The sequence below is a fragment of the Rhizobium sp. FKY42 genome (assembly GCF_005222835.1).
Lineage (GTDB): Bacteria > Pseudomonadota > Alphaproteobacteria > Rhizobiales > Rhizobiaceae > Neorhizobium.
Window position 1 is genome coordinate 855,819 of the sequence record NZ_STGA01000029.1, and the last position, 57,671, is coordinate 913,489.

Sequence of the window (57,671 nt, forward strand, 5' to 3'; positions counted from 1 at the left end):
AATCCTACTCGATCGCCAGCACCAAGCCGCTGGCCGACATTCAGCCTGTCGCGCAACTCAACCGCCTTGGTCTCGGTATAAACCATCTGACGCTTTCACCAACCGGCTACCTCGGCAATGCGGCACAGCTGACTGATTTTCGCGAGGCCTATCGACGCCTGAAGGTTGGCGGGGGGCTTTACCAGAACGATACGACCGGTGTTCGCTTCGTCAGCTCCAGTCTTTTCCGTGCTTCGCTCCGGCTGCCTGCCAATGTACCGGACGGTGTCCATCTGGTGCATGCCTACCTGTTCAAGAGCGGCGTGCTGATCGCGCAAAAGGATCTTCCTCTTCGCGTGGTCAAGACTGGCCTCGAACAGGCCATTACCGATGCGGCGCATGAGAAGCCGCTGGCCTATGGCCTGTTCTGCGTCATGGTGGCGGTCGTTACAGGCTGGGGAGCCAGCCTGTTGTTCCGCAAGGACTGACGGTAAGCATTACATGGCAGGCATGAAGGTGATGTCGCGGATCATGCCCTTGGTCCCGGTGACTTCGCCCGATTTCATCGCCTTGCCGGTTTCAAGATCGACCGTATGCAGCACATTGTCTGCGACCAGCCAGGCCGTGTTCTGCCCTTCTGCGGACGTGTGGACATCGAAAGCATAGTTTGCCGCCTTCTTTTCGGCGCCCAGCTTGCCGACGGCTCTCAGCGTTCCATCATTCGGCTTCGTCTGCTGGATCAGACCGCCAATGGTGGCATCGATGTTGTACATGGCCGTCTTTTCAGGCTTGCCGAATGAATTCGTATAGGCAGCGCCGACAATATTGGGCTTTTCGCCCTTGTGCATATCACCCTCTTCGAAGGCAAGGCTGCCATCCACGGTCACGGCGCCCGTATCCGGGTGAACGCGATGGTTGGTCGTTCCGGTCATATAGCGAAGGCGATCGGCGGCGGGATTGAAGTCCACGACAACCGGCGTCTCACCCATCATCAGCGGCTTGTCCATTTTGGCAACTTCGGTTGCCTTGCCGGTGGCCGGGTCAATGGTAACAATGACGTTCTCGGCGGTAACGCCAACCAGCATCTTGTTCGACGGGCGAAGATCAATGCCCGCAAGCTTCGTCACGCCCTGAACTTCCATCGTCTTGGAAACAGCGGGCTTATCCGTATCGAACATGACCAAGGTTTTATCTCCGACGAGGCCTACCGCCTGCGCCGCAAGAGATGGTGCTGCCGACGCGCCGAGAAGTGCAGTCGCAGCCATCAGTGTCTTGAACATCTTCATCTCGTTCTCCCATACAACGGTTGGGGAAGACGCTTCGCTTTGCGCTTCCTGACCATGAGACACGGGACAGGGCAGCTTTGGATGCAGGGCCAAAAAAAATAAATTTCTGTACGGTCGCATCCAGATCATCGGCAGAACCATATTAGGATGGAAAGAGATTAGGAGTACGAGCGCCTTGGCGGATATGACGGCAGATCCTTTGGGGACAGAGCTTGGCGCATGCGCTCGCGGCGATCGGCAGGCCTTGAAGCGTATTTTCGACGCGGAAGCTGGCCGCCTCATCGCCATTGCCCAGAGAATCGTGAAACGCCGCGATCTCGCAGAGGAAGTTGTCCAGGACGGTTTCATCGCCATCTGGACTAAGGCGCATCAGTATGCGCCGGAGCGCGGCAGCGCACGCGGGTGGATCCATGCGATTATTCGCAACCGTGCGCTCAACATGCTCAGAGACGGAAACCGGGAGGATCTCCTCAGTGAAGACGCGATCCAGAGCCTGCAGGAGGCCGACCAGCCTGAAAGCGTTCTAAATGCATGGGCGGCGCTCGATCGCACGTCGCGGCTGCGCTCATGCCTCGAAGGTCTCGATCAACCAAAGCGACAAAGCATTCTGATGGCCTATGTCGGCGGCTACAGCCATGGCGAAATTGCCGGGCGGCTTTCGCTCCCGCTCGGCACCACGAAGAGCTGGATACGCCGAGGGCTCGCGTCCCTTCGGGAGTGCATGGCATGATTGATCTGACAAGGCCGGATGCGGTTGCCGACGACTATGTTCTAGGTCTGCTGGAGCCAGGCGAAATGCAGATAGTGGAGGCAGAACTGGAGCGCAACGCCGCTCTGCGACGCGCCGTGGCACAAGCGCGCGAGCGCTTTCTTCCGCTGGACATGACAGCTGAACCTGCAGAGGTTTCGCGCGCTCTCTGGACAAGGATCGAGAGAAATCTTCAACAACAGGAGCCGCCGGAGCAGCGAACCGAGGCTGAGCCGATTGTCGCGAACGACAACCGCTCGATCCAGAATGCAGGTTTCTGGCGAGTCACGAGTTTTGCAGGTCTCACTGCCAGCTTGGCTCTGGCAGTCGCCCTTGTCTGGAACCTGACGCGAACAGCCGAACCGCTTGTCGTCGCTGTGCTGGTGAATGAAACAGGCGAGGTTCAGGCGGTTGTCGAGGACTTTGGCACAGAGCGCGCTGTCGTCCGCCTTCTGGCGGATGTTTCCGTGCCGAGAGACCGGACGATGCAGGTCTGGACGCTCCCGAGCAAGGAGACCGGACCCGTTTCCATGGGGCTTCTGCCCCAAGCCCGGTCTGCAAGGCTTGCGCCTCCAAGCCTTCCGACACCCAAGGATGCGCAGCTCTACGAGATCACGCTTGAGCCCGCAGGCGGATCGCCTACCGGGCGACCCACAGGCCCAATTCTCGCAAAGGGCTTTGCGAAAGTAACTCGGTAATCATCCGATCAGATTGCCGAAGCGCACCGAATAGATGCGATCGCGTCCAAGCAGGTGTGCGATCAGTGCCGCGTGGTCGAAAAGGCCGTGCATGGCACGGTGCTTGAGATCGAGGCCGCCTGTTAGTACGCCGAAGGCAGGCATGACGAGACGCACGCCGTCGGTAGCAAAGCAGGCACGACGCACATATTTGCCTCGACGCGCGACGGTGGCGGAAGGGTGCAGGTGACCAGCCACTTCACCCCGTCCTGCAATCAGGCTTGGCTCATGCCGAAAGATAAGTCCGGATAGCAGCATTTCGTCCATCGATTGACCGGGAAGGTCGAAGGTGCCGTCCGGATCATGATTGCCGTTGATCCAGATCCAATCACGCCCTCGGGCAAGGGTCCCAATGTTTTCTCGAAAGGGCGCGGGCATCAGTTCCGAGCCGCGCCTATCGTGAAAGTTATCTCCCAGCGAAATCACTGTTTTGGGATCATAGCGGGCTATAACGGCGGAGAGAAGATTGAGCGTTGCCAGCGTATCATAAGGCGGCAGCATCATGCCCCGACGGGCGAAGGCAGCGCCCTTCTCCAGGTGCAAATCGGAGACGACAAGGCAGGATAGATCCGGCAGGTACAGGGCGCCCAGCGGGTCGCAATGAGCGGCAACGCCATTGACCAAAATCTCAGCGCAGGTCATGGAGCCAGTTGTCTGGGCGGCGGCGAGCGCCAGTCTATGGTTCATCATTCTCGTCTATCCGTGAGGATTGGCTCACGCCATGGCCTCAGCAATCAGGTCATCCGCCGCCTCTTCCAGCACATAGTCCTGCGCTTCACCGGCAACCGGCTCACGGCCGATTTCCAGCATCACAGGAATGGCGAGCGGAGATACACGCTCGAGCGGGCGGTGAATCACATGCCCCTTGATTCGTGCCAGCATAGCGCCAAGACGCCCGATGTCCAAAAGCCCCGCTGCGGCATCCCGCCGCGTCGCTTCCAACAGGATATGATTCGGCTCGTGGCTGCGTAAAACGTCATAGATCAGATCCGTCGAGACAGTAACCTGTCGCCCCGTTTTCTCCTTGCCGGGATGCCGCCGCTCGATCAGGCCTGAAATCACCGCGCATTGCCGGAAGGTGCGCTTCAGCATGAAGCTTTCATCCAGCCAGGCTTCCAGATCATCGCCGAGCATATCCTCGTCGAACAGATCACCAAGCGAAAGACGGCTGCTCTCGATCATCGCGCCCATGTCGTTGAGGGACCAGATGGCCAGCGCATAATCATTCGCCACAAAACCGAGCGGCCTTGCCCCTGCCCGCTCCAGCCGCCGTGTCAGAAGCATGCCCAGCGTCTGGTGTGCAAGTCGGCCCTCGAAGCAATAGGCGACCATGAAGAACCGGTTTCCGCGCGGGAATGTTTCGATGAGAAGCTCGTCGCGTGCTGGAAGCATGGATTTGTCGCGCTGGATCGCCAGCCAGTCCCGCACCTGATCGGGAAGAACATGCCAGCGGGACGGATCGGCCAACATGGCCCGCACCTGATCCGCAAGGTAGGTGGACAAGGGAAACCGGCCGCCCGCATAGGCCGGGATCTTGGGATCCAGAGAAAAGGCATTGGTGACAAGGCACTCGTTCTCCCGGATGCCTTCAAAGCGCAGAACCTTGCCCGAGAACAGGAAGGTATCGCCCTGAACCAGTTGTTCGAGGAAATACTCCTCCACCTTGCCAAGAGACATGCCGCCGCGCCCGACGGAACCCAGCTGGTTGCGCTTGACGAGGCGCACGTTCAGCTCTGTTGCCTCGACAATCGTGCCAAGGTTCATGCGGTACTGCTGGGCAATTTGCGGATTGGAAACACGCCAGCGCCCCTCCTTGGTCTTGCGGATCTTCGCGTAGCGTTCATAGGTGCGCAGCGCATAGCCACCCGTTGCGACGAAATCGACGATGCGCTCGAACATTTCCCAGGTGAGCCCGGAATAAGGTGAAGCGCTGGTGATTTCATCGTAGAGCTCCAATGCATCGAAGGGTTCGGCGCAGGCCATGCCAAGAACGTGCTGAGCCAGAACATCCAGCGCACCTTCCCCAACCGGCGGCGTATCCTGTGCGCCCAGATAGTTGGCATCGAGTGCGGCCTGACATTCCATGACCTCAAAACGATTGGCGGGGACCAGAATGGCCTTTGACGGCTCGTCCATCCGGTGATTGGAACGACCGATCCGCTGAGCCAGACGGGATGCACCCTTTGGCGCCCCGACATGCACCACCAGATCCACATCGCCCCAGTCCAGACCCATGTCTAGCGTCGAAGTAGCAACGACGGCACGCAGCTTATTGGCGCTCATTGCAGCTTCAACCTTGCGCCTCTGTCCCACATCGAGAGAGCCGTGATGCAGCGCGATCGGCAGATTGTCTTCGTTGATCGTCCAAAGTTCCTGAAACAGAAGCTCAGCCTGAAAGCGCGTATTGACGAAGATCAGCGTCGTCTTGTGTTTCCGGATCTCTTCATAGACGGCGGGAATGGCATAGGTCGCCACGTGCCCGGACCAAGGAATGCGATCCTCCGTTGTCATGATGGTGATATCGGGCGCAGCGCCGCCCCTAACATGCACAAGACCGGCAGGTGCTTCAGGCCCATCATCCTGCGGCGTATTCTGCGGGACAAGCCAGCGCCGAAGATCCATGGGATCGGAAACCGTGGCCGAGAGCCCGATGGTGCGAAGATCGGGCGCATGTCGTCTCAGCCGGGCCAGGCCAAGCGACAGCAGGTGGCCGCGCTTCGATGTGACCAGTGAATGCAGTTCATCGAGAACCACATATTTCAGATCCTTGAAGAAGCGCTCCGCTTCGTTGTTGGCGAGGAGCAAGGCCAACTGCTCTGGGGTCGTCAGCAAGATATCAGGCGGGTTCGTCTTCTGGCGCTGGCGCTTGGCCTGCGGCGTATCCCCCGTACGGTTCTCGATAGAGACCGGAAGCCCCATTTCGGATACCGGCTTCATGAGGTTACGTTCGATATCGACCGCCAACGCCTTCAGCGGCGAGATATAAAGGGTATGAACGCCGACAAAGGGCGACCCCGACGGGAGCGGGCCACGCCGGGTCAAGTCGGTCAGCGAGGGCAGAAATCCGGCAAGCGTCTTGCCTGCACCAGTTGGTGCAATCAGCAGCATGTTCTCGCCAGATGTCGCGCGAGCAAGCAGTTCCAGCTGGTGCGCGCGTGGCGACCATCCCTTCTCGCCGAACCATTTCAGGAAGGGGCGAGGCAGGAGGTCAGGCAGAGTGTTCGGATAGTCGGCCAAGGTCTTTTCCACGCCCACCAAGGTAATGGGCTCTGCGGGAAAGAGAAGGGGTCGGAGCAATTACAGCAAAAGTGAGAAGCGGTTTTGCGTCCGGAATTGCGCAAAACAAAGGATAGAGCGTTTCAACCGGGAACGCTCTATCGGACTATGTACCGGTCGGTACGGTGATTGATGGCAAGCGTCAGGTTCAATGTCACCGCCGCAAGGATCGAGCACAGGATGACGAAGGGCGTTGCAACCAGAAACGCCAGCGCCAGAACGACAAGATCGAGGCCCAACTGCACGAAGCCAGCACGCCAGCCGAGCCGATCCTGCAGGTAAAGCGCAAGGATGCCGAAACCGCCAAGGCTCGCACGGTGACGAAACAAAGCGAGCATGCCGGTTCCGATGAGAAGTCCGCCGAAAAGCGCGGCAACGAGCGGATCAATACCGCTAATCGGAATGAGAGAAGGCAGCACTTCCGTCAACACAGAGGTCAATGCGACGGCCGCGAAGGTCTTGATCGTAAAAGCCAAGCCCAGACGCTTATAAGCCAGCCAGTAGAAAGGAAGGTTAAGCGCGAAGAAGACCACGCCAAAGCTGAAGCCCGTGGAGTATCGAAGCAGGAAGCCGAGACCTGCCGTTCCCCCAATGAGCAAATGCGCAGCCGACAGAAGCGTCACGCCAAGTGCGGCGAGCATGGACCCGGCAACGACGCCCTGCATATCCTCGATGATGGAGTGGCGATCCGTACTGGATGCCCAGAACCCGATAGGAGATTTGCCTTCGCTTACATTCTCCATCAGCGCACCACGATATAGCGATCCGACCGGTGATTGATCGCCAGAAACAGATTGAGCACCACCGCGCCGACAATGGACCAGAGAACAATGCCCGGTTCAAGCAGCAAGAAGGCCGCCGCCATGACGCAGGCATCGAATGCCAGCTGGATGAGGCCCGCCTGGATGCCGAAACGCTCCTGAACATAGATTGCGAGGATTCCAACGCCGCCAAGGCTTGCACGATGGCGATAGAGAGCCAAGAGGCCAAAACCAAGCAACAGGCCACCCATCAGCGCACCCCAGAAGGGATGCAGATATCCAATCAGCAGGTAGCGTTGCTCAAGCTCGGTCATGATCGAGACGAGCCCGATCGCAATGAAGGTCTTGGCAGAGAAGGCAAAGCCCAATCGCTTGAAGGACAGCCAATAGAAGGGAAGGTTGACGATGAAGAACAGAAGGCCGAACGAGATATTGAATGCATAGTGCAGCAGGAAGGCAACGCCAGCTGTGCCGCCTGTAAGCAGGCCGACACGATTCAACAAGTAAAACCCGAGCGCGGAAATCAGTGCGCCGCAGATCAGGCCTTGGCTATCTTCCGCAAGTGTGTGACGCGCCGGATCCGTGCTGTAGAAACCCAATGCCATCTTCTGCGCCATCCCAAAGTCCCCTTATATCTGCACCTGACACTTCGATTGTGCGTCGCAGCATTCGTGAAATCAAGATAGGACAGCACTCCTGACGCAAAAGGCAAGAATCGTACAGATCAAACGGGTTTACGCGCAAGAAAAAGGATGCCGTGGACTGGTTTTCCGGCATCCATTCGAATGTCCGTATGAGACATCGTGACAAGATCGAAGCCATGGCTTGCCAGTAATGTCTCGATGTAGCCTTGAGTGTGCGCATAGCGCAGGGATTGTTGCAAGACGAAGCCGTCCTTGGAACTGCCAGCATCCTCAACGGAAAAGGCGAAAAGTCCGTCTGGTTTCAGCAATTCACCAACCAGCGCAAACGGGACATCCAGATTTCCAAGATACATCAGCACGTCTGCCGCCGAGACGAGATCCGCCCGATAGCGTGGCCGGTCTTTGCTGAACAGCGATGTTTCCGCATCCATGCGGGATAGATCTGCCTGGCCAAGAGATTGGTAGATGCCCTTTTCCCCAGCCTTTGCCAGCATGTTGGCAGAAAGATCAAAACCTTCGAGCATTGCCGTGCTTGAAGCGATTTCGACACCGAAGAGGCCGGTGCCGCAGCCGAGATCAACAGTCAAATCAAACGGTCCATGGGATTGGACAAGTGCAAACAGCTTGGCTGGCACCGAATAATTCAACTTCTCGACCAGTGACGTCTCGAAGCGATCGGCGTAGTCGTCAAACAGCCCTTCGACATAGGCGGATGGCGGTGCGTCTGGCGCCGGTGCAGCGCCAAGTGCTGCGAGTTTTAAACTTGCGCCGAACAGGCCTTGCGCATCCCTTTTCATCACCTGCTCGAATGCAGCGATTGCTGCTTCGCGCGCACCGGCCTTCTGATGAGCTTCTCCGGCCAACAGCCAACCCGCTGTCCAGTCGGGTGCAATTTCGAGAGCCTGTTCGAAGAGTTCGGCGGCCGCGGCATGATCGCCGCTTTCCGCCAGCATCCGGGCATAATCGGCACGCCGATCGGCAATGACATCACCGGAAGAAAACTGGTTGGCACTCATGACTGGAAACCGGCTCGTTGAACTGGCGGCATCTGAACCAAGCCACAAAAAAACTCAAGTTCTATCCGAAGGCCTGCCTCAAAACTTGCGACCGAGCATCTGTGAAACTATGTCTCATCCGTCTTAACACGCGTCGAGGGCCACCAATGTCTGATCAGATGAACCGTATGCTGGGGGATTCGCCAGCCCGTACGATCGTGAAGCTGATCGTCGTTTCGCTGATTGTCGGCTTCGTCATGGCCATGTTCGATCTTCATCCGTGGGATATCGTCTATGGCATCCGCAATCTGGTTCTGGATCTCTGGTATCGGGGATTCCATGCGCTTGGTGCCGTCGGAGATTACCTGATCGCCGGTGCGGTCATCGTCATACCAGCCTTCATTCTCCTGCGTATTTTCAGCTACAGACGCTAATGACATCCAATCTCGTATTAAATTCCCGACGTTGGTTTCTGCTTGGCTCCGGCAGTGCGCTTCTCGTGACAGCCGGATGCGTGACGACCCGTGAGACCGTGAAAGTGGATGGCGCGACGGACGATACCAGAGCCGCGCTGCCATTGGTCAATGAGCTGCGAAAGAAGCACGGACTTTCCCCGCTGTCGGCCAGTGCGCCTACCGGTCGCGCCGCCGCAGAACAAGCCGTTCGCATGGCGAAGGCCAACGAAATGAGTCACCTTATCGGCTTTGGTGATGACTATGGTGCGCGCATGAAGCGCAATGACGTACCCCTGCCAGCAGCCGAAAACATCGCCAGCGGACAGGCAAACGTGGTTGAAGCGGTGCAAGCCTGGATCGATTCACCCAAGCACCTTCAAAACATGCTCGGCAGTTACAATCGTGTCGGTGTAGCCGTGGCACGCTCACCATCCACCAATCGCACCTACTGGGCGATGGTACTGTCTGCCTGATTTGAAACAGCCTTCATGGCCTGACATCGGTCTAGAGCTCATCGCGATCTTTCAGATTCGCTCCTGACGCTCTAACTCTTTGTTTTGACGCATGTCGTTACCGCAAAACCGCTGCACACTTTTAGCTACGACATGCTTTGGCTTCGGGCTCAAGCGCCCGGAGCGACCATCCATATCCCGATACGCAGACCGATTGCACACAAGATGAGGCAACCGAATGTGAGTGCGGGCAAGTTGAGATGTAGGTTCATCTTCCCATCCTCGTTCAATGTTACAGGAGGTAACATAGAGTGAGGATATCACCAAATGCTCAAGATTAACCCAACAATTAAGTGAATGTGGCGAAAAGCCGCCACTTCCTCTTGTCAGTTTTCACAGAGATCGCGATGCCCAGGCATCCAGACTGGTATCACGCAATTCCGCGACAGACCTGACATCCAGGCGGTCGAGCTCGGCGCCAAGTCCCCGAACGATATCGGCAGCGAGGCCCGGTCCACGATAGACCATGCAGGAATAAAGCTGCACGAGATCGGCACCGGCCCGAATTTTCTCGAGCGCCGTCTTCGCCGACGAGACACCGCCAACGCCGATAATTGGCAGTTTCGGACCAACGCGCTTGCGCATTTTTGCCAAGACCGTGGTTGAGCGGGAAAACAGCGGCTTGCCGGAAAGACCTCCCGTTTCCTTGGATTGCACCTCATCCCGCAAGCCGTCGCGGGAAAGCGTGGTGTTGGATACGATCAATCCATCCAGCGGATGCGCCAGCGCTTCGGCGGCGATATCGTCCATTCCTTCCTCAGTCAGATCCGGCGCGATCTTCAAGAAGACAGGAACGGTTTTCCCCGTCCGGGCGGCTTCCTCATCGCGGGCGACAAGCACTGCGCTCAACAGTGCCGAAAGGCTTTCGCGCGCCTGTAGGTCGCGCAGACCCGGCGTATTGGGCGAGGAGATATTGGCGGTGAAGTAGCGAGCGACATCATAGAAGCGACGGATGCCAAGCACATAATCTCCAATACGGTCTTCACTATCCTTGTTGGCGCCAATGTTGACGCCGACAATGCCCTGGATTTTCGTCGCCAGCAGTCGAGCGAGTGCCGCCTCATGACCTTCATTGTTGAAGCCGAGCCGGTTGATCACCGCCTCATCTCTGGTCAGGCGGAAAATGCGCGGCTTGGGGTTTCCGTCCTGCGGTTTTGGCGTCACGGTGCCGACTTCGGTAAAGCCGAAGCCCAGACGCAGCACTGCTCCCGGCACCTCGGCGTTCTTGTCATAACCTGCGGCAAGGCCCACGGGATTGGGAAACTCCAGACCAGCGAGGGAAACCCGCAAGCGCGGATCTGGCGGCAGATGAACCGATGAAAGAAGCCCGGATCTCAGAGCTGCGATCGAAGCTCCGTGAGCGGTTTCCGGGTCAAGCAAAAAGAGGGCATTGCGGGCGAGATCGAAAATCGGCATCAGACAAGCTCCTCTGGAAATACGTGCAAGCCATCCGGTCCCACCGGCAGCGGACGCTGCCAGATTACCGTATCGAGCGTCAGGCTCGCATAGAGATGGGGAAAGAGATCGCCACCACGAGACAGCTCATACTTCAACTGCTCACCCAGACGATCGGCATCGACGGCGACCAGCAGCAGATCTGTCTGACCTCGAAAATGGCGGGCTGCGGTTTCGCGCACCTGGCTTGCGGTGGAAAAATGAATGAAGCCATCCGCCAGATCAACAGACGCGCCCTCGAAACGGCCCAATTGTTCGGCGCTTGCCCAAAGGGCTTCTGGAACAATCTTATAGATGACATGGTTCATTGCGATGATCCGGCTGTGTCCTAGCTTATAACCCAGCGCTTTGCCGCAAACGGGCGCACTTGTCCATCGCATCGGTAGCATTACCCGCAAATGCGATATCGGGAGGAAATAGCAATGTCGGCTCGCGCCATCATCACCACCACCGTTCTGCTTCTATCCAGCGGTTCCGTCCTGGCGCAAAGCGCTACAGATCCTGCCCGCTTTCAACTGGAGCGCACGGAAAAGGGCTTCATCCGCCTCGACAAGCAAACTGGAGACGTGAGCTTCTGCCGGGAGGAGGCTTCGGGACTGACATGTCGTCTGGCTGCCGACGAGCGAAAGGCCTTTGAGCAGGAACTCGATGCTCTAGACAGGCGCGTCACTCAGTTGGAGACCAAAAGCTCATCACGCGCATCGGGGCTCCCGAGCGACGAGGAAGTCGAAAAATCACTTTCCATCATGGAGCGGTTCTTCCAAAGATTCATGGACATTATCGGCGAACGGCGCGACGAACAGGATTACGATCCCAACAGGACCTGAAACCGCTGGACCCAAAGACGTGCCCCCATTAAACTGGGACTTGTTTGACGCTTTTCAGAACGCTAAAATTCAACCGTTGGAAGGCTGGCATGCTCTTGGGAGGGGGTATGGATATGCAGGAACTCACCATAATCATCGCGGATGATCACCCATTGTTTCGCGGCGCGCTCCGCCAGGCCCTCAATACGGTCGCCGAGCAGCCTCACATCATTGAGGCAGGCACCTTCGAAGATGCTCGAAAGGCAGTGCGAAGCCAGCCGGAAGCCGATCTTATGTTGCTGGATCTTGCCATGCCAGGTGTGAGCGGCTTCTCAGGGCTGATGTCCATGCGGGCAGAGTTCAGCAGCCTGCCTATCATGATTGTTTCAGCGACGGATGACGGTGCGACGGTGCGGCGCGCCATGGAACTCGGCGCGTCGGGCTTCATTTCCAAATCGTCAGGACTGGAAGATATTCGCAGCGCCATCGAGGCCGTTCTGGCAGGTGACGTCTGGTTTCCATTCCATGGTGAGCGGGATGCCGAAGAAGATCCAGCTGTCGTGGAACTGATCGAACGATTGAAGACCCTGACACCACAGCAGACGCGCGTGCTATCCATGCTCGCCGAAGGTCTGCTCAACAAACAGATCGCCTACGAACTCGGCGTTTCCGAAGCAACGATCAAGGCGCATGTTTCAGCGATCCTTTTGAAGCTCAACGTGGATAGCCGAACCCAGGCGGTGATCAAGCTTGGCAAGGTCAACATGGCTATGGTTGCTTGAGAGCTTTTTAAGAAAAGGATTTTATTCCTTTTTTTCTTTACGTCCGACGAAATATTGGCTAAAGCTTCGTGAAACTTCCGGGCATGGAAGTGTTTACTCGTATGTGGGGTGGTGATGCCCTAAGGACGAGAACACCTCCAGATTGCGCGGAGCTTCAGCCCTATGCTGCGTCACCGGCTGTACTCAGTTTCGGGATCCGTAGCATTGATCGGAACTGTTTCATCCAGTTGTCGGAATACAGGCGAACTGCCACGAGGCATTCGACCGGATCGCACGAAAGAGGCGGATATGAGTGAGACAAGTCGCGAAGCCATTTCCCTCTTGCAGGCCGTCCAGAGTGAGCAGGTTGGCAAGGCAAGCGCTCTGTCCCGATCCGCCCTGTCACATAGCGGGATATGGCAGGCAATCGATACTCTTGCCGAGAAACACAAGCTTTCAGCGTCGGGCCTTGCTCGTCGGGCGGGACTTGATCCAACATCCTTCAACAAGTCGAAGCGCCTGGGCCCGGATGGGCGGGAGCGCTGGCCATCCACAGAATCCCTTTCCAAGGTTTTGGAAGCCACAGGCGCATCTCTGGATGAATTCCTTGGCTATCTGGCGCCAACTGGTACTTCACGTATGCCCGATGGCACTTTCCTTCCGCAAATGAGTTCCATTCCCCTACTCGGCTTTGCCCAGGCGGGTGCGGGGGGATTCTTTGACGATGGCGGCTTTCCTGCCGGTCAAGGATGGGATGTGGTGGAGTTTCCCGCCGCTGTTTCGAAGCACAACAATGTCTATGCGCTCGAAGTTCAGGGCGATTCCATGCTGCCACTTTACCGGGACGGTGATCGGCTGATCGTAGAGCCCGGTGCGCAGGTTCGAAAGGGAGACCGCGTTGTCGTGAAGACACGCGAAGGTGAGGTTATGGCGAAGGTTCTTGCACGGCAGAGTGCGCGCTCAATTGAGCTTTCCTCGCTTAATCCCGACCATCCGAACCGCAGTTTTGCAGTCGAAGATATTGATTGGATCGCCCGTATCATCTGGGCCAGCCAGTGAGGCACTGCTGATAAAGAGGCCGACCTGCTTCAATAGAAGCCGTTGGGGAAGTAGCGAAGATAGATGTCCTGCAGGCGCCCTTTTGCAGCCAGTTGCGCCAGAGCATAGTCGACGGCGGCCGTCAGTTGAACCGCATTTCCCTTGCGGAGCATAACTGCAAACCCTTCGCCCAGATAATGTTGAGACAGGTAGGGGCCATCCAGCAGAACGCAGCACTTTTCTGCGGCCGGACTGGCGACCCAGAAGGGTACTCTCACGCCATCTGCAAGGATTGCATCGACTTTGCCTTCCTTGAGTGACGAGAACAATTCTTCCTGTCCGTTCACAGGGACGGCTACGAGTTTTGGGAAAAATGCTCCAAGCATTTTCTCGTGGGCGGTATTGGCGATAACGCCAACTTTACGTCCTGCCAAAGCTTCTCCTGCCCGGCCAGACAAACCGAGTTTGCCTTGCACGGCGAACCGGGCCGGCAGAAACAAATACGGTCTGGAGAAAGAAAACCTTTGCCGCAAACCGGACGTTATCGCAATTCCAGACATCACGGCTTCACCGTTTCCGGCCTCGAGCGCCCCCTCCAGATCTGCGTAGGGCATAGCCTGGACCTGACAATTGGCCTCAATGTTCAGCTCTCTACACATCTCCCTGATCACATCTACGTGATAACCAGCCAGTCGTCCGGTCTGATCGACAAAATTGAACGGAGGAAAATCAGACGCCGTTAATATGCGAAAGCGAGCAAGGTTTGACAAATCAGGCTTGGTTAAACGTTCATTTGGGTCCGATAGGACCGGTACGCCACCAGAACTCTCCGCAGCCTGAGTTACCTGAACATAAATTGTTGAAATAATTAATAAAATAAGAAGAGATGCAACTTTAAATCCATGCTTTATTTTTTGAATAAAACTCATTAGTTGCAACCCTGTCATCCATAACGAACTATCGGCAACGGCCTATCACGGTGTATCAGCTTGACCGTTTCGGGGGAATATCCAGAGGGCATTCTTGACTCCAGGATAGCTGGGGACTCGCAAAATGAGCCGTCGCCTGCACGCGAGAGAGGACTGCTGCCGGAAGACCTCGATGAGGCAGGGGCTCTTCGGCTGCTGGGCGTTTCTCGTACGCTTGTCAGCAGGCTGTCACGACAGGCGGCGATTAACCAATCCTCACTTGAGGAGGAGTTGCTAGCGAACCGGCATGTTGACGAAGAACGGCATTTTGAAGCCATGGCCGAAATGCTCGCACTGCCCTTTGCGGCGAAGATCAACGGAGAGAATGTTCAGGATCTCCCGCGACTGGATAGTCAGCTTCAGTATCCTACTCAAGTGCGGGTTATCGAACGGCATCGCGCGCCTAAAGTCGCTATCGTTCCGCAGGCTGCAAGGCTCGGCGCTACTGCGGAACTCCTTAGAAAACTTCCAGATCTTCGTCAGACTTTGGTCGTCACCACGCCGTCCGCCATTCGAAAGGCGGTATGGATATGCGGAGCAGAACGACGCGTGCGCTCTGTTGTTTTCCACCTTTTCGAAACTGCGCCCGATGCATCAGCCCGCATTGTCGCTTCCGGCAAACAGGGGTTTCTTGCTGGCGGGATCCTTGCGGCCTTGCTGTTGATCCTGTTGCATGCCCCCGCACTCATGCTGCCGCTGGTTCACGTCATTCTTTCTGTCTCCTATCTATTTGCAATCATTCTGCGCATCGTGGCCTTGATCCTTTTAAGGAAACAGTCCCCGCCACCACGCCTTATCGACCTCCCGCCTGCCCTTCCGCGCTATTGCGTCATGGTCGCCCTTTACAAGGAGGCAGAAGTCGCAGCACAACTTATCCGAAGTTTGGAGCGGCTCGAATGGCCAAGCTCTCGGCTGGATATCAAGCTGGTTTGTGAAGCTGACGACCTCGACACACTCACGGTCCTCAAGCAGATCCGGCTGCCACCGAATTTCGAGATCGTTGAGGTGCCACCCTGCGCTCCCCGAACAAAACCGAAAGCACTGAGTTATGCCTTGGCCGGAGTTCGAGGTGAATACCTGACCATCTACGATGCGGAGGACAGACCGCACCCCAAGCAATTGCTTGAGGCATATACCCGGTTTCTTGCGGCACCTCCCGACGTCGCCTGCCTCCAATCGCCTCTCGTTATCGGCAATCCGGAGAAGAGTTCTGTCAGTGCCTTGTTTGCACTCGAATATGCTGCCCTTTTCCGCGGTCTTCTGCCCATGCTGGCCCGGTTCAGATTGCCGCTACCACTTGGCGGGACATCCAATCACTTCAAAACCGACGTTCTACGCGCGGTTGGAGCCTGGGACCCATTCAACGTGACAGAAGATGCGGATCTCGGAATGCGGCTGTTTCGCCACGGATATCGGGCTGAGACCCTGCGTTATCAGACTGTCGAGGATGCGCCCGTGAGTTACAGCATCTGGCTCGGCCAACGTGTTCGCTGGTTCAAGGGATGGTTCCAAACCTGGCTTGTGATCATGCGCACCCCGAGGAAGGCGACTGATGAGTTGGGTTTTCCGGCCATGCTGACATTCCAACTCATGATTGGCGGCATGCTGCTCTCAGCCTTGATGCATCCCCTCACGCCCGTTCTCCTCATAACGATCCTCTACAGGGTCTTTATCGACGCTGACGGCAGTTCGAGCTTCACAACTCGCGCGCTGGTCGTGCTGGATCTCTTCAATGTCTTTGGCAGCTACGCCGTGTTTCTCCTGCTTGGGCTGAAATGCATGATTGCAGAAGAGAAGCGGAGGGTCGGATGGCGGTGGATGGCTCTCCCCTATTATTGGCTGATGGTGTCGAGGGCCGCCTGGCGCGCTGCGAATGAGCTGCGGACACGCCCGTTCTTCTGGCACAAGACGCCTCACAGGCCACGTGATGAGGCCGCAATGCCGGATGGGTGATTGCGTCGGTAGAATTTGGAGCGGGTGAAGGGAATCGAACCCTCGTATTCAGCTTGGGAAGCTGCTGCTCTACCATTGAGCTACACCCGCGCTCGAGACTTGAGAACTAGCACCGGCATCCTGCGCCATCAAGCAAAAATGCGTCTTTGCTCCGGTCAGCTTTGCAGGCCATGAAGCCGTGAAACCTATAGCTTGAAATGCTTGGAGAGTTTGAGACCCTGCGCTTGATAGTTCGATCCCAGGCCGGCTCCATAAAGCCCAGACGGACGCTCCTGCATATGTTCATAAACAAGACGCCCGACAATCTGGCCATGCTCAAGGATGAAGGGAACTTCGTGACTTCGAACTTCCAGGACTGCCCGACTGCCCGAGCCGCCCGCAGCAGCATGGCCAAACCCCGGATCGAAGAAACCGGCATAATGCACACGAAACTCACCGACGAGCGGATCATAGGGGGTCATCTCGGCGGCATAGGAGGGCGGTACATGGACTGCCTCGCGCGAGACCAGAATGTAGAACTCATCCGGATCGAGGATCAATTCGTTGCGCCCTCGGCTGTAAATCGGCTCCCAGAAATCCAGAACCTCATGCTGTGCCTTTTTGTCGACATCGATGACAGAGGTGTGGTGCTTGCCTCTGTAGCCGATCAAGCCATCCAGGCCGGTTCCCTTCAGATCGATGGACAGGGCAATACCGCCACCAGAAACATTCGGTGTTTCGCTGGCGACCAGCGTTTCGGCGTGATGAAGGCTCAGCACTTCCGCCTCGGTCAGCAATGCATGACCGACACGGAAACGGATCTGTGACAGGCGTGAGCCTCGACGCACGATGATCGGGAAAGTGCGCGGCGAGATTTCCAAATAGAGAGGGCCACTGTAACCGGCGGGGATCTTGTCGAATTCCTGGGCATGATCGACCATCACGCGCGTGAAGATATCCAGCCTTCCCGTCGAGCTTTTCGGGTTGGTGGACGCTGAAAGTTCCGCAGGCAGATCGAGGCTTTCCATCAGCGGCACGATGTACACGCATCCGGTCTCGAGCACAGCGCCGTTTTCCAGGTCGATTTCGTGAAGCGTCAACCGGTCGAGCTTGCTTGCAACCGTGCTGTTGCGGCCTGGCATGAAACTGGCGCGCACTCGCAGGGCCTTGGAGCCTAGTCGAAGATCAAGGCTTGCCGGTTGGATCTGGTCACCATCCAGTGGCGCCTCGGATTTCAATTTCCCTTCGGCGAAGAGCGCCTTGATCGCACGATCTGCCAGAATACCCGCTGTACGTTCCATAAACCCTATCCTTCAATCGCGCGACAAAAGCAAAAGCAGGGAATTGACGCAAGCTCTGCTTGGGCGTAAGGCATGCTTATCCCGTGGTGATTTGGCCGGTCGGCTTGCAGCCACGTTAAACAAGTGGCTAAAGAACCGGGTAAGAACCGGTCCCATTGCGACCGGTTTTTTTGTTTTGAAGTGGTAACACGACATGAGCAAGACTTGGCGCCCCGCAACGAAGCTCGTCCACGAAGGCACGCTACGCTCCCCTTACGGCGAAACCTCCGAAGCGATTTTCCTGACCCAAGGCTTTGTGTACGAGAGCTCCGCCTCCGCCGAAGCGCGGTTCAAAGGCGAGACCGACGGCTTCATCTATGCGCGCTACGGCAGCCCGACGAACGACATGTTTGAAAAGCGCATGATTGCGCTGGAAGGCGCTGAAGATGCTCGCGCTACTGCTTCCGGCATGGCTGCCGTGGCTGCCGCCATCCTGTGTCAGGTGAAGGCCGGCGATCATATCGTCGCAGCACGCGCGCTTTTCGGATCCTGCCGCTACATCGTCGAAACACTCGCGCCAAAATACGGCGTGGAGTGCACATTGGTCGATGGCCGTGACATCAAGAACTGGGAGGCGGCAGTCCGCCCCAACACCAAGGTTTTCTTCTTGGAAAGCCCGACAAACCCGACGCTTGAAGTGGTAGACATCGCCGCGGTTGCTGCACTCGCCAACCAGATCGGCGTGAAGGTTGTCGTCGACAACGTATTCGCGACTCCCCTATTTCAGAAGCCGCTGGAACTTGGTGCTCATATCGTCGTCTATTCAGCAACCAAGCACATTGATGGTCAGGGTCGCTGCCTCGGCGGGATCGTGCTGTCCGACAAGCAATGGATCGACGAAAACCTGCACGACTACTTCCGCCATACCGGTCCGGCCATGTCCCCCTTCAACGCTTGGACATTGTTGAAGGGCCTCGAAACCTTGCCGCTGCGCGTGAAGCAGCAGACGGAAAATGCCGCCAAGATTGCCGATTTCCTGGCGGACCAGGCCAAGGTTGCCAAGGTCATCTATCCAGGACGCAAGGACCATCCGCAGGCTGATATCATTGCCAAGCAGATGACGGGCGGCTCCACATTGGTGTGCTTCGAACTGAAGGGCGGCAAGGCGGCGGCATTCGCGTTTCAAGATGCCCTGAAGGTCGTGCGCATCTCGAACAATCTCGGCGACGCCAAAAGCCTGATCACCCATCCTGCAACAACGACGCACAAGAACCTTTCGGAAGAAGGACGTGCGGAGGCGGGTATCACCGGTGGCACGTTACGTCTTTCCTGCGGTATCGAGGATGCCGAAGATCTGATCGACGATCTGTCTCAGGCCATTGCCAAGATCGGCGGCTGACCTGCTACTCGACAGACACAGCGGATTGCAATGCTGTTTCACACAGATCCGCTGTGTCTGGCCGGTCCATCAAAGGGCCTTAAATCGATGTTTACCTTGACGATTAGCATTAACCGCTGAAATCCCACAGTTTTCCTGGAAGATTTCAGCAGGTTTCTTGACCCTTATCGTAAGCTGTACGATATCCGTACATCAAGGCAGTGAGGTGTCGCCTATGTATCGCGCACGGACGAAGGATATCGAAGTCGAAGTGGAGCCCTATTATCTGGAGGAGCAATCCGATCCGGAAGATGGTCGCTACGTCTGGGGATATCGTATCGTGATTGCCAATCATTCTAATACGACAGTCCAGTTGATCCATCGCTACTGGCACATCACGGATGAAAACGGGCTGGTGGATGAGGTTGAGGGACCGGGGGTGGTCGGCGAACAGCCGCGCCTTGAGCCGGGTGATACCTACGAATATTCTTCCGGCTGCCCACTCGATACGCCATCCGGCATCATGTTTGGCCACTACCAGATGCGGACAGATGACGGCCGTACCTTTATCGTTGACATTCCAGCCTTCTCGCTGGATTCGCCGGGCCTGTTGCGCATACTGAACTGACTGCCAGTGGATAGGAAGACGGCAGGACACCGTTTTCCTCACGCGCCTCATTTGGCAGGTTGGATCTCTTCTATCGGATAGCGATACGTTGTAGAGCAGAATTCACAGGTGACGGCGATTTCACCATTGTCCTGGCTTGCCTCGACTTCCTCAGCAGAAAAGCCCGCCAGAACATCCTTGATCTTGTCACGCGAACAGCTGCAGCGATCCAGAACCGACTGCGGCTCATAGATTCTGACGCCGCGCTCATGAAACAACCGGTACAACAGGCGCTCTATCCCGACCTGCGGATCCGTTAGTTCATCGGTATCCACGGTCGAAACAAGCATGCTGGCTTCGGACCAGGCATCGTCCTCTGCGAGATCGTACTCACGCTCATCCCCGTCACCGCCATGGAGATCGGGCTGCCGCATCCGCTCTGGGGCATCTGGAAGAAACTGCGCCAACACGCCGCCAGCACGCCAGTTATGGCGGGGTTTACCGCTCTCGTCACGATCAAAGAGTTCGGCCACGCCCAGCCGCACCTTTGTTGGAATCTGCTCGGACTGACGGAAATAGACGCCCGCAATTTCTTCGAGCGAAGAACCATCGAGCGGCACGATGCCCTGATACGGCTGCATCCCGCGGCCCTGGTCGATCGTGAAAGCCAGCACGCCCTCCCCCAGCAATTCGGGCGGGGATATCCGCCCTGCCTTGACCGACACCGCCAGCGCATCTTCATCGAAACGAGCATAGGCGCGCATGTTCTGCGGGCTGGTGAAATCCGCGACCAGCAGATCGACCGGACCGTTACCCTTTGTCTGCACCGTGAAGCGACCTTCGAATTTCAGCGAGGTGCCGATCAGCGCCGTCAGGACGATGGCTTCTGCCAGCAGTCTTGCAACGGGAGCCGGATAGTCATGGCGTCCAAGAATCTGGTTGAGGATAGGTCCCAATTGAACGGCTCGACCACGCACATCCAACCCTTCAACCTGGAAAGGCACGACCTTGTCGTCTCCTGCGAAATGCAGTTCATTCAAATCGACGGTGGCTTCAGCCATAAGTCACTCCTTCGCGCCGGAGCCATCCATTTCGCACATAACCCGGTAGAGCGAAACCGCTGAACCGGGGGAAACAGGCCGACGATTTTTGTGTTGATACACCTGTTCATGCGACAGATGCCCATTGGAAAGCCGAGAGATGGGTATGAGGTCCCTTCAAGTCAAGCCAACCGGCAGAGCTGGGTGAACCGACGCGATCCCATCAAGACCGGAGGTCGCTCAGAGCGCGCCCAGGCACCAGGCAAGAATGGACTTCTGCGCATGCAGGCGGTTTTCCGCTTCATCGAAAACAACGGACTGAGGACCATCGATAACCTCGTCCGTCACCTCCTCGCCACGGTGGGCCGGGAGGCAATGCATGAAGAGGGCATCGCTTTTCGCCTTCGACATCAACTGTTCGTTGACCTGGAAAGGTTGGAATATGTTGTGGCCGCGCGCCTTGTGCTCCTGGTTCATGGACACCCAGGTGTCGGTCACAACCATGTCGGCGCCGTTCACCGCCCGCTCTGCCTCATGGCAAAGCATGATTTCGCCGCCATTATTGCGTGACCAGTTCAAGTACTTGTCCAGCGGCTCAGAGCCCAGAGGAACCGCCATATTCATGCGATATCCAAAGCGGGCAGCTCCCTCGACAAAGGAATGCAGCACATTGTTACCATCGCCGGTCCAGGCAAATGTCTTGCCGGTGACGGGACCGCGATGCTCTTCAAAGGTTAGAAGATCCGCCATGATCTGGCAGGGATGTGTTTCATCCGTCAGGCCGTTAATGACCGGAACAGTGGCATGCTCCGCCAATTCCAGCAACCGCTTGTGATCGGTAGTGCGGATCATGATCGCATCGACGTAGCGCGAAAGAACTTTTGCGGTGTCGCCGATGGTTTCCGCGCGCCCCAACTGCATTTCCGTGCCGGACAGAAAAAGCGTTTCACCGCCAAGCTGGCGCATGCCGACATCAAAAGAGACGCGTGTGCGCGTGGACGGCTTTTCAAAGATCATGGCGAGCATCTTACCCGCGAGCGGCTTGTCCGCCGTTCCTGCCTTCGTTGCCTGTTTGCGTGTGCGTGCATCATCCAGGATAGAACGCAGTTCGTTGGAGGAAACGGCCGAGAAATCGAGAAAATGCTTTGCCATGATGCGATCAATCCATCGGGGCGCCATCCGGCGGCCCTTTTCGTTTCAAATACCCAGTTTCAAGCCGACTTCTTCAACTGGTCCCTTTGCAGCTTCTCAGCGGCGCGCTCGATACGGGCAATACCCTCCCGCGCCTCTTCAGCCGTTACAACAAGCGGCGGCAGAAGACGAATGACGTTGTCGCCTGCCGGCACTCCGAGAAGGTGTTCGTCACGCATAGCAGTCGCAAGTTCCCCAGCTGGAACGACGGCCTTGATGCCCAGCATCAGGCCTTCGCCGCGGATCTCTTCGATCACACCCGGAAAGCGATCTTTCAGCGCGGCCAGACCCTGCCGGAAAACGAGGGCGACATCGCGAACATTTTGCAGGAAGCCATCCTCAAGGACGACATCAAGAACGGCATTGCCCACGGCCATGGCAAGCGGATTACCGCCATAGGTCGTGCCGTGCACACCGGGCTTCATGCCGGAAGCAGCTTCTGCCGTTGCTAGGCAGGCGCCGAAAGGAAAACCGCCGCCGATGCCCTTGGCGACTGCCATGATGTCGGGCGTCACGCCGGACGACTCATAGGCGAAGAACTTGCCGGTACGACCGACACCCGTCTGGACTTCATCGAACATCAGCAGGAGACCATGCTCATCACACAGATCGCGCAAGGTCTTCAGAAACTCCTTCTCGACCACACGAATACCGCCCTCACCCTGGATCGGCTCGATCAGGATCGCCGCAGTGCTCTCGGTAATCGCAGCCTTCAATGCGTCTAGGTCACCGAAGGGAACCTGATCGAAGCCCGGTGCCTTTGGACCGAAACCCTCCAGATACTTTTCCTGGCCGCCCGCTGCGATTGTCGCAATCGTGCGTCCATGGAATGCGCCCTCAAAGGTGATGATGTGGAATTTCTCCGCATGCCCCTTGGAGTAGTGATAGCGGCGCGCGGTCTTGATTGCGCATTCGAGAGCTTCGGCACCGGAATTGGTAAAGAACACCTTGTCGGCGAAGGTCGCATCGACGAGGCGACGTGCGAGACGCTCCTGATCCGGAATTTCATACAGGTTCGACAGATGCCAGACCTTCTCGGCCTGCGATTTCAGCGTCTGAACCAGATGCGGATTGGAATGACCGCACGACGTGACGGCGACGCCTGCGCCAAAATCGAGATATCGCTCGCCCGTTTCCGTCACGAGCCAGACGCCCTCGCCGCGCACGAAGCGCAATGGAGCCCTTGCAAACGTGTCGAAAAGCGCGGCTTCAGCCATGGCGACATCACTCCTTGAGGCAATAAATCCAACCGGCGGCGGCACTCGCCGCCAAAAATCAAAATGCCGCCCCAATGGACGGCGTCGGCACTATCCGCATTTAGCCACTCCCTGTCAACAAAAGCCTTGATTCACAGCGGAAACCGGCGACAAAGGCGGCTTGAATGCCACTCAACTCTCTGTGGCAAAAATGACTCGCCCTTCAAGCAAGTTGGGGAAAACCCGGAAATCGATTCGCAGCGATTCCGCCGACTCTTGTCAGCGAGTCCAGCGCCCATTAGGTTAATCATCAATTACTAGACTGCATGCGGCGGAACTAGTCACCAAAAGTATAGATATAGTATGCGCGGCGAATTACTTTCGCCGTAACGGTGAGAGATTCTGTCTTCTAATGCGTGCTCAAGGCGGAGAGACTGCATGAACTGGACAGATGAACGCGTCGAGAAATTGAAACGGCTATGGGCCGAGGGGCTGAGCGCGAGCCAGATTGCCGCACAACTGGGTGGCGTCAGCCGCAATGCCGTGATCGGCAAGGTGCACCGTCTCAATCTTCCTGGTCGCGTGAAGGCAGGCGGACCGGCCACCCCGACCCGCGCCCCAAAGCGTCCTGCGGCAACACCTGCAGCACGGCCAGCAACTTTCGCTGCACGGCCAGCGGCAGCGCCTGCGCCGGCAAACCGGTCGGTTTCTCGTCCGGCCAACATCATTTCCTCTACGGACAACATGGACATCACTGTCCTCGAGCCGACGGAATTGGTGCCGGTCAATGATCGTGCAATGCCCGAGGCGCGTCGTCTGGTCCTCACCGAGTTGACAGAGCGTACATGCAAGTGGCCGGTGGGCGATCCTTTGAAGGAAGACTTTCATTTCTGCGGTGCGGAAGCCTGTGATGGTTCGCCCTACTGCAAGTACCATGCACGCATGGCCTACCAGCCGGTTACCGAGCGCCGCAAGGCAGCCAATGCCGTCTCCCGCGGCTGATCGCCAAACACATCCAGGTTTTCGAAAAACGGGCCGCGCGCCCGTTTTTTTGTGCCTTGTCCAGGGGCCACAAAAAACCCGGCTTTCGCCGGGCTTGTTCGTCTCTATTCTGGAAAGCCTCTCAGGATTCCATAGAGTAGCCGGCACCGCGAACCGTGCGGATGACATCCTGCATGTTAGAGAAATTCAGGGCCTTGCGCAGGCGCCCGACATGCACATCCACCGTGCGCTCATCGACATATATGTCATGACCCCAGACGCCGTCGAGCAACTGCGATCGTGAAAAGACACGCCCCGGCGAGGCCATCAGGAACTCCAGCAAACGGAACTCCGTCGGCCCCAGCCGCACTTCACGGCTCTTGCGGTGAACACGATGCGTCTCCCGATCCAGTTCGATATCACCGCACTTTAAGACGCTGGAGAGAACCTCAGGCTTTGCGCGGCGCAGCATGGCCTTTACGCGGGCCATGAGTTCCGGCGTCGAGAAGGGCTTCACAACGTAGTCGTCGGCACCCGTAGCAAGGCCACGCACGCGCTCGTTTTCCTCACCGCGCGCCGTCAGCATGATGATCGGCAGGCGTTCGGTTTCCGCCCGCATGCGCAGCCGACGGCAGAGCTCGATACCCGATACGCCCGGAAGCATCCAGTCCAGGATCAACAGGTCCGGAACACGTTCCTGAAGCCGGATCTCGGCTTCATCACCCCGTAAGATGGTTTCAACCTCGTAGCCCTCAGACTCAAGATTGTAGCGCAGGAGAACGCTGAGCGCCTCCTCGTCTTCGACAACCGCGACTTTCGGCTGCATGGCATATCACTCCGTTCCCGCTTACTCGACGACAGCGCCCAGTGTATTGGAGCTATCGTCCTTGGGACGCTCTCCCTGCGGCTGTGCACCGGTCGCGATGTAATAGATCGTTTCGGCGATGTTGGTCGCATGGTCGCCAATGCGCTCGATGTTCTTCGCGCAAAACAGAAGATGCGTGCAGGTGGTGATGTTACGGGGATCTTCCATCATGTAGGTCAAAAGCTCGCGAAACAGCGAGGTGTACATGGCATCGATCTCTTCGTCGCGCTGACGGATCGCTTCAGCCTTTTGGGCCGAACGGTTGGCAAACACGTCCAGGACTTCCTTGAGCTGCACCAGCGCCAGTTCGGAAAGATGCTCCAGCCCGCGCGCCAGTTTGCGTGGAACGCCGGTGCCCTGAACGGCAATCACCCGCTTGGCGTTATTCTTGCCAAGGTCGCCGACGCGCTCAAGATCAGCCGCGATCCGAAGCGTACCGATGATTTCACGCAGGTCCGCTGCCATCGGCTGCCGCTTGGCAATCGTGACAATGGCCTTTTCCTGAATTTCGCGCTCGGCATTGTCCAGAATGACGTCGTCAGAAATGACCTTCTGGGCGAGAGCGCTATCGCCGTTCACCAAAGCGTGCACGGCATCGGCGCACATTTGTTCGGCCAACCCACCCATTTCCGAAATGCGCCGGTTGAGATACTTCAGCTCTTCATCAAAGGCTGACATAATATGCGATGACATGGAATTTTCCTCGGATCTGGAGTGTCAGGGACGGTCAGGAGCTGGTGGGCTCAGCCGAAGCGGCCCATGATGTAGTCCTGCGTGCGCTGGTCATCCGGGTTGGTGAACATCTTGTCGGTATCGTTTTCTTCTACCAACTGTCCCAGGTGGAACATGGCGGTGCGCTGCGATACGCGTGCGGCCTGCTGCATCGAATGCGTCACGATGACGATCGTATAGTTACTGCGCAACTCGTGGATCAGTTCCTCCACTTTGGCCGTCGCAATCGGATCGAGCGCCGAGCATGGCTCATCCATGAGGATCACTTCAGGCGACACCGCGATGGCGCGCGCAATGCAGAGGCGTTGCTGCTGGCCACCGGAAAGACCGGTGCCGGATTCCTGCAGGCGATCCTTCACCTCGTTCCAGAGGCCGGCACGCTGAAGGCTAGCCTCAACGATCTGGTCCATGTCGGTCTTTGACCGGGCAAGACCATGGATGCGCGGGCCATAGGAGATGTTTTCGTAGATCGACTTCGGGAAAGGGTTCGGCTTCTGGAACACCATGCCGACGCGAGCCCGCAGTTCCACCACGTCAATGGCCGGATCATAGATGTCATCGCCATCCAGCGTAATCCTGCCTGTCACCCGGCAGCTATCGATCGTGTCGTTCATGCGGTTCAGTGTCCGCAGGAAAGTCGACTTGCCGCATCCTGACGGTCCGATCAGCGCCGTTACCGTGTTCTGCCGCACATTCAGGTTCACGTCGAACAGGGCCCGCTTCTCCCCGTAATAGACGGAGACGTCCTTGCCGATCATCTTGTAGGAAAGGTCATTCATTCTCTGATCCAGCGCCTTTTCAACTGCTGCTTCGGTCATCATGTTCATAGAACCGTCTCCTTGGCTACCAGCGCCGCTCGAACCGGCGCCGCAAGAGGATCGCGCCGACATTCATGACAATGAGGAAGAGGAGCAGAATGATGATTGCTCCGGAAGTCCGTTCAACGAAGGCGCGTTCCGCCTCGTTTGCCCACATGTAGATCTGCACCGGCAGCGCCGTCGAAGGATCCATCGGGGTCGTCGGGAAATTGGCCACGAAAGCGACCATGCCGATCAGAAGCAGAGGCGCCGTCTCGCCCAGGGCGTGCGCCAGGCCGATGATCGTGCCTGTCAGGATACCCGGCATGGCAAGCGGCAGAACGTGGTGAAAAATGGTCTGCATCTTGGAAGCGCCAAGGCCGAGTGCCGCTGCACGGATTGAGGGCGGGACCGCCTTCAACGCAGCCCGGGTCGCAATAATGATGGTCGGCAATGTCATCAATGTCAGAACGAAACCACCAACCAGCGAGGCCGAACGCGGCAGGCCCATGAAGTTGATGAACACCGCAAGGCCCAGCAGACCGTAGACGATAGATGGCACCGCCGCGAGATTGTTGATATTCACCTCGATCAGATCCGTGAAGCGGTTCTTGGGTGCGAACTCTTCAAGATAGATGGACGCTGCAACGCCGATGGGCAGCGAGAGCACCAGGACGATCAGCATCATGTAGAACGAGCCGATCAAAGCTACTCCCACACCGGACGCTTCGGCACGACTGGAAGCACCGTTGAAAAAGATGCCAGTGTTGAAATGTTTAGCGAGCGCGCCCGCTTCCGCGAGTTTGTTCATCCAGCCGACCTGCTGGTCCGAAACTTTGCGATTTTCCTGCGGAACGGACAGGTTGATCTGGCCCTTGAAGGCGGAGTCGATGTCACCGGCCGCAAGCAGCGTTACGGTCTTTGTCGTGCCAATAATCGATGGATCAGCGACGACCATGTCACGCAACTGGCTGCGGACACCGTCCGACAGCATCTGGCCCAGCTCTTTCTGCTTGGCTCTATCATTCTGGGCGACACCAAGAGCGTTGGCCAGAGCATTGCGGGCCATAACAGGATAATTAGCAGTCAGCAGGACCTGCGGATTGCTGGCGCGCTGATTCTGAGGATCGATGATCTTCTCTGAAAATTCGACTGCGAGCGTGACACCTGTCTGCTGAAAGGCGGTGTAGCCCTTGGAAACGACCGACCACAACAGGACGAACAGAAAGATCAGACCGAACGAAAGCGCGGCAATGCCATAGGCGCGGAACCGACGCTCCGCTGCATAGCGCTTCTTCAGTCCAATATCACGACGCGGTGTGCGTGCCACTGGAGCAGTGGCCGTGGGTGTGACGACCTGGCTCATTCATACTGCTCCCGATATTTGCGCACGATGTAGAGCGCGTAGATGTTGAGGCATAGCGTGATGATAAACAGCGTGATGCCGAGTGCGAAGGCGACGAGCGTTTGCGGCGAAGTGAATTCCAGGTCGCCCGTCAACTGGCTGACGATCTTGACGGTCACGGTCGTCATCGGTTCGAACGGGTTCAACTGGATGCGGGCAGCAACACCGGCGGCAAGGACCACGATCATGGTTTCACCGATTGCACGCGATGCCGTCATCAGGATCGCACCGACAATGCCGGGCAGTGCTGCGGGCAGGACGACACGCTTGATCGTTTCGGAGCGGGTTGCACCCAGGCCGAGCGAACCGTCCCGGAGTGCGCGCGGCACGGCAGTGATGATGTCATCCGAGAGGGAAGAAACGTATGGGATCAGCATGATGCCCATGACGAAACCGGCTGTCAGGACACTCTGCGCCTGGATGAAGTTCGAATAGTCACCCGTCGCAAGCCCATGGATCTGCGAAGAAATGTCACGCAGGAAAGGGCCGACAGTCGTCAGAGCAAAGAAGCCGTAGACGATGGTCGGGATACCCGCCAGCACTTCCAGGAGCGGCTTAGTGATAGAGCGAACGCGCTGCGAGGCATATTCCGACATGTAGATTGCCGCGAACAGGCCGATCGGCACCGCGAACAGCATGGCGACGAAACCGATATAGAGCGTGCCGAGCAGAAGCGGGATCAGGCCGAACTGGCCTTCCGATGCCGTCGCTCCCGCTGCTGCGAAGCGGGGATCCCAGACAGTTCCGAAAAAGAACTCATGAGCCGGAACGCGGGCAAAAAAGTGTGTGGCCTCCGTCAACATCGATGCAATGATGCCGACTGTTGTCAGGATCGCGATGGATGAAGCGACAACGAGACTTGCCAGAATGACGGACTCGACGCGGTTGCGGGCGCGGAACCTTGGCGCGATCAGCCGATAGGCGAGCGCAGCACCGCCGACAGCGACAAGCAGAACGGCAACATTGCGCAGCAGATCGCTTCGCGCATTCATGCTATTCAGGTCGTTCGCGGCCTTGATCATGTAGGCTTCCGGGTCGCCTGCAATGGCAACACCACGTGCCGCCATGAGATTGCGCAAGTCTGCCGGATTGCGCTCGGCCTGGGCCGCTTCTTCGGCAGAAAGTGCGCGCATTCCCCGCGCAATACCTTCGATCATGCCGAAGGACAGGCCTTGGCTCGCCTGCGACTGAGCCTTGACCTCAGCCGGAAACTCGCCACGAATACTGGAATTGATGATGGCTGGCGCCGCTATGAGCCAGACGCCAAGCAAAAGGGCCGCCGGAAGTGCGGACCAGATGGCGACGAAGCTACCGTAGTAGCCGGGCCGCGAATGCATACTGGAGGAACGACCGCCTGCGAGCGCAAGCGCGCGGCGGCTTCCGGCCAGATAGCCGATCATTGCAATTGCCGCTGTGATCAACAGAAGCGTGGAAGTTGTCATAAGATCCCCCGGCTTGCGCCCCAGCGGTTTCAGCTCAGTCGAGCGCCGCGCGCCTCACATTGAGAGGCCGTACAGAATTCCGGTTAACAGGATACTGAGCCTTCAGAAAAGCCCGTCCGAAGAAATGGAGCCAGTCCTGCCATGAGAGCTGGCTGGCTGAGAGCTGGCGGTCGATCCGCCAGCCCTCATAATTTGATTACATGGTCTTGCCGGCGGCAAAGTCCTTGCGGACCTGCTCGCGCTGCGCATCAGGAGCGGCAACGAGGCCGTATTCTGCCAGCGGGGAGTCAGGGCCGACCATTGCGTCGGAGGTGAAGAACTCAACATATTCCTTCAGGCCCGGGATCACACCCAGATGCGCCTTCTTCACGTAGAAGAACAGCGGACGAGAAACCGGGTACTTGCCGGAGGAGATGGTTTCAGTCGACGGAACAACGCCCTCGACCGTTGCAACCTTCAGCTTGTCCATGTTGTTTTCATAGAAGGCGAGACCGAAGACGCCGAGGCCGGTCTTGTTGGCAGAAATACGAGCCAGCGTTTCAGTGTAGTCGCCGTCGATATCCACAGCCACACCGTCCTTGCGAACAGCAACGCACTTAGCGGCAGCCTGCTTGGCATCGGTGATTGCAGCCTTGATCACGTCCGCTGCACCCGACTTCTTGCAGCCTTCAGACATGATCTTCTCTTCGAAGACTTCGCGCGTGCCGTGCTTGGAGCCCGGAATGTAAGCGGCAATCGGGCCCTTTGGCAGAGTCGGGTTGATGTCGGACCAGTTCTTGTAAGGATTGGCAACGAGCTTGCCGTCAACGACGACTTCAGCCGCCAGAGCCTTGTAAATATCCTTCGGCTCGATCTTCATGTCGCCATTGCCGGAGTCGGCTGCGAATACGATGCCATCGTAACCGATGCGAACTTCCTGGATTTCGGTTACACCGGCAGCCTTGCAGGCTTCAACTTCGCTCTTGTTGATCGGACGCGAAGAGTTTGCGATGTCGATGGTCGCCTCACCAACGCCCTTGCAGAATTCCTTGAGGCCGGCACCCGAACCGCCAGACTCAACGACCGGCGTCTTGAACTTGTTGAAGGTTTCGCCAAAGGTCTCGGCAACAATCTTGGCGTAGGGAAGAACAGTCGAGGAGCCAGCGATCTGGATCTGGTCGCGCGCGGAGGCTGCACCGGCGAATGCAACGGAAGCAACCAAAGCAGCTGCGGTAAGTTTCAGAACGGTCATAATCATCTCCCGATAGGGGCCCGATAGGGGGTTTGAATGGACGCTGCCTTCTGCTGGCTCTTGCCTGGCCAGCACTTCGGCTTGCCTCTCATAGCTGCCGGAGCACAACCCTTTTATGTCAGTTCAATGAAACATTTATGACAATCTAAATAACTGAATTCTATTCCTTTTTTGAGCGAGCGATGCATGCCGTACGAAAGCTTCGTCAAAATCGGACGGTGAACTCGGTTCCTTTGCCCAGTTCTGACCTGACGATCAGACGAGCACGATGTCGGGTGAGGATGTGCTTGACGATCGCAAGACCAAGGCCCGTGCCTTTTTTGGAGCGGCTGTCGGCGACGCTCACGCGGTAAAAACGCTCCGTCAAACGCGGAACATGCTCCGCCGGGATACCGGGGCCACGGTCGATGACACCGAATTCCACGCGCTCGTTCTCGTCTCGCCGCAGATAGACATCGATGATCTTCCCGTCCTGACCGTATTTACAGGCGTTCTCCACGAGGTTCTCGATGACCTGTACGAGTTCGTCGCGGTCGCCTGTCACCTCCACGTTTCCATCAGGGATTTCGAGGCGCATTTCGACGCCGAGATCTTCCGCAAGTGGCGCCAGCGTATCGCAGACGTGCCTGACCAGGGGCACCAGATCCAGACGCTTGTCCGGGGCGATGTGGGATTTGACTTCCAATCGGGAGAGCGAAAGCAGATCGTCAACAAGGCGGCTCATGCGCGTTGCCTGATCGAGCATGATGGAAAGAAAGCGCTCATGGGCTGCCGCATCGCCTTTGGCAGGCCCCTGAAGGGTTTCGATGAAGCCTCGCAAGGACGCCAGCGGCGTGCGCAGTTCATGGCTTGCATTGGCCACGAAATCGGACCGCATCCGATCAAGGCTTCTAAGGTCAGAGACATCCCGGAAGGACAAGGCATAAAGCCGTCCTGGCAAAGCTTCGATTGCAGGGATCGGAGCGATCCGCGCGATATAAACGCGCTCGGAGGGAAGGCGCTCCGAATGCTCTATCTGGTTTGGAAGGTTCGTTCGCATCGTCTCGCGAACCATGTCCAGAATGCCCGGAGAGCGCAGGCGTGCCGAGAGGTGCTGACCGCGCACAAGATCGCCAAAAGCTTTCGACGCAGCATTGTTGATGTGCAGGATGTTGCCATCGGCACCCAGCAGGATCACCGGCATGTCGATGGCCTCGAACATGCTTCCAAGGTCGATCGGCGACGGTGGCGCAGGCGTCTCGGAAAGCGCAACAGTCGGCAATTCGACCGGTCTGCTGTCTGCACCCGGAAGTGTAAGAACCGCGAAGAAGAGAAGGATCCAGCTTGCCAGGACAAGTCCGGTAGACACGTGCGCGAGCAGGGCGACAGTCGCCAGAAGCGTTGCCACGGCGATGACGATCCAGCCCTGTCGCAAGCGCTTGCCGATTCCTTCCATCCAGCTCTGCGCCTCCCCGCTCGATCCTATCTCTACCATCAGTCACCTCCCCGCAACGCGATTGCTGGAGATAGCCGATCCGTATGACAGATATACATTGCGGGTTCGCGCGATAAGGAAAAAATCGTCGTGGGACTTGCAAAGCGGATCAAAGAGACAAGACTTCTGTTGAATGTTGGTATCAGCAATCTGGAGGACAGGCATGGTCGATTCTGAAGGAAGCCGCGCAGTAGAACTGGATATCGGCGGGAAGCTGCGTGTTTTCGATATCGATGACCCAAAACTGCCTGATTGGATCGATGAGGCTGCGCTGACATCCGGCAACTTTCCCTACAAGAAGAAGCTGAAAAGCGAAGAATATGACGATGAGTTGACGGCGTTGCAGATCGAGCTCGTGAAGGCGCAGATATTCATGCGACAAACCGGGCAGCGAATCATGGCGCTCTTTGAAGGACGCGATGCGGCCGGGAAAGGTGGCTCGATCCTTTCCATCCACAGTGCGGTCAACCCTCGCTATGCGCGTGTCGTTGCACTGACGAAGCCAACGGAGACCGAGGCGGGTCAATGGTATTTTCAGCGCTACGTCACGCATTTCCCGACGAAGGGCGAAATGGTCCTGTTCGATCGATCCTGGTATAACCGGGCTGGCGTCGAGCCGGTCATGGGCTTCTGTTCCCCCGAGGAGCACAAGCATTTTTTGAGAGTTGTTCCAAGCTTCGAGCAGCTGATCGTCGACGACAAGATCCACTTCTTCAAATTCTGGCTGAACATCGGACGGGAAATGCAGCTGAAACGCTTCCACGACCGCAGACATGATCCACTCAAGACCTGGAAGCTTTCGCCGATGGATATCGCGGCCCTAACGAAGTGGAAAGACTATACGCAGATGCGCGATCTGATGATCGAGAAAACGCACACGAAATTCGCTCCCTGGACTGTCGTTCGGGCCAATGACAAGCGCCGCGCACGCCTCAATATCATTCGGCACATTCTGATGGCGATCGATTATGACGGCAAAGACAAGAAGGCGATAGGCGAGATCGATAACAAGATACTCAGCTTCGGGGCCGAAGACCTATAGGCGCCACCTTGATCACTGGCCTGGAAGCACCCGGATCGAATAGACGACGATCGGCTGGCGCGAGCCAAGAATATCGCTGTTGATCAAGATGCGGCCCGGCTGCGTCGGGACGAGTGTCCTGTCAAAGGCCACACGGAACAGCGTGTCTGAACGTTCCTGCGTCGCCATCACCCGGTGGCGGCTGCAATTCCCCAGACTTGAGAAATCGCATCGGACAGCGAGCTGCACCGATTGGTCGGCTCCCGCCTGCAGGGTCAGCGCGATCGTCGAGGTCTTGCCTGCCAGTTCGCGCAGGACTTCGACCGGCACTTCGATCCCGACATCTCCTGCGGCATCCGGCGATGCCGACGTTATGCGCAAAGCCGGTCCGTCGGCCATCGCGATGGTTTCCGCCTTGGCCTGCGCTCCAGGTGCCACCCTGCCCTTTCGCGCATTGCCGTAGATTTCGAGCCAGTCTGCAGAAAACCCCTGCTTCGGATCCATGGCGTTGGATGGTGCACCAGAGAAGTCTTCCTCCCGGACGGATGCCGGAGGATTGGGTACGCTTGTGTCGCGCTCGGCCGCCGTCATGAACAGCCCCGCCGTAAAGGCCCACCAGACCCCCATCCCGATGAAGGTAAAGAAGATGAGATAGATGAAAAGGCGAGAAATCAGCCCCCTCTTGCGGCGCTTGCGCTTTTCTCCCGGAACGAGGGGCGCAGTGTCTGAGACAGGCGCCGCCGACGCAACTGGACGGCGTTTACGCTTGAACAAGCCCCGCTTCTGTTGCTGGGTCGCAGCAACAGACGGGTTGGGCGCGAGCCTGTCCTGGCTCGGTTCCGCGCGCATTGCGGAGAGATCTGCGGTGGTCATATCCGGAAAAGAGGCCGGGGTCGCCCGCTCTCGCGTCTGACCGCCAAGAACGGTCGCTTCTGCCGCATTGAACGAAGGCATCGGGGCGCCCGGCGCAATATCGAGATCGGGCTCGGCCAGCAGGTCGGGAATTGCTTGCGCACTCCGCGCCTCTTCCTCGCTTTCGATCTGGAGGATCAGTTCCTCAAGGCGCGCCTGTTGAGCAACGATGACCTCGGGATCGGTGATGTCCTGCTTCTTGAGGCCCGCATCAAGCGCCTGCCGGGCAGATTGATAAATGCGTGCACGAGTACTGGGATCGTTGCGATCTGAGCGCGAGAGCGCATTCCGGATTGCCGTTTCCAAACCGCTCACGAAATTTCCTTCTTCTCTATCGCACTGGCCTTGCTTTACCTTTCGGTAACCTCTTGCCACGGGAACTGCAAGCGTTGCCCACCAATCGGATGGTGACAGAGGGCGAGAGCTTCTGCCAGATGATGACGCCACGGCGAAAAAGATGCCAGATGATGCTTGAAATCTGTTTTCATTCGCTGTATCAGCCCCCTCACACAGCGAACGGACAGTTCGCCGGGCCGCTTTAGCTCAGTCGGTAGAGCACGTCATTCGTAATGACGGGGTCACGTGTTCGAGTCACGTAAGCGGCACCATTCACTCTTCTTTTCATGAACACATACATCTGCACGGAAATGTGATCGGTGTTGATCGCGCCGTTATTCTTACAATTTCGGGCTGAGAAGCCCTAAATTACCCGTTACGAATACAGACACTGCGCAGCAAGGGCTTGCATTTCAAATCAAAAGAGCCTTGGCTAGCTGAAAGTTCATTCTTTTCCTTCATCGTGTTTTTTGTGATGGTGGAAATCGACAGGGTTCATGAAGGACGACGTGTTTCAGGTAAAGTTCTGGGGAACGCGCGGCAGCGTTCCGGTCTCAGGACCAGACTTCATCCATTATGGGGGGAATACGGCCTGCGTGGAGGTCCGCTGCGGGACACACCGGCTGCTCTTCGATGCCGGCTCGGGCATCCGCGAGGCGGGCCTCGATATGCTCGCCGAGAGCACGCCGGAGGTCGATCTATTCTTCACTCATGTTCACTATGACCACATTATCGGGCTGCCATTTTTCAAGCCGATGTACGTGCCAAGCACTGTCGTCAACATGTGGTCCGGACATCTGCACGGCGTGATGACGACGGGGGAGATGATCGAGCAATTCATCAGCCCTCCCTTCTTCCCGATCAAGCTGGATATCTGCAAGGCTTCCTTGGCATTCAGGGATTTCAAACCTGGAGACATCCTGACGCCTCGCCCGGGCATAACGCTCAAGACTTTCTCCCTCAACCACCCCGGCGGTTGCGTAGGCTATCGCGTGGAATGGGAAGGTCGCTCCGTCGCTCTCGTATTCGATCTGGAACATGTTCCGGGCCAGTTGGATCCCGTTGCGCTCGAAATGATGCAAGGGGCAGACCTAGCAATCTATGATTCGGCATTCACCGATGCGGAAATGCAGCGCTATTGCGGCTTTGGCCACTCCAGCTGGGAGCAGGCAGTCAAACTGGCTGATACGGCCAAGACTAAAAACCTCGCGCTTTTCCATCACGCACCATCACGCACCGACAATGAAATGGCGCTAATGGAACGTCTGGCGCAGGAACACTTCGCCAACACCTTCGCTGCTCGCGATGGAATGGTCGTCTCGCTTTAATCCTGCCACCCTTTCGACCGAATCGCCGAAGACAAGCAAAACCCATTGATGCGGTCGCAGGCCCGGACGTTTACAGAGGACCGCAAAGCTGCCATTTCTGCATCGAGTATGGACCAACGAGTCGAGGATGCATGGCCGCTGGGGCGATACGATCAATAGTGACGGAGCGCCAGTTGCGGCGCGTACGGCTCCTGTCAGGCCTGATCATCTTCACCTTCCTCGCAATGCATATGACCAACCATGTGTTCGGCCTCATCTCGGTCGAGATGGCAGACTACGCCCGACGCTGGTTCTTGCCGATCTGGCGCAACAAGATCGGCTCGATCCTTCTCTACGGCTCCTTCATCGTCCACATCATTCTTGTGCTCGGCTCGCTTTACATGCGCCGCAGCCTTGCAATGCCATGGTCGGAAGCCGCGCAGATCACGCTTGGTCTCCTTGTACCGGTTCTCCTGATCGATCATATCGTCGCAACCCGCCTCTCATCCTCCCTGTTCTATTTGCGGGACAGCTACGAGACGGTCGTCCATACCCTGTGGAGCAAATCGCCGTTCAACGGTGCAAAGCAATCTCTCGCGCTGGTCGTGATCTGGCTGCATGGCTGCATCGGCATTCATTTCTGGCTGAGATACCGTCCCTGGTATTCCGCCATCTGGCCAGGTGTCCTGACGATCGGCATTCTTCTGCCGACACTCTCGTTGCTGGGTTTCGTCCAGATGGGACGCACCATGGCAACGCCTGTCTACCTGCTAAGCGGCTATCCCGGCGGATACTACGACCCGACCTTACTCTCGGCGGATGCCAATGCCACCCTGATGCGGATCCGTATTACACTGCACGGAACCTTTCTGGCCGCGGTGCTCGGCGTCTTTGCGCTGCGTGCCTTGCGCTGGCTGAGGGAGCGGGCTCACCTCATCACCATCCGGTATCCCGGGGGCGAGGCCATCAGTGTACCTCGAGGATACACTGTTCTGGAGGCAAGCCGAATGGTAGGCCGTCCTCACTATGCGGTATGCGGGGGAAAGGGCCGCTGTTCGACATGTCGCGTTCAGGTCATTGAAGGAGAGGACAATCTTCCGGCCTGCGATCCGCAGGAAGAGCGGACACTCTCCCGCATCAAAGCCGGCAAAGGCGTACGTCTTGCCTGTCAACTGCGCCCGACCGGACCTGTTACCGTAACACCCTTGCTCATGGCCAAAACGCCCTCGGAGGAAGCGCCGGACAGTTACGAGGCCATTCCGGGACGCGAGCGTGAAATCGCGGTTCTCTTTTGCGATATCCGTAACTTTACAACGCTGACCGAAAGCCGGTTGCCGTTCGATATCGTTTTTCTCCTGAACCGCTATTTCAACGTTGTCGGGCAGGCGGTAGAGCAGGCTGGCGGCCGCATGGACAAGTTCATCGGCGATGGGGCCATGGCGCTGTTCGGCATAACCGGTTCCGAAGAGCTTGCCTGCCGACAGGCGCTGGACGCAGCGCGCCGCATCATCGAGGGGATCGAAAACCTGAACGAACAGCTTTCGGGAGAGCTTCCTGATCCGCTTCGAATCGCGATCGGCATTCACACGGGCCCGGCGGTGGTCGGAACTCTGGGTTACAGCAATGCACGCACGCTGACAGCCATTGGCGATACGGTGAACGTTGCTAGCCGTCTGGAAGCGGTTGCCAAGGATCTGGATACGAAGCTCGTGATGTCCGCTCCCGTTGCGGATCTGGCAGGCCTGGACTTCTCTTCCATCCCCAGCCGCGAGATCAGCGTTCGTGGAAGAACCGAACCACTGAAGGTCTACGTCTTCGAAAAGGGTGTCAGAAAGGCGCTTAAGGGCCTCGATCTGGATCCAGGCTCAGCGTAGTGGACCAGAGAATGCGCGTGCGCCCACCAAGACTTCATGTTAGCCTCTTTTCATGCAATCCGAGAGCAACGATTTTTTCTATTCCGTCCTTCCCGTTCTAACGCGGTTCGAAGATGTGACGGATGCGGAAAATTACACCTCTCTTCCGGACGACTGGTTCCTGGCGCTTGCCGATATCGTTGGTTCAACGGGCGCAATCGCGGAAGGACGATACAAGGATGTGAACATGGCGGGCGCCAGCGTCATATCCGCAATCCTCAACGTGCTGGACCAAACGGACTATCCGTTTGTCTTCGGTGGAGACGGCGCCCTTGTTGCCATTCCGCCCACAAAGCGATTGGATGCACGTCAGGCACTTTCTTCGGTTTGCAGTTGGGTCAAAGAGGAATTGCGCCTTGATATGCGTGTTGCTCTCGTTCCAATGAAGGACGTGCGCAAGGCGGGACGCGATGTGGGCGTTGCACGGTTTGCGGCAAGCCCATCGGTATCATACGCCATGTTCAATGGCGGCGGTGCCAGCTGGGCCGAACAGCAAATGAAGGCAGGGCACTTTCTCATCAAGGAGGAGAGCGCCGCCCATCCGGATCTCACAGGCCTTTCCTGCCGCTGGGACGCGATCCCGAGCCAGCGAGGTCAGATCGTCTCACTCATCGTCAGCCCAACGTCGCCGTCGACGATGAATGAGTTTCGAGATCTGATGGTCAGACTGATAGCGATCACCAGCCATACCTCAAGAAACGGAAATCCGGTACCCGCGGAGGGGCCGCCGTTGCGCTACAACGCACAGAACATTGAGCGGGAAGCCCATGCGACGGCACCACCGGACAAGAGAAGCGCGCGAAAATGGGCGATCCGGATGCAGATCTGGCTTACGATCCTGCTCTATCGCTTCAATCTGTCATTGGGACGCTTCAATGCGCGCCAGTATGCTCGGGACGTGGCCCAGAATTCGGACTTCCGCAAGTTTGACGACGGCCTCAAGATGACACTCGATGTAGATGCCGATCAGCTTAAGCAGATCCGATCCTTGCTGGAGACCGGAAAAGGCAATGGCATCTGTGACTATGGCCTGCACAGTCAGGACAGCGCGCTGATGACCTGCCTTGTTTTCAATCCGCTTTCCCACAACCATGTCCATTTCATCGATGGCGCAAGCGGGGGATATGCACTGGCAGCCAGCCAATTGGTGAACAGGCCCAAACCGATGCGCCCGTAAACATCAATCAGGTTTGTCGCTCGACCGACGGAATTTCAACCGGCCATCGGAAAATTTCCAGAGAGCGGGCTTGTTTGAGGAATGGTCCATACCAAACTGATGTGCGTATTTGGCTATACTCATATATAGTCATTCCCGAAGCGGGTCGTGAGCCTCCAGTGCCTCTTCCTCGCTTCAGGCTTCGTTTTGCTAGCATGGCATCTTCGCAAGGCCGTCGAGTATTTTGCGTTCACCATGCTTGAGATGATGCGCTTCCGGATCACCGGGCTCGCAGGACCTACACGACAGTGCCCAAGCACGGGCACGGATCTCTTCAAGGCATTGCTATGACGACAGCTCCTGTTTCCTCGATCTTCATGGACAAGGTTGCCGACTGGCTGACCCGAACGGCTCTTTCCGGGGCCTCTCTCGAGCAGATTGTCCGCGGCTTCTGCGAGCGTATCGCCGCAGCGGGGCTGCCTGTCATTCGCGTACATCTTTCCTTTGCGATGCTGCATCCTCTTTACGATGCGCTCGGCTTCACCTGGCGACAGCAAAGCGGATTGGAAATCGAGGGTTACCGCCACGACAACGGCAACAACGACGTTTTCCTGAAAAGCCCCTACTTCCAGCTCCTGAGCAATGGACTGGACTATCTGCGCCGCAAGATACCGGCTGAGGGTCCGGTAGAATTTCCGGTCTTCGAGGATCTGCGGCGCGAGAATGTCACGGATTATATCGCCTTCATGCAGCCGTTCGGCGACGATTCAGTGCAGGGCATGATGGGTTCCTGGTCGACAGACGCGCCCGGCGGCTTCACCGAGGAAATGGTCGGCGCCCTCATGCGGCTTCAAAACCATCTGGCCGTCGCCGCCAAGATGGCAGTCCTGGACAAGCTCGCCAGCAACATGCTGACCACCTATTTAGGCATGGATGCCGGGCAGCGGGTTCTGAAGGGGCAGGTTCGCCGCGGCGATGGTGAGACGATCCGGGCCGCGCTTGTGATGGGCGACATGCGCGAATCGACATCGCTGGCCGATCAGGAAAGCCGTCAGGATTACATCGACACGCTGAACGCCTTTTTTGATGCTCTGGCGGCTCCCTTCAATCGCAATGGCGGCCAGATCCTGAGCTTTCTTGGTGACGGCTTCCTTGCGGTCTATCCCTGTGACAGACATCGCGAACCATCCCGCGAGGCAGCGCAGGCGGCCATGTCGGCCGTCAGGCAGGCACAGATCCGGATGGAGGATCTCAATGCCGAGCGTCGAAAGACAGGTCTCGACCCGATTTCATTTGGCCTTGGCCTTCACATCGGCAATGTCATGTTCGGCAATGTGGGGCTGCGTGACCGGTTGACTTTTTCCGCCTTCGGCTCCGCCGTCAATGAAGTCGTCCGCCTTCAGGAGCTGACGAAGAAGCATGAGTGCGACGTGATCGCCAGCGAAGCCTTTGCGGATTATTGCGAGGGTGAGTGGATCAAACTCGGAGACCGCAAGCTGCGCGGCGTGTACCAGAAGGTGACGATCATGAAGCCCGCTCCCGTAACGGATGCCTTGAGGCGGGATGATGTGGTGGCTGACCTTCGGCACCAGGCACTTTCAGAAGCCGAAAGGCTGATCCTGCTGCACCGCGACGCGGCGGCAGGCAAACCGGACAAGCAAGCCCCGCGCCTCCTTGATAAATTTCTGCAATAGGCCTGTAGCTACGTTTTGAACATCTGCTTGATGGTCTGCCCTTGGAAGGCGCTACAAAACTGCTAGTTTCTCCATACGGCTGGCTTATATCCGCGCAAGGCCGATGTGATGGAGAGACGATGAAGCAGGCTACCTGTCGATGAGGATGGAAAAGGGACTAGCGCGGTACATCTGGCGCAATACCTCGCGGCAGCAATTGTGGATTCTTGCGATCGTTGCCCTGTCGATGATCCCCTACTTCCTGTCGTTCGACCTGCCGAAGCAGATCGTCAACGGACCGATTCAGGGCCAGGGCTTCGAGGATGTCGATGCTACGCGCACATTCATGGAGTTGTCTCCGACACTTCCGCTGATCGGAGAAGTTCATCTGTTCAGCGGTTTCGAGCTCGACCGGCTGCAGACTCTCCTCGCACTCAGCTTCGTGTTTCTCGGCCTCGTCGTCCTCAACGGTCTCTTCAAATTCTACATCAATACCTACAAGGGACGACTTGGCGAACGGATGCTAAGGCGCATCCGCTTCGATCTGATAGACCGTGTCCTGCGCTTCCCACCGAACCAGTTCAAAAAGGTAAAGTCGGCCGAGATCGCCACCATGATCAAGGACGAGGTCGAGCCTCTCGGCGGCTTCACAGGCGATGCCTTTGTTCAGCCCGCGCTTCTGGGCGGTCAGGCCATTACCGCGCTCGCCTTCATCATCATCCAGAATTTCTGGCTGGGCATGATTGCGGCGGGCATCGTTTGTGTACAGGCCATCATCATTCCGCGCATGAGGCGGCGCCTGCTCGAACTGGGCCGCCAGCGCCAGTTGACGGCGAGACAGCTTTCAGGACGCGTGAGCGAAATCGTTGACGGAATTCACTCCATCCACGCGCATGACACCTCGAACCTCGAGAGGGCAGACATTGCCCAGCGACTGGGCCTGATCTTCAACATTCGCTATGACCTTTACCAGTGGAAGTTCCTCGTCAAGTTCATCAATAACTTCCTGGCGCAGGTCACGCCCTTCCTGTTCTATGTCATCGGTGGCTATCTTGCCCTGCAGGGTCGTCTGGACATCGGGCAGCTGGTGGCGGTCATCGCGGCCTACAAGGATCTTCCTGGCCCTTTGAAGGAACTGATAGACTGGGATCAGGCACGCCAGGATGTTCAGGTGAAATACGCCCAGGTGGTCGAGCAGTTCGACGTTGAACCTCTTGTGCCCGCCACTGTGCAGACCGTGATGCGGGAGCCCGTCGAGAGGCTGGCTGCTCCGCTGGTCGCATCGCATCTTCTTGTGACCGACGATAGCGGAGCACCCATTCTCAACCGGGTATCGCTGGAAATCCAGCCGAACGAGACAATTGCGGTCCTCGGTCAAAATGGCGCTGGCGGCGAGGCCATAGCGGAAGCGTTCGGTCGCGTCGTCTGGCCGGATAGCGGCAAGATCACGATTGGCGGGCAGGATATTCTGGAGATGCCGGAATCGGTCACCGGTCGCCGTATAAGCTTTGCCTCCTCCGACGCGCACTTCTTTCACGGCACGTTGCGTGACAATCTGTTCTACGGCCTGAAACATGCGCCCCTGACGGAAACGACCTACAAGGGCAGCGAGGCGAGAGCATTCAAGCGAAACCTGCTGGAAGCGCAGCGATCGGGAAATCCATCGTTTGACCTCAACAGCGACTGGATCGACTATGACGCAGCCGGTGCCACAGGCCCTGACGACCTTCTCAAGGTTATTCGTCCCGTTCTCGATGCTGTGATGATTTCACAGGATATCTTCGATCTGGCACTGCGTTCCAAGGTCGATCTTGCGGCCCATCCAGCCATGAGCGAGGTGATCGTCGATGTTCGCGCAGCGTTGCAAAGGCGTCTGGCGGAGGAGGATCTCGAGGGAACGGTGGTGCCGTTCCAGCCGGACAGCTACAACGATCAGGCGACCGTTGGCGAAAACCTGCTGTTTGGAACCATGAAACAGTCGATGCTGACACCCGCCACGCTCGCCGCACATCCCTATTTCAAGCAGATCATGCGGGAAACGGGGTTGAGCAACGAGCTTTACGCCATGGGTCTCGAAATTGCTGAGACTGCCGTCGAGCTGTTCCGTGATTTGCCTCCAGACAATCCGTTTTTCCAACAGCTCACCTTCATGTCCGCTGAAGACATTCCCGCCTATCAGGAACTACTGCAATCGCTCAAAGGAACAACGGCTGAAGATGTCTCCTCCAAAGACCGTATCAACATTATTCGCTTGAGCTTTGCCTATATCGAGCCACGGCACCGCTTTGGCCTTTTGACGCCTGACCTGCGTGACAAGATCGTCAAGGCGCGCCAGAGCTTCTATGCCGATCTGCCAGAAGATCTGGCGACCATGATCGAGCGGCACGATCCAGCCAAGTTTTCGGAGTCCGCCTCCCTCATCGACAATGTGCTGTTCGGCCGCATCGCCTATAGTGAGGCGGATGCATCAGATCGCATCAAGCGCATCGCCCGCGATATCTTTGCCGACATGGATCTGGAACACAATGTCCTGTCGATCGGGCTCGATTTCGATGTGGGTACGCAAGGTCGTCGCCTTACCAATGTGCAGCGGCAAAAGCTGAACCTCGCGCGAGCGCTCTTGAAGCGGTCGGATTACTTCATTTTCAATCGGCCACTGCCGGCACTGGACCAGAGAGCGCAGGACCAGATCGTAACAAATGTCATGCGCGACCTGCACAGGGATGGTTATCGACCGGCAATCATCTGGGTTCTGCCCACCGCCGATGTTGCGCAACTTTTCGATCGTGTTCTGGTTTTCAAGGGCGGAAACCTTGTCGAAAACGGCTGCTATGATGAAGTTTTCGATAAAAACGGTATGTTCAAGCAATTGGTCTCATAATATCGTAGTATCGGAGGAACAGGGGTAGGTGTGCGGATGTTGCTGAAAGAAGAAGTCGAAATGCTGCGGCGTGTGCCGCTGTTTTCGAAGATCGCTCCGGCGAAACTGAAGCTCTTGGCTTTTGCTTCCGAACGCCTTAACTGCCGAGAGGGACAAAACCTGTTCCGTCAGGGCGATCCCGGCGATGCCGCCTATGTGGTGCTTTCGGGCACGGCGGACGTTCTGGTCAATTCGAATGGCGATGAAGTAAAAGTTGCCGATGTCGAGCAAAACTCGATCGTCGGCGAGATCGCCATCCTGTGCGATGTTTCGCGCACCGCGACCGTCCGGGCAACCTCACGCCTTGAGGTCCTGAAGATCAGCAAGGAGAATTTTCTAGGGCTGATGAATGATTTCCCGGATATGGCGGTTGAGATCATGCGTGTCCTCGCCGACCGCTTGAACCACACGACCTCCGAATTGACTGCTGCGCGCGTTCGTGAACAGCGCGCGACAACCTGATACAACTCAGGACCCTTTCGGGTCCTGATCGGGATGCTTACATCCAGTATGGCGGTACGCCGTAATAATCGTAAATTGTTCGATCTTTCTCACGATACCAGGTATCATCATCCAGATTGCTGTAGCGGGGTGCGCCCGTAATCTGGTCCTTCGTCAGGTCGATGCGGTAACCATCCAACTGCTCGTCATAACGAAGCTTCTCCCAAGGCAACGGATAGTAGTCATCGCCGATGCCGAGGAAACCGCCGAAACTGAGTACGGCGTAGGCAACGCGTCCGCCACGCTTTTCCAGCATGATGCGCTGGATGGAACCGATCTTCTTGCCGTCGGCCCCGTAAACGCTTGTGCCCTCCACCTTGTCGCTGGCGATGAGAGCACGCGTGTCCTTCGCATATGGATCCTGTCCGCGGCTCGTTTCCTGATGCAACATCTTGCACCTCCTTTCGCTGAAGTTCTAATGATCTAACCCTTCACGAAGAGGCAGGTTCCGCAAAATCCGTTTAAGACCGTCATTGAATAATTGACGCTTACGTCAAAGTTATTTAGCGTTGGAATAAATCGGGTGTAAGATCCGTATACAACAGCATCGGAGAGGCAGGATGGGAGTGGAGGCTCGCCCGTCTCTCGGCTTGAGGAGGAGAACGCCGCCAATGAACGAAATGTCTCAAACAGCCCTGCATCCGGCGGCCAAGAAGATCTGGCTTGCCTCTTACCCGCCGACAGTGCCCGCCGAACTGCCGCCGCTGGCTCATCGCTCGATCGGACAGTTGTTCGACGAAAGCTGCGCACGCTTTGCCGATCGAACGGCCTATTCCAGCATGGGCAAGGCCCTTTCGTTCCGGGAACTGGAGCAGGAAAGCCGGAAAGTGGGCGCCTGGTTGCAGTCGCGAGGTCTTGCCAAGGGTGACCGCGTTGCCGTGATGATGCCAAACATTCTGCAAAATCCGGTCGTGGTCTTCGGTATTCTGCGTGCCGGGTTCGTGGTCGTCAACGTCAATCCGCTCTACACGCCACGTGAGCTGGAGCATCAGCTGAACGATGCCGGAGCGAAAGCGATTTTCGTACTGGAAAACTTTGCGCACACGGTTCAGCAGGTTCTATCAAAGACCTCGGTCAAGCATGTGGTCGTCACAAAGATGGGCGACATGCTGGGACTGAAAGGGCACATCGTCAACTTCGTCGTGCGCAAGGTCAAGAAGCTGGTCCCGGCGTGGAGCATATCGACTGCCATTTCATTCAAGACTGTCCTTGGCGATGGCGCCAAAGCCACGCTGACCCCCGCCGACGCCAATCTGGATGATCTTGCATTTCTGCAATATACCGGGGGAACCACCGGCGTTTCCAAGGGTGCCATGCTCACGCATCGCAATCTCCTGTCGAACAAGGACCAGATGGCCTACTGGCTGGAAACGGCTTTCATCCGCTGCGACAGACCTGCCGTGATGACCTTCCTATGCGCCCTGCCGCTCTATCATATCTTTGCACTGACGGTGAATTCCCTGATGGGTGTCGCAATCGGTGCTCACAATGTTCTCATCGCAAATCCGCGCGACCTGCCAAGCCTTGTGAAGGATATTCAGAAGCACAAGATCCACATCTTCCCGGGTCTCAATACGCTCTTCAATGCCCTGCTGAACAACGCTGAATTCCAAAAGCTGGACCATTCGTCCCTATTGATGGTGTTCGGCGGCGGCATGGCCGTTCAGAGGCCGGTTGCCGAGCGTTGGCACAAGTTGACGGGATGCCCGATCACCGAAGGGTATGGCCTTTCCGAAACGTCCCCGGTCGCGACCGTCAACCGTATCGACATTGCCGATTTTACCGGAACCATCGGCTTACCGGTCCCTTCGACCGAAGTCAGCATCCGTGACGAAGAGGGCAACCCCCTTGTCTTTGGTGAGGTTGGCGAAATCTGCATTCGCGGACCGCAGGTCATGGCGGGTTACTGGAACCGCCCGGACGAAACGGAAAAGGTGATGACGCCAGACGGGTTCTTCCGGACAGGTGACATGGGTTACATGGATGAACGTGGTTATACCAAGATCGTGGATCGCAAGAAGGACATGATTCTTGTCTCCGGCTTCAACGTCTATCCGAATGAGGTCGAAGAAGTGGCGGCCAGCCATCCGGGCGTGCTTGAATGCGCAGCCGTTGGTGTACCTGACGAAAACTCTGGCGAAGCGGTCAAACTCTTCGTCGTGAAGCGCGATCCGAGCCTGACGGAAGCAGACCTGAAAGCGCATTGCGCAAGCGGCCTCACGAATTACAAGCGGCCCAAATTCATCGAGTTCCGGACGGAATTGCCGAAGACGCCGGTCGGAAAGATTCTCAGGCGTGAGCTTCGTCCGAAGTAAAGAGCCGCACCTGGTGCACTTGCGCCAGATGTAATCTGGACGCAAAGCTAAGCCTTGGTTAAACCCTTGAAAGGCCGCTCATGACGGGCGGCCTTTCGTGTTTCTGATGGTGTGGATCGTGATCGTCCAAATTGCAAGTTCGAAGCGGCTCGCCGTCGTCCTGTTTATCGGTCTACTTCTGGGTTCCTGCGCAGGCCGCCCGGAAGGCGTTCTCTTGCCGGTGAAAGAAACTTCGGCTAACGCATCAAAGGTAGATGTTCTGGTGGCAACGACCCGCAAGGCATCACCAGCGCCCGGCGTTCTGTTTTCCGGTGAACGGGGAAGAGAACCGCAATTGACGGAAATCGAGATTTCCATTCCACCGGATTCGAAGCGCAGCATAGGTCAGGTTCAATGGCCGACGCGCCTTCCTGCGGATCCATCGAAGGATTTTGCAACACTTTCCGTCAATGAAATGACGCCCGACAAGGCACGAGGCTGGGTGCGGGAACACCTGCCAAAAAGCCGTCGCGTGCTGATCTTCGTACATGGCTTCAACAATCGCTACGAAGATGCGGTCTATCGCTTTGCGCAGATCGTGCATGACAGTCGCGCGGATGTCGCACCTATCCTGTTCACCTGGCCATCACGCGGCAGTATCTTTGCCTATAACTACGACAAGGAGAGCACGAACTTCTCACGCGACGCGCTGGAAACCATGTTGCGCCGCGTATCCGAAGATCCCAAGGTCGGAGAAGTCACCATCATGGCTCATTCGATGGGCTCATGGTTGACCGTGGAAGCGCTTCGGCAGATGGCGATCCGAGACGGGCGCGTCAATCCAAAAATCCAGAACGTCATCCTTGCCTCTCCCGACCTTGATGTGGATGTCTTCGGCAGGCAGATGGATGAGATTGGGCCAAAGCGGCCGAAGTTCACGCTGTTCGTCTCTCAGGACGACCGAGCCCTCGCGCTGTCGAAGCGAATCTCCGGCAATGTCGATCGCCTCGGCCAGATCGATCCTCGTCAGGAGCCCTATCGCTCCAGGCTGGAGGAGGCCGGCATCACCGTGCTGGATCTGACCGCGCTGCAGGTCGGGGACAGGCTCAACCACGGGAAATTTGCCGAAAGTCCAGAAGTGGTCAAACTGCTTGGCAACCGCCTCATCGCGGGTCAGACGGTGACCGACTCCAAGGTCGGGCTCGGCGAAGGGCTTGGGGCCATCGCCATCGGAACGGCTCAAACCGTCGGAAACGCTGCCAGTGTTGCCGTCAGCACCCCGATCGCCATTTTCGATCCGAACACCCGGAGAAGTTATGGGGATCAGGTCGGCAGGCTTGGTGGATCACTGGGCGGCACCGTTCAATCGGCTGTCGGCCAATAAAACTAAATCGATTGAAAGCGACTTGATTTGCTCTGCAAAGCGAATAGGTTCCCACTCATCTCCAGACGAGCATGAGGAAGTACCATGCAAGCGATTGTCGATGCGCTGAAAGCGACCGTAACCCGCACGAATGCCACGGACCTGCGTGCTTCTTTTGCAAGAGATCCGGAGCGTTTCAGTTCCTTCAGCGCACGTTTCGATGATCTGCTGATGGATTTTTCAAAGTGCGCGGTGAATGACGAGATCATGGCGCTGCTTGAAAAGCTGTTCACAGAGGCGACGGTTGCGGAAAAGCGGGAAGAGATGTTTGCCGGAAAGGCCATCAATTTCACCGAAAACCGTGCCGTACTTCACACCGCTCTTCGCAATCGCTCCAACACGCCGGTGCTTGTGGACGGCAAGGATGTGATGCCGGACGTGAACGCAGTTCTGGATGCCATGGGCAAGTTTGCAGATGGCATCCGCTCAGGCGCGCTGAGGGGCGCGACCGGCAAGAAGATCACTGATGTCGTGAACATCGGCATTGGCGGCTCGGATCTCGGACCGGTGATGGCGACGCTTGCGCTTGCCCCGTTCCATGATGGGCCTCGCGCACATTTCGTTTCAAACGTGGATGGCGCGCATATTGCTGACACCCTGAAGCTGCTTGATGCCGAGACCACGCTCTTCATCATCGCATCCAAGACCTTCACGACCATCGAGACGATGACCAATGCGGCTACAGCGCGTGCCTTCATCGCCGACAAACTCGGCGAAGCGGCTGTGAAGCATCACTTCGCCGCTGTCTCGACCGCACTGGAAAAGGTCGCAGCCTTCGGTATCGAAAGCGACCGCATTTTCGGTTTCTGGGATTGGGTTGGCGGGCGCTATTCGATCTGGTCCGCTATCGGCCTGCCGTTGATGTTGGCCATTGGTCCGCAGAATTTCGGTCGCTTCCTGGATGGCGCCCATGCCATGGACAAGCATTTCCGGGAGGCGCCTGTGCGCGAAAATCTTCCGGCTTTGCTTGGTCTCATCGGCTTCTACCATCGCAATGTTCTGGACTATCCCTCCCGCGCCATTCTTCCCTACGATCAGCGGCTTTCCCGTTTTCCGGCCTATCTACAGCAACTGGATATGGAATCGAACGGCAAAGGCGTCACAATTGATGGTACGCCGGTCGAAGGGCAGTCCGGTCCGGTCGTTTGGGGTGAGCCTGGCACCAATGGGCAACATGCATTCTATCAGCTCATCCATCAGGGAACGAGCATAATCCCGGCAGAATTCATGGTGGCGGCAAAGGGTTTCGAGCCCAATCTGCGCCACCAGCACGAACTCCTGATCGCCAATTGCCTGGCGCAATCAGCGGCACTGATGAAAGGGCGCACGCTTGAGGAAGCCAAGGCGCAGCTTCTGAAATCCGGAATGGACGAAGCAAAAGCCGATCACATTGCGCCGCATCGCGTCTTTACCGGCAATCGGCCTTCGATCACCTTCGTCTATGATCAGCTGACGCCGTTCGCGCTCGGTCGCCTGATCGCGCTCTACGAACATCGCGTCTTCGTCGAGGGCGTTCTCTTCCGGATCAACTCCTTCGACCAGTGGGGCGTTGAACTCGGCAAGGAACTGGCAACCGGCCTCCTGCCAGTCGTTCAAGGTAAACAGGACACGGATGGACAGGATGCGTCCACAGCGGGCCTCGTGAAGGCGCTGCTCGGCTGAATGGGGCTATAGGCACAAACTGATGGGGCGGCAACCAATGGTCACCGCCCCTCTTCAACTTGATAAATGCAACAGTCAGAGACCGATCTCGTGCGCATAGGGCGGATTGGCCCCGGCGCGCGATACGGTCACAGCCGCGGCCCTGGCGCCAAGCACCAACGCATCTCGAACCGCCTGTTCGGACAGATTGGCAACCTTTTCCTTCGTCAGCAAATTCTGTCGCTTCAAGGAAGCAAGAATGCCAGCGTCGAAAGTATCGCCCGCACCAACCGTATCGACCACGGTAACGCGCTCTGCCGGGACAGCAACCTTGAAGGACTCCGTGTAACCAACAGCACCTTCCGCACCACGGGTGATGACAATCAGCTTGGCGCCCTGGCCGAGCCAGTATTTCGCAAGTTCATCGTGGTCGCCTTGCATGCCGAACCATTCCAGATCCTCGTCAGAGAATTTGATGATATCGGACATGGCCGCCATGCGCGCTACCCGACCGTGATGCTTCTCACGGTCCTTGATGAAGCCAGGTCGGATGTTGGGATCAAACGAAATGACGCGCTTGCGATACTCGCGCGCCATCAGGGTCTCATAGGTTTCTCCGCAAGGCTCCGGAATAAGGCTGATTGCGCCGAAATGCATGGCCTCAACCTCATCGCTCAATTCAGGCAAATCATCGCGCGACAGCATGCGGCCCGCAGTACCTTCGTCGTAAAAGGCATAGGTTGCGTGCCCGTTGACCAGCTTCACGAAGGCAATCGTGGTTGGACGCGAAGACGTTGCACAAAGGCGATAGTCCACATGGCTCTGCTTCAGCGTATCCCGCAGGATATCCCCCATCATGTCATCAGAAAGACCGGTGAAGAAGGCGGCTGGCTGACCGAGGCGACCAAGTGCTATGGCCGTATTAAAGATTGCACCACCTGCGTAGGGCGCAAAGCCGTTTTCTCCTCGCGTCGTTTCCCGCGGCAGCATGTCGATAAGCGCTTCACCACAGCACAAGATCATCGTAACCCTCCCATCGGGTCGACAGGACCCATTCAATCGATTAAATCAATCCATCGGAAAAATCCAGAACAATTAGACAACTGCTCTGGATTTGAGCTTTTATTCGTTATTTCTTGGGCAAGCCAAGCTCCGCCACGCCACCGTTGCGCGCAGACCAGGCAAGCGGCTGGTCAAGGAAGCTTTCGACCTCTCCAAGCGTCCCTTCACTGAAAAGCTGCTGCTGCTTTGCGACGGCAAGAACCTCGCGCCAAGTGGCGATGTGGTGCAACTGCACCTTGCCAGCGGCAAACCTCGCCTCGGCTTCGGGAAAAAAGCCGTAATAGAACAGAGCGATAGCGTGATCGACGATCCCGCCTGCGGCACGAATGGCATCGATGAACTGGAACATGCTGCCGCCGACCGTGGTCAGGTCCTCGATCACCAGAACCCGCGCACCTTCCGGCATGTGCCCCTCGATCTGGGCGTTGCGTCCATGCCCCTTTGGCTGTTTGCGCACGTAGATCATCGGCAAGGCCAGTCGCTCGGCAAGCAGTGCCGCAAAGGGAATGCCCGCTGTCTCTCCACCAGCAACGCAGTCGAACTGCTCGAAGCCGGCCCCGCGCGTGACGGCAGAGGCGGCAAAATCCATGATTGTCGAGCGAATGCGCGGGAAGGAAAGCAGCTTGCGGCAATCGATATAGACTGGGCTCGCCATGCCGGATGCCAGCTTGTAGGGCTGTTCCGGGCGGAAGTGAACGGCACCGATTTCCCAGAGCATCCTTGCCATCAGCTCAGCCATAACGGCGCGGTCTGGATAGGTTACCTGTATCATGTGCGATCTCCTTGCCCTGTTTTATGCGCCATAGCAGCAACCGGATTTGGACACCAGCAGGACATATGCCCGCAGACCGCAAAAGCCCTGCGTAAAAGACGTTTTCCACGCCGCCCTCATGCCAGAGATCGGCTTTCCGACATCTGCACCGTCAAATCCGGTTTGGCCAGCTCAATACGGTTACGCCCGCCCCGCTTGGCCTGATAGAGCGCCAGATCGGCCAGTCTGAGTATGGTGTCAAAATCGCTACCATCGCTTCGCCCATAGGCGATACCCGCACTGACCGTTGCCCGGATCGTATCGTTCAGCACCCTGATCTCCCGATCGGCGAAATGGCGCCTGACGCGCTCCGCGAGCCATTCGGCGTAACCGGGTGCGGCTGTTCGAATAACGGCGGCAAACTCCTCACCGCCCAAACGCGCCACCATGGTCAACCCAACACAATCGCGCAATTCGTCAGCCATAAGGCGGATAATCGCGTCACCGGCCGCATGACCAAATTGATCGTTGATGCTTTTGAACCGGTCGATATCGAAGACGACGACTGCCATTTCATGCGTGAAGTCTTTCTTCTCGTAGGCCTCAAAAAGAGCACGCCTGTTCGGAAGGCCGGTCAATGCGTCCGTCAGAGACTCCTTGCGATGGAATTCCGTCAGTCGCGCCTGATGCACCATCAGCGACATCGCGCCGATTCCGGTCATTCCCGCAATGCTGACGCCGATGTTCAGATTCTCCGCCCAGTTATCGGGTGCCTGACCCAACACCCATTGGCCTTCGACGGCGATTACAGACGCACAAAGCACGAAGGAAATCGCTGTGGCCGCATAGAGAAATGTCATACCGAGAAGCGGCCCCGGCGCTTCCGCCCTCGCAAGCCAATACTCGTAGGCCGTGGCAAACAGAATGATCGCAGCAGCCACGTTCAGGCTGACAAAGCCAAGCCCGTCCAGCCCAAAGAGAATGGGCGTGACTGTTACGGCGCCCGCGAGAATGGAAGAACGCAGAGCATAGCGCACCGGCGAGCAGCCAAGCCGAAACTGTCTGGAAGCGCCATAGATAGTGGCAAACCCCATCAACATCAGCAAGCAACACAGGATCGCGACTGGTTGAAGCGGCATCTCAGTGTAGTAGCTATAGGAAAAAATGCCCGGCACCAGGAATGCAAGGCCGATAACGCAGGTCAGCAGGAAGCCGTCCTGCCGGCGTGCCATCCAGGTACCAAGAAACGTCAGGAGCAGACACAGGGTCGAAACCCCTAACGAGATCAGAAGTGTTTGATAATCCAGCATCATGCCCGCTCCGAACAACGTCATCATACGTTTCTTCGCTGCGCAGGTTAGGGCGCAAGTCTATCGGAAAGGTTACTATCTAAGAATATTTGCAACCCTATACACCCGCGTCCCGCACCGCCCAATGAAGCGGGAATTGCGGATCGAACACCGTGATAAGACCCGCAGCAGTTTCAATCTTTGCCGGATAGGCCTGTGGCTCATCGCGCTTTTCCAGCACCATCACCTCTTCGTTGGGAGCAAGGCCGTACCATGCCGGTCCGTGCAGTGAGGAGAAAGCTTCGAGCTTATCCAAAGCGCCCTCATCCTCGAACACATGGGCAAGGCAGCTCATGGTGTTGATGGATGTATAAATGCCAGCGCAGCCACAGGAACATTCCTTCATACCATCCACATGCGGAGCAGAATCAGTGCCCAGGAAGAAACGGGTATCGCCGGATGTTGCCGCCTTCCGTAGAGCCTGACGGTCTGTTTCACGCTTGGCAATCGGCAGGCAATAGTAATGGGGACGAATACCGCCAACCAGAATCGTGTTTCGGTTGATGATGAGGTGATGCGTGGTGATGGATCCGGCAAGATTTCGGTCGCTTGCGAGAATGTAATCCACGCCGACCTTGCTCGTCACATGTTCCATCGTGACCTTCAACTCCGGGATACGCCGACGGATGACATCAAGCTTTTCTTCGATGAAGACCGCTTCGCGATCGAAGATATCGACTTCCGGCGTTGTGACTTCCCCATGAACGCAAAGGTTCAGCCCGACCTTAGCCATGCGCTCCAGTACCGGCATGACCTTGTCGATGTTGTGCACGCCGCCATGTGAATTCGTCGTAGCCCCGGCAGGATAGAGTTTTACTGCGGAGATGAGGCCGCTCTTCTTGCCCTCTTCGACGTCATTAGCGTCTGTATGTTCCGTCAAATAGAGCGTCATCAGCGGCTCAAAGCGATGCCCTGCCGGAACGGCATCAAGAATGCGCTCCCGATAGGCCTTTGCATCTGTGGTTGTCACGACCGGCGGCACCAGATTGGGCATGATGATGGCACGGGCAAAATGCCGTGACGTGTCACCGATAACGCCTGCAAGCACGGCGCCATCGCGCAGGTGGAGGTGCCAATCATCCGGGCGACGAATGCTGATGGTTTTCATGAGTGCCGTTCCGCTGTTCTGAGTTGCCATCGCAATAGCACCGACCAACAAAATCCGACAACTGTCTCTTTTCGTTTTTTGGTACGCCTGCGACACGATGGATCAAGGACAATCAGCAAGACGTGATCCAGACCGATCTTAAGGAACCGTTACGCAAGGAAAGCGTTCGTTAACCAACCAAGTCAAGAGACAAGATCAACGACCGGAGAGAAGAATGACAATGCGTTCTTCCAGCATCAAGAAATTAAGCCTCGCTTTCGCAAGCAGCGCCATCGCTTTAGGCGGACTGACAATGAACCTGCATGCCGAGCAGCAAGCTTTGGGAGGGGTTTCGCTCGTCATGCAGGAACAATGCGACAAGATGGCGGGCAGCCCTTACGATCGCAGCCGGAACCAGGCCTATCAGCCTGTCAGCATCGAACAGATCGACACCAATGCGGTCAACGCATGCTCCATAGCTTTCAAAGATACCGGCAACCCCCGTTTTGCATTTCAGCTTGGACGCGCTTTGAACAGGACGGAACAGGCGGATGCAGCAATGGCCGCCTATGAAACTGCGGTAAAGGCCGATTATTCTGCAGCGAAGGTCAATCTCGGCATGCTGCTGGGTCGTATTGGCGACCAGGCCTCCGAGTTCCGTATGTACTCGCAGGCCGCCGAAGCAGGCAATGTGCTTGCAGCCTACAATCTGGGTGTGGCCTACCGTGACGGTCTTGGCACCGATCCAGACGCCGCCAAGGCAATCCATTGGTTCGAGTTCGCCGCTGCAAATGGCGACGACATCGCTGCCTTCAATCTCGGTGCCATCTACGACGAAGGACAGATGGTGCCGGAAGATAACCAGATGGCAATTGCATGGTACGATCTTGCTGCAAAACGCGGCAACAAGGATGCCATGATCAACCTAGGCATCATGTTTGAATCTGGTGAAGGCATTGCTGCCAATGCGCAGAAGGCCGCTGAACTCTACGCGCAGGCGGCATCGCTTGGCGATAAATTCGGAGCGCAGAAACTCGCAGAAATGCAGGCTGCCGGGGTGGCTTCCCAACCCTCCCCCGAAGTCGCATCAACTGGCAGCGGCTTCGACATGCTGGTGCTCGGCCCCGGCGATGTGACCATATCGTCGTCGCTGGTGGATATTTAAGGTATCAGTCCGGAATATCGCCAGCGGATGGCCCCCAGACATCTGTCATCGCAAACCCACGCGCCAGTGGATCGAACGGGTCGAGGGCCACTGTCTGCTGGCCGAATGTGAAGCCTCGACCACTGATCGTCGGGATGATTGCCGGTCTTCCGGCCACCATGGTCTCGGCTGCCAACCCTACGCGGAATTCCGAATTGATGATGGAACGAGAGGTCAACGTATCCCCCACCTTGACCTTACCACGCGCATAGAGGGTTGCGAGGTTGGCGGAATTGCCCGTACCGCAAGGCGAGCGGTCCGCCCTACCCGGCCACATTGTCGTGCAGGTGCGGATGGTTCCGTCAGGATCGATGTCGCGAAACATCACATAGGCAATGCCGGAAACAGCTGGAATTTCCGGATGCACCACTGGGAACGCGGCATTGACGAGAGCCTTGAGTTCCATGCCTGCAGATACGAGAGCAGCCGCGTTTTTCTTTTCGATAGTCAGCCCAAGCTGTTGCACATCCACCAGCGCGTAGAATACGCCGCCGTAGGAGATGTCCAGCGAAATTTGTCCCCATTTCGTATCGAGGCTGACATCCAGCTCGTGAACGAAGGATGGTACCATCGTGAGCTCTACGCGTTCACATCGTCCATCATGGCAGGTGGCTTTTGCCCGAACGAGACCTGCAGCCGTTTCCAGAACCACGATAGTTTCAGGTTCCTGCATTTCCACGATACCGGCCTCAAGCAGCGCTGTCGTAACGCAGATGGAATTCGACCCGGAACTGGCATGCGCCTGATCAGGCTGAAGGATGATGAATGCTGCGTCTGCATCCGGATGAATTGGCGGCAGCAGGAGATTGACAGAACCGATCGGATTTCCACGCGGCTCAAGACACAGGAACCGCCTGAGGTCTTGCCCCTTTGGATCGGAATTCAACCATGCCAGCTTGTCGGCGATGGTCGCGCCCGGAATCTTCGGCACTCCCCCGATAGCGACCTTGCCGATTTCCCCCTCGGCATGAACGTCAAGAAGCTGCATCGTTCGTTTCCAGCGCATGGCCGCCCACTCCTGATATATCTGTTGGGGCGACATTAATCCGAAGCCGAAGCGAGGGAAATCGCAGACTGACGCCTTTCGGCATTTTTCTGATCGCACTCCCAGCAACCTCGGCATTGCATTCCGCAACAGTGTGCGCCATTCCAAAGAAATGACTTATTTCGAAACGCAACTTCTCGCCCTTTTCGAGACCGCCGCCTTGCGAGCCGGACGGATCATTCTCGACATTTATGAACGCGGTTGCGAGGTCGAGACAAAGAACGATGCTTCGCCGGTCACGGAAGCAGATATAGCCGCAGAGGCGGAGATCCTGGCAGTTCTTGCGCCTGCCTTGGTCGATATTCCTGTGATTGCCGAGGAGCAGATGTCCCAGGGCATTCAGCCGGACATCAGCGCCGGACGGTTCCTACTGATCGATCCTCTGGATGGGACGCGCGAATTCATCAGCCGCAATGGCGAATTCACCGTCAACATTGCCCTCGTTGAACATGGGGTGCCGGTGGCGGGTATCGTTTACGCTCCAGTTCTGGCGACAGCCTATATCGGTGGAGCGTCAGGCGCATGGAAGCTTGCCATTGGCGAGAACGATGAGGTCCTGGAGCGCACCCGCATCCGTGTCCGGCTTCGTGAAACGCCGCCGGTTGCGCTGACCAGTCGCTCGCATCGCGACGCCTTTATTGGTCCCTTTCTGGATTCGCTTGGCGTGAAAGATTGCCGCATTGTCGGCTCATCTCTGAAATTCGGTGTCCTGGCGGAAGGCGCGGCAGATCTATACGCGCGATACAATCGAACCATGGAATGGGATACCGCAGCAGGCGATGCAGTTCTACGTGCCGCCGGCGGCATGACCTTGACTGCCGACGGCACCCCCCTGAAATACGGGAAGACGGGCCAGAGTGGCGATGCCGATTTCGCCAATTCGGGCTTTTTTGCCTGGGGACAGCCCCCTGTCGACTGTCCCCCTTCAGACAGCAACTGAGTGGCGCGCAGCGTTGCGTCCAAGATATTGATCGAAACCGGCGGCAATGGTTCGCACGAAGACCCGACCGGCTTCATTGACTTCAAAACGGTCGCCATCGAAGCTGATGAACCCATCCTGATCCTGCTGTTGAAGACGAGCGGCATCGGCCAATAGAACATCCGCAGCCGCGCCATGTTCACGGCGAAGATCGCGCATGGAGAAGCCGTAAGAGCACATCAACTGCTCAATAGCGCTTCCGACGACACGATCAGTCACCGTCAGTTCGATGCCTTTATCGATGGGAAGCCGGCCCTCGTTCACGGCGCGCATATATTCGCCAGTCGCCACGATGTTCTGTGCGTAACCGGCTTGCACCTTGCCGATGGCTGAGGCACCTAGACCAATCAGGCTCGGCGCGCCATCTGTGGTGTAACCCTGAAAATTGCGCTTTACTTCGCCTGCGTCGAGCGCGGCAGCGAGACTGTCCCCCGGCTTGGCGAAATGGTCGATCCCGACGGCGAGGTATCCTTCAGCCGTGACCATGTCACTGATAAGCTGCTGCATGGCGAAACGCTCCTCGACACCCGCCAGCGCTTTCTCGTCGATCAAGGTCTGGTGCTTCTTCATCCACGGCACATGGGCATAGCCAAAGATTGCAAACCGTTCGGGCTGCATGGACAATGCCATCGTGAGCGTTTTCTCCAGACTGGAGCGTGTCTGATGCGGCAAGCCATAGACGACATCGAGGTTGATGCCGCCGACCTCCAAGTCTCTCAGAAGCGAGACAATCATATGCGTCTGCTCGAAGGATTGCGGGCGGTTGATCGCCGCCTGCACCTTTGGGTCAAAATCCTGTACACCGACGCTTGCACGCGTGACACCGAAGGCCCGCCAGCCTTCCAGCTTCTCGCGATCCACGAAACCAGGATCGATCTCGACACTGATCTCTGCACCGGACTCCACATCGAAATGTTGATCCAGCACCTGACGGACACGCATGAGATCCGCGATCGACAGAATGGTTGGCGAGCCGCCGCCGAAATGAATGCTGGCGACTTTCCGCCGTTTTGGCAGATTTTGCGCAACAAGAGCAATTTCGGCGAGCAGAGCATCTACATAGCCCGCGACAGGATCGTAACGCCTGGTCTGCTTGGTGTGGCAGCCGCAATACCAACAGAGCCG

The 57,671-nt window shown here is 57.2% G+C and carries 52 protein-coding genes, 2 tRNA genes and 1 riboswitch (2 of these 55 cut by a window edge); of the genes, 25 read left to right on the plus strand and 29 right to left on the minus strand.

Translation table 11 applies throughout. The annotated features are described in order from the left end of the window. Positions 1-467: the 3' portion of a TIGR02186 family protein gene (locus tag E8M78_RS14905; protein ID WP_246658324.1), read on the plus strand. It extends 352 nt beyond the left edge of the window; the window shows 467 of its 819 coding nt (coding positions 353-819); its start codon lies beyond the left edge, outside the window; it ends in the stop codon at positions 465-467. A gap of 9 nt (positions 468-476) precedes the next feature. On the opposite strand, the gene E8M78_RS14910 is transcribed toward E8M78_RS14905, so the two are convergent. Further along, positions 477-1,265, minus strand: coding sequence for a DUF4394 domain-containing protein (locus tag E8M78_RS14910; RefSeq protein WP_137135749.1), 789 nt, complete (start codon positions 1,263-1,265; stop codon positions 477-479). Between the two features lie 184 nt (positions 1,266-1,449). Here E8M78_RS14910 and E8M78_RS14915 point away from each other — a divergent pair, with 184 nt between their 5' ends. Continuing rightward, positions 1,450-1,995 carry a sigma-70 family RNA polymerase sigma factor gene (locus E8M78_RS14915; RefSeq protein WP_137135949.1) on the plus strand — a complete coding sequence of 182 codons (546 nt, stop codon included), beginning with the start codon at positions 1,450-1,452 and terminating at the stop codon, positions 1,993-1,995. After that, the gene (locus tag E8M78_RS14920; protein ID WP_137135750.1) at positions 1,992-2,711 is read left to right on the plus strand and encodes an anti-sigma factor; all 720 of its coding nucleotides are present in this window, start codon (positions 1,992-1,994) and stop codon (positions 2,709-2,711) included. Before E8M78_RS14915 ends, E8M78_RS14920 begins: the two co-directional genes overlap by 4 nt. On the opposite strand, the gene pdeM is transcribed toward E8M78_RS14920, so the two are convergent. The 5 genes from pdeM to E8M78_RS14945 form a co-directional block, all read right to left on the minus strand. Then, positions 2,712-3,392, minus strand: coding sequence for a ligase-associated DNA damage response endonuclease PdeM (pdeM, locus tag E8M78_RS14925; RefSeq protein ID WP_246658349.1), 681 nt, complete (start codon positions 3,390-3,392; stop codon positions 2,712-2,714). Between the two features lie 72 nt (positions 3,393-3,464). After that, entirely contained in the window at positions 3,465-5,987 is a 2,523-nt protein-coding gene (locus E8M78_RS14930) for a ligase-associated DNA damage response DEXH box helicase (RefSeq protein ID WP_170973428.1), read from the minus strand. 137 nt (positions 5,988-6,124) lie between these two features. Continuing rightward, on the minus strand, positions 6,125-6,769 hold the full coding sequence (locus E8M78_RS14935; protein WP_137135753.1) for a YitT family protein: 645 nt from the start codon (positions 6,767-6,769) through the stop codon (positions 6,125-6,127). After that, entirely contained in the window at positions 6,769-7,404 is a 636-nt protein-coding gene (locus E8M78_RS14940) for a YitT family protein (RefSeq protein WP_137135754.1), read from the minus strand. The genes E8M78_RS14935 and E8M78_RS14940 overlap by 1 nt, the downstream gene beginning before the upstream one ends. A gap of 107 nt (positions 7,405-7,511) precedes the next feature. Then, positions 7,512-8,447 (minus strand): methyltransferase, encoded by a 936-nt coding sequence (locus E8M78_RS14945; RefSeq protein WP_137135755.1) that lies wholly within the window; start codon positions 8,445-8,447, stop codon positions 7,512-7,514. Between the two features lie 146 nt (positions 8,448-8,593). Between E8M78_RS14945 and E8M78_RS14950 the strand changes: the two genes are divergently transcribed. Together E8M78_RS14950 and E8M78_RS14955 are read left to right on the plus strand one after the other, a co-directional pair. After that, positions 8,594-8,860, plus strand: coding sequence for a DUF6460 domain-containing protein (locus E8M78_RS14950; RefSeq protein ID WP_137135756.1), 267 nt, complete (start codon positions 8,594-8,596; stop codon positions 8,858-8,860). Next, complete coding sequence (locus E8M78_RS14955; RefSeq protein ID WP_137135757.1) at positions 8,860-9,354, plus strand: CAP domain-containing protein; 495 nt, start codon at positions 8,860-8,862, stop codon at positions 9,352-9,354. The genes E8M78_RS14950 and E8M78_RS14955 overlap by 1 nt, the downstream gene beginning before the upstream one ends. A gap of 372 nt (positions 9,355-9,726) precedes the next feature. Here E8M78_RS14955 and E8M78_RS14960 read toward each other — a convergent pair whose 3' ends face one another. Then, positions 9,727-10,809: a quinone-dependent dihydroorotate dehydrogenase gene (locus E8M78_RS14960; protein WP_137135758.1), complete on the minus strand. Its 1,083-nt coding sequence runs from the start codon at positions 10,807-10,809 to the stop codon at positions 9,727-9,729. Beyond that, on the minus strand, positions 10,809-11,156 hold the full coding sequence (locus E8M78_RS14965; protein ID WP_137135759.1) for a DUF952 domain-containing protein: 348 nt from the start codon (positions 11,154-11,156) through the stop codon (positions 10,809-10,811). The genes E8M78_RS14960 and E8M78_RS14965 overlap by 1 nt, the downstream gene beginning before the upstream one ends. Positions 11,157-11,270: 114 nt before the next feature. Here E8M78_RS14965 and E8M78_RS14970 point away from each other — a divergent pair, with 114 nt between their 5' ends. From E8M78_RS14970 to E8M78_RS14980, 3 genes are all read left to right on the plus strand, one after another. After that, complete coding sequence (locus tag E8M78_RS14970; protein WP_137135760.1) at positions 11,271-11,675, plus strand: hypothetical protein; 405 nt, start codon at positions 11,271-11,273, stop codon at positions 11,673-11,675. Positions 11,676-11,788: 113 nt separating this feature from the next. Further along, the gene (locus E8M78_RS14975; protein ID WP_137135950.1) at positions 11,789-12,436 is read left to right on the plus strand and encodes a response regulator transcription factor; all 648 of its coding nucleotides are present in this window, start codon (positions 11,789-11,791) and stop codon (positions 12,434-12,436) included. 288 nt (positions 12,437-12,724) lie between these two features. After that, positions 12,725-13,474, plus strand: coding sequence for a helix-turn-helix transcriptional regulator (locus tag E8M78_RS14980; protein WP_137135761.1), 750 nt, complete (start codon positions 12,725-12,727; stop codon positions 13,472-13,474). Between the two features lie 29 nt (positions 13,475-13,503). Here E8M78_RS14980 and E8M78_RS14985 read toward each other — a convergent pair whose 3' ends face one another. Next, positions 13,504-14,382, minus strand: a complete 879-nt coding sequence (locus tag E8M78_RS14985; RefSeq protein ID WP_137135762.1) for a transporter substrate-binding domain-containing protein — start codon at positions 14,380-14,382, stop codon at positions 13,504-13,506. A gap of 60 nt (positions 14,383-14,442) precedes the next feature. Here E8M78_RS14985 and E8M78_RS14990 point away from each other — a divergent pair, with 60 nt between their 5' ends. Further along, a complete protein-coding gene (locus E8M78_RS14990; protein ID WP_246658325.1) occupies positions 14,443-16,374 on the plus strand; it encodes a glycosyltransferase in 1,932 nt (643 codons plus the stop codon). Between the two features lie 16 nt (positions 16,375-16,390). On the opposite strand, the gene E8M78_RS14995 is transcribed toward E8M78_RS14990, so the two are convergent. Beyond that, positions 16,391-16,464: transfer RNA gene (locus E8M78_RS14995), tRNA-Gly, on the minus strand. 95 nt (positions 16,465-16,559) lie between these two features. After that, on the minus strand, positions 16,560-17,654 hold the full coding sequence (locus tag E8M78_RS15000) for a 2'-deoxycytidine 5'-triphosphate deaminase (RefSeq protein WP_137135763.1): 1,095 nt from the start codon (positions 17,652-17,654) through the stop codon (positions 16,560-16,562). Between the two features lie 73 nt (positions 17,655-17,727). Beyond that, positions 17,728-17,805: riboswitch (SAM riboswitch) on the plus strand. Between the two features lie 42 nt (positions 17,806-17,847). On the opposite strand from E8M78_RS15000, the gene E8M78_RS15005 reads away from it, so the two are divergent. Together E8M78_RS15005 and apaG are read left to right on the plus strand one after the other, a co-directional pair. Beyond that, a complete protein-coding gene (locus tag E8M78_RS15005) occupies positions 17,848-19,032 on the plus strand; it encodes an O-succinylhomoserine sulfhydrylase (RefSeq protein WP_137135764.1) in 1,185 nt (394 codons plus the stop codon). 214 nt (positions 19,033-19,246) lie between these two features. Further along, entirely contained in the window at positions 19,247-19,639 is a 393-nt protein-coding gene (gene apaG / locus E8M78_RS15010) for a Co2+/Mg2+ efflux protein ApaG (protein WP_137135765.1), read from the plus strand. Between the two features lie 47 nt (positions 19,640-19,686). Here apaG and E8M78_RS15015 read toward each other — a convergent pair whose 3' ends face one another. From E8M78_RS15015 to E8M78_RS15025, 3 genes are all read right to left on the minus strand, one after another. Beyond that, complete coding sequence (locus tag E8M78_RS15015; protein ID WP_137135766.1) at positions 19,687-20,679, minus strand: Hsp33 family molecular chaperone; 993 nt, start codon at positions 20,677-20,679, stop codon at positions 19,687-19,689. Positions 20,680-20,898: 219 nt separating this feature from the next. Then, a complete protein-coding gene (gene argF / locus E8M78_RS15020) occupies positions 20,899-21,810 on the minus strand; it encodes an ornithine carbamoyltransferase (RefSeq protein WP_137135767.1) in 912 nt (303 codons plus the stop codon). Between the two features lie 59 nt (positions 21,811-21,869). Continuing rightward, positions 21,870-23,066 carry an aspartate aminotransferase family protein gene (locus E8M78_RS15025; RefSeq protein ID WP_137135768.1) on the minus strand — a complete coding sequence of 399 codons (1,197 nt, stop codon included), beginning with the start codon at positions 23,064-23,066 and terminating at the stop codon, positions 21,870-21,872. A 417-nt stretch (positions 23,067-23,483) separates the two neighbouring features. Between E8M78_RS15025 and E8M78_RS15030 the strand changes: the two genes are divergently transcribed. Beyond that, positions 23,484-24,047, plus strand: a complete 564-nt coding sequence (locus E8M78_RS15030) for a GcrA family cell cycle regulator (protein WP_137135769.1) — start codon at positions 23,484-23,486, stop codon at positions 24,045-24,047. A 121-nt stretch (positions 24,048-24,168) separates the two neighbouring features. Here E8M78_RS15030 and phoB read toward each other — a convergent pair whose 3' ends face one another. The 7 genes from phoB to phoR all read right to left on the minus strand — a co-directional run bounded on the left by phoB (position 24,169) and on the right by phoR (position 31,972). After that, positions 24,169-24,852, minus strand: coding sequence for a phosphate regulon transcriptional regulator PhoB (gene phoB, locus E8M78_RS15035; RefSeq protein WP_062555262.1), 684 nt, complete (start codon positions 24,850-24,852; stop codon positions 24,169-24,171). A gap of 21 nt (positions 24,853-24,873) precedes the next feature. Further along, positions 24,874-25,584: a phosphate signaling complex protein PhoU gene (phoU, locus tag E8M78_RS15040; protein ID WP_062555261.1), complete on the minus strand. Its 711-nt coding sequence runs from the start codon at positions 25,582-25,584 to the stop codon at positions 24,874-24,876. A 50-nt stretch (positions 25,585-25,634) separates the two neighbouring features. Further along, positions 25,635-26,450, minus strand: a complete 816-nt coding sequence (pstB, locus tag E8M78_RS15045; RefSeq protein WP_137135770.1) for a phosphate ABC transporter ATP-binding protein PstB — start codon at positions 26,448-26,450, stop codon at positions 25,635-25,637. Positions 26,451-26,466: 16 nt separating this feature from the next. Beyond that, positions 26,467-27,786 (minus strand): phosphate ABC transporter permease PstA, encoded by a 1,320-nt coding sequence (gene pstA, locus E8M78_RS15050; RefSeq protein WP_137135771.1) that lies wholly within the window; start codon positions 27,784-27,786, stop codon positions 26,467-26,469. Then, positions 27,783-29,267, minus strand: coding sequence for a phosphate ABC transporter permease subunit PstC (gene pstC / locus E8M78_RS15055; RefSeq protein ID WP_137135772.1), 1,485 nt, complete (start codon positions 29,265-29,267; stop codon positions 27,783-27,785). Before pstC ends, pstA begins: the two co-directional genes overlap by 4 nt. A gap of 196 nt (positions 29,268-29,463) precedes the next feature. Further along, positions 29,464-30,498 (minus strand): substrate-binding domain-containing protein, encoded by a 1,035-nt coding sequence (locus E8M78_RS15060; protein ID WP_137135773.1) that lies wholly within the window; start codon positions 30,496-30,498, stop codon positions 29,464-29,466. 205 nt (positions 30,499-30,703) lie between these two features. After that, positions 30,704-31,972, minus strand: coding sequence for a phosphate regulon sensor histidine kinase PhoR (gene phoR, locus E8M78_RS15065; protein ID WP_137135774.1), 1,269 nt, complete (start codon positions 31,970-31,972; stop codon positions 30,704-30,706). A gap of 163 nt (positions 31,973-32,135) precedes the next feature. Between phoR and ppk2 the strand changes: the two genes are divergently transcribed. Further along, positions 32,136-33,014, plus strand: a complete 879-nt coding sequence (gene ppk2 / locus E8M78_RS15070) for a polyphosphate kinase 2 (protein WP_137135775.1) — start codon at positions 32,136-32,138, stop codon at positions 33,012-33,014. Between the two features lie 12 nt (positions 33,015-33,026). Here the strand turns inward: ppk2 and E8M78_RS15075 are convergent, their stop codons facing one another. After that, entirely contained in the window at positions 33,027-34,220 is a 1,194-nt protein-coding gene (locus E8M78_RS15075) for a hypothetical protein (RefSeq protein ID WP_137135776.1), read from the minus strand. Between the two features lie 217 nt (positions 34,221-34,437). Between E8M78_RS15075 and E8M78_RS15080 the strand changes: the two genes are divergently transcribed. The 7 genes from E8M78_RS15080 (at position 34,438) to E8M78_RS15110 (ending at position 43,672) form a co-directional block, all read left to right on the plus strand. Continuing rightward, positions 34,438-34,513: transfer RNA gene (locus tag E8M78_RS15080), tRNA-Thr, on the plus strand. A gap of 225 nt (positions 34,514-34,738) precedes the next feature. Next, positions 34,739-35,569, plus strand: a complete 831-nt coding sequence (locus tag E8M78_RS15085; RefSeq protein ID WP_137135777.1) for an MBL fold metallo-hydrolase — start codon at positions 34,739-34,741, stop codon at positions 35,567-35,569. A 131-nt stretch (positions 35,570-35,700) separates the two neighbouring features. Continuing rightward, on the plus strand, positions 35,701-37,422 hold the full coding sequence (locus E8M78_RS15090; protein WP_137135778.1) for an adenylate/guanylate cyclase domain-containing protein: 1,722 nt from the start codon (positions 35,701-35,703) through the stop codon (positions 37,420-37,422). Positions 37,423-37,474: 52 nt separating this feature from the next. Further along, positions 37,475-38,638 (plus strand): DUF3095 domain-containing protein, encoded by a 1,164-nt coding sequence (locus tag E8M78_RS15095; RefSeq protein WP_137135779.1) that lies wholly within the window; start codon positions 37,475-37,477, stop codon positions 38,636-38,638. Positions 38,639-38,964: 326 nt separating this feature from the next. Further along, positions 38,965-40,311, plus strand: a complete 1,347-nt coding sequence (locus tag E8M78_RS15100) for an adenylate/guanylate cyclase domain-containing protein (protein WP_137135780.1) — start codon at positions 38,965-38,967, stop codon at positions 40,309-40,311. Positions 40,312-40,456: 145 nt separating this feature from the next. Next, positions 40,457-43,171, plus strand: coding sequence for an ABC transporter transmembrane domain-containing protein (locus E8M78_RS15105; protein ID WP_137135952.1), 2,715 nt, complete (start codon positions 40,457-40,459; stop codon positions 43,169-43,171). 36 nt (positions 43,172-43,207) lie between these two features. After that, a complete protein-coding gene (locus tag E8M78_RS15110; RefSeq protein ID WP_137135781.1) occupies positions 43,208-43,672 on the plus strand; it encodes a cyclic nucleotide-binding domain-containing protein in 465 nt (154 codons plus the stop codon). Positions 43,673-43,709: 37 nt separating this feature from the next. Here E8M78_RS15110 and E8M78_RS15115 read toward each other — a convergent pair whose 3' ends face one another. Beyond that, complete coding sequence (locus tag E8M78_RS15115; RefSeq protein WP_137135782.1) at positions 43,710-44,102, minus strand: PRC-barrel domain-containing protein; 393 nt, start codon at positions 44,100-44,102, stop codon at positions 43,710-43,712. Positions 44,103-44,331: 229 nt separating this feature from the next. On the opposite strand from E8M78_RS15115, the gene E8M78_RS15120 reads away from it, so the two are divergent. The 3 genes from E8M78_RS15120 to pgi all read left to right on the plus strand — a co-directional run bounded on the left by E8M78_RS15120 (position 44,332) and on the right by pgi (position 49,090). Further along, positions 44,332-46,026, plus strand: coding sequence for a long-chain fatty acid--CoA ligase (locus E8M78_RS15120; RefSeq protein WP_137135953.1), 1,695 nt, complete (start codon positions 44,332-44,334; stop codon positions 46,024-46,026). 214 nt (positions 46,027-46,240) lie between these two features. Then, complete coding sequence (locus E8M78_RS15125; protein ID WP_246658350.1) at positions 46,241-47,389, plus strand: alpha/beta hydrolase; 1,149 nt, start codon at positions 46,241-46,243, stop codon at positions 47,387-47,389. Positions 47,390-47,473: 84 nt separating this feature from the next. Further along, positions 47,474-49,090, plus strand: coding sequence for a glucose-6-phosphate isomerase (pgi, locus tag E8M78_RS15130; RefSeq protein WP_137135783.1), 1,617 nt, complete (start codon positions 47,474-47,476; stop codon positions 49,088-49,090). Positions 49,091-49,165: 75 nt separating this feature from the next. On the opposite strand, the gene E8M78_RS15135 is transcribed toward pgi, so the two are convergent. The 4 genes from E8M78_RS15135 to pyrC all read right to left on the minus strand — a co-directional run bounded on the left by E8M78_RS15135 (position 49,166) and on the right by pyrC (position 53,339). Continuing rightward, the gene (locus E8M78_RS15135; protein ID WP_137135784.1) at positions 49,166-50,092 is read right to left on the minus strand and encodes a carbohydrate kinase; all 927 of its coding nucleotides are present in this window, start codon (positions 50,090-50,092) and stop codon (positions 49,166-49,168) included. Between the two features lie 106 nt (positions 50,093-50,198). After that, positions 50,199-50,903, minus strand: a complete 705-nt coding sequence (locus E8M78_RS15140) for an orotate phosphoribosyltransferase (RefSeq protein WP_137135785.1) — start codon at positions 50,901-50,903, stop codon at positions 50,199-50,201. Between the two features lie 116 nt (positions 50,904-51,019). Further along, positions 51,020-52,195 (minus strand): GGDEF domain-containing protein, encoded by a 1,176-nt coding sequence (locus E8M78_RS15145; RefSeq protein WP_137135955.1) that lies wholly within the window; start codon positions 52,193-52,195, stop codon positions 51,020-51,022. A gap of 94 nt (positions 52,196-52,289) precedes the next feature. Next, a complete protein-coding gene (gene pyrC / locus E8M78_RS15150) occupies positions 52,290-53,339 on the minus strand; it encodes a dihydroorotase (RefSeq protein WP_137135956.1) in 1,050 nt (349 codons plus the stop codon). A 214-nt stretch (positions 53,340-53,553) separates the two neighbouring features. Between pyrC and E8M78_RS15155 the strand changes: the two genes are divergently transcribed. Beyond that, complete coding sequence (locus E8M78_RS15155) at positions 53,554-54,483, plus strand: tetratricopeptide repeat protein (RefSeq protein WP_137135786.1); 930 nt, start codon at positions 53,554-53,556, stop codon at positions 54,481-54,483. Between the two features lie 4 nt (positions 54,484-54,487). On the opposite strand, the gene E8M78_RS15160 is transcribed toward E8M78_RS15155, so the two are convergent. Further along, entirely contained in the window at positions 54,488-55,528 is a 1,041-nt protein-coding gene (locus E8M78_RS15160) for a proline racemase family protein (RefSeq protein WP_137135787.1), read from the minus strand. Between the two features lie 151 nt (positions 55,529-55,679). On the opposite strand from E8M78_RS15160, the gene cysQ reads away from it, so the two are divergent. Continuing rightward, a complete protein-coding gene (gene cysQ, locus E8M78_RS15165) occupies positions 55,680-56,507 on the plus strand; it encodes a 3'(2'),5'-bisphosphate nucleotidase CysQ (RefSeq protein WP_137135788.1) in 828 nt (275 codons plus the stop codon). On the opposite strand, the gene hemN is transcribed toward cysQ, so the two are convergent. Then, positions 56,493-57,671: the 3' portion of an oxygen-independent coproporphyrinogen III oxidase gene (hemN, locus tag E8M78_RS15170; RefSeq protein ID WP_137135789.1), read on the minus strand. The gene runs 171 nt beyond the window's last position; only the last 1,179 of its 1,350 coding nucleotides appear in the window; its start codon lies beyond the right edge, outside the window; the stop codon is at positions 56,493-56,495. The genes cysQ and hemN overlap by 15 nt on opposite strands.

Excerpts from the sequence above, each read along its gene's own strand:
- E8M78_RS15105 (WP_137135952.1), top strand. The coding sequence starts at position 40,457 with ATGGAAAAGGGACTAGCGCGGTACATCTGGCGCAATACCTCGCGGCAG.
- E8M78_RS15005 (WP_137135764.1), top strand. The coding sequence starts at position 17,848 with ATGAGCAAGACTTGGCGCCCCGCAACGAAGCTCGTCCACGAAGGCACG.
- apaG (WP_137135765.1), top strand. The coding sequence starts at position 19,247 with ATGTATCGCGCACGGACGAAGGATATCGAAGTCGAAGTGGAGCCCTAT.
- E8M78_RS15000 (WP_137135763.1), bottom strand. The coding sequence starts at position 17,654 with ATGGAACGTACAGCGGGTATTCTGGCAGATCGTGCGATCAAGGCGCTC.
- E8M78_RS14965 (WP_137135759.1), bottom strand. The coding sequence starts at position 11,156 with ATGAACCATGTCATCTATAAGATTGTTCCAGAAGCCCTTTGGGCAAGC.
- E8M78_RS15060 (WP_137135773.1), bottom strand. The coding sequence starts at position 30,498 with ATGACCGTTCTGAAACTTACCGCAGCTGCTTTGGTTGCTTCCGTTGCA.
- argF (WP_137135767.1), bottom strand. The coding sequence starts at position 21,810 with ATGGCAAAGCATTTTCTCGATTTCTCGGCCGTTTCCTCCAACGAACTG.
- E8M78_RS15120 (WP_137135953.1), top strand. The coding sequence starts at position 44,332 with ATGTCTCAAACAGCCCTGCATCCGGCGGCCAAGAAGATCTGGCTTGCC.
- E8M78_RS14950 (WP_137135756.1), top strand. The coding sequence starts at position 8,594 with ATGTCTGATCAGATGAACCGTATGCTGGGGGATTCGCCAGCCCGTACG.
- E8M78_RS15115 (WP_137135782.1), bottom strand. The coding sequence starts at position 44,102 with ATGTTGCATCAGGAAACGAGCCGCGGACAGGATCCATATGCGAAGGAC.
- pstB (WP_137135770.1), bottom strand. The coding sequence starts at position 26,450 with ATGAACATGATGACCGAAGCAGCAGTTGAAAAGGCGCTGGATCAGAGA.
- E8M78_RS14910 (WP_137135749.1), bottom strand. The coding sequence starts at position 1,265 with ATGAAGATGTTCAAGACACTGATGGCTGCGACTGCACTTCTCGGCGCG.
- phoB (WP_062555262.1), bottom strand. The coding sequence starts at position 24,852 with ATGCAGCCGAAAGTCGCGGTTGTCGAAGACGAGGAGGCGCTCAGCGTT.
- pgi (WP_137135783.1), top strand. The coding sequence starts at position 47,474 with ATGCAAGCGATTGTCGATGCGCTGAAAGCGACCGTAACCCGCACGAAT.
- E8M78_RS14935 (WP_137135753.1), bottom strand. The coding sequence starts at position 6,769 with ATGGAGAATGTAAGCGAAGGCAAATCTCCTATCGGGTTCTGGGCATCC.
- E8M78_RS15030 (WP_137135769.1), top strand. The coding sequence starts at position 23,484 with ATGAACTGGACAGATGAACGCGTCGAGAAATTGAAACGGCTATGGGCC.
- E8M78_RS15140 (WP_137135785.1), bottom strand. The coding sequence starts at position 50,903 with ATGATACAGGTAACCTATCCAGACCGCGCCGTTATGGCTGAGCTGATG.
- phoU (WP_062555261.1), bottom strand. The coding sequence starts at position 25,584 with ATGTCATCGCATATTATGTCAGCCTTTGATGAAGAGCTGAAGTATCTC.
- pstC (WP_137135772.1), bottom strand. The coding sequence starts at position 29,267 with ATGACAACTTCCACGCTTCTGTTGATCACAGCGGCAATTGCAATGATC.
- E8M78_RS15145 (WP_137135955.1), bottom strand. The coding sequence starts at position 52,195 with ATGATGCTGGATTATCAAACACTTCTGATCTCGTTAGGGGTTTCGACC.
- E8M78_RS14985 (WP_137135762.1), bottom strand. The coding sequence starts at position 14,382 with ATGAGTTTTATTCAAAAAATAAAGCATGGATTTAAAGTTGCATCTCTT.
- E8M78_RS15095 (WP_137135779.1), top strand. The coding sequence starts at position 37,475 with ATGCAATCCGAGAGCAACGATTTTTTCTATTCCGTCCTTCCCGTTCTA.
- E8M78_RS15090 (WP_137135778.1), top strand. The coding sequence starts at position 35,701 with ATGGCCGCTGGGGCGATACGATCAATAGTGACGGAGCGCCAGTTGCGG.
- E8M78_RS15015 (WP_137135766.1), bottom strand. The coding sequence starts at position 20,679 with ATGGCTGAAGCCACCGTCGATTTGAATGAACTGCATTTCGCAGGAGAC.
- ppk2 (WP_137135775.1), top strand. The coding sequence starts at position 32,136 with ATGGTCGATTCTGAAGGAAGCCGCGCAGTAGAACTGGATATCGGCGGG.
- E8M78_RS15025 (WP_137135768.1), bottom strand. The coding sequence starts at position 23,066 with ATGGCTGAAGCCGCGCTTTTCGACACGTTTGCAAGGGCTCCATTGCGC.
- E8M78_RS15155 (WP_137135786.1), top strand. The coding sequence starts at position 53,554 with ATGACAATGCGTTCTTCCAGCATCAAGAAATTAAGCCTCGCTTTCGCA.
- E8M78_RS14955 (WP_137135757.1), top strand. The coding sequence starts at position 8,860 with ATGACATCCAATCTCGTATTAAATTCCCGACGTTGGTTTCTGCTTGGC.
- E8M78_RS15100 (WP_137135780.1), top strand. The coding sequence starts at position 38,965 with ATGACGACAGCTCCTGTTTCCTCGATCTTCATGGACAAGGTTGCCGAC.
- pdeM (WP_246658349.1), bottom strand. The coding sequence starts at position 3,392 with ATGACCTGCGCTGAGATTTTGGTCAATGGCGTTGCCGCTCATTGCGAC.
- E8M78_RS14920 (WP_137135750.1), top strand. The coding sequence starts at position 1,992 with ATGATTGATCTGACAAGGCCGGATGCGGTTGCCGACGACTATGTTCTA.
- E8M78_RS15110 (WP_137135781.1), top strand. The coding sequence starts at position 43,208 with ATGTTGCTGAAAGAAGAAGTCGAAATGCTGCGGCGTGTGCCGCTGTTT.
- E8M78_RS14960 (WP_137135758.1), bottom strand. The coding sequence starts at position 10,809 with ATGCCGATTTTCGATCTCGCCCGCAATGCCCTCTTTTTGCTTGACCCG.
- cysQ (WP_137135788.1), top strand. The coding sequence starts at position 55,680 with ATGACTTATTTCGAAACGCAACTTCTCGCCCTTTTCGAGACCGCCGCC.
- E8M78_RS14970 (WP_137135760.1), top strand. The coding sequence starts at position 11,271 with ATGTCGGCTCGCGCCATCATCACCACCACCGTTCTGCTTCTATCCAGC.
- E8M78_RS14975 (WP_137135950.1), top strand. The coding sequence starts at position 11,789 with ATGCAGGAACTCACCATAATCATCGCGGATGATCACCCATTGTTTCGC.
- E8M78_RS14915 (WP_137135949.1), top strand. The coding sequence starts at position 1,450 with ATGACGGCAGATCCTTTGGGGACAGAGCTTGGCGCATGCGCTCGCGGC.
- E8M78_RS15160 (WP_137135787.1), bottom strand. The coding sequence starts at position 55,528 with ATGCGCTGGAAACGAACGATGCAGCTTCTTGACGTTCATGCCGAGGGG.
- E8M78_RS14980 (WP_137135761.1), top strand. The coding sequence starts at position 12,725 with ATGAGTGAGACAAGTCGCGAAGCCATTTCCCTCTTGCAGGCCGTCCAG.
- pstA (WP_137135771.1), bottom strand. The coding sequence starts at position 27,786 with ATGAGCCAGGTCGTCACACCCACGGCCACTGCTCCAGTGGCACGCACA.
- E8M78_RS15135 (WP_137135784.1), bottom strand. The coding sequence starts at position 50,092 with ATGATCTTGTGCTGTGGTGAAGCGCTTATCGACATGCTGCCGCGGGAA.
- phoR (WP_137135774.1), bottom strand. The coding sequence starts at position 31,972 with ATGGTAGAGATAGGATCGAGCGGGGAGGCGCAGAGCTGGATGGAAGGA.
- E8M78_RS15085 (WP_137135777.1), top strand. The coding sequence starts at position 34,739 with ATGAAGGACGACGTGTTTCAGGTAAAGTTCTGGGGAACGCGCGGCAGC.
- E8M78_RS14945 (WP_137135755.1), bottom strand. The coding sequence starts at position 8,447 with ATGAGTGCCAACCAGTTTTCTTCCGGTGATGTCATTGCCGATCGGCGT.
- E8M78_RS14940 (WP_137135754.1), bottom strand. The coding sequence starts at position 7,404 with ATGGCGCAGAAGATGGCATTGGGTTTCTACAGCACGGATCCGGCGCGT.
- pyrC (WP_137135956.1), bottom strand. The coding sequence starts at position 53,339 with ATGAAAACCATCAGCATTCGTCGCCCGGATGATTGGCACCTCCACCTG.